Annotated in this window: 43 protein-coding genes (1 of these 43 cut by a window edge); 24 read left to right on the top strand and 19 right to left on the bottom strand. The window is 72.2% G+C overall.

Annotated elements, in window-relative coordinates; genetic code table 11:
- The 4 genes from AB0F70_RS13940 to AB0F70_RS13955 form a co-directional block, all read left to right on the top strand.
- A protein-coding gene (locus tag AB0F70_RS13940) for an HNH endonuclease (RefSeq protein ID WP_357448882.1) crosses the window boundary here: on the top strand, positions 1–356 show its 3' portion. Its footprint begins 1,714 nt before the window's first position; the window shows 356 of its 2,070 coding nt (coding positions 1,715–2,070); its start codon lies beyond the left edge, outside the window; its stop codon occupies positions 354–356.
- 78 nt (positions 357–434) lie between these two features.
- Positions 435–1,265: a transglutaminase-like domain-containing protein gene (locus tag AB0F70_RS13945; RefSeq protein ID WP_357448884.1), complete on the top strand. Its 831-nt coding sequence runs from the start codon at positions 435–437 to the stop codon at positions 1,263–1,265.
- A gap of 204 nt (positions 1,266–1,469) precedes the next feature.
- Positions 1,470–3,236, top strand: coding sequence for an ABC transporter ATP-binding protein (locus AB0F70_RS13950; RefSeq protein ID WP_357448886.1), 1,767 nt, complete (start codon positions 1,470–1,472; stop codon positions 3,234–3,236).
- Positions 3,233–4,957 (top strand): ABC transporter ATP-binding protein, encoded by a 1,725-nt coding sequence (locus tag AB0F70_RS13955; RefSeq protein ID WP_357448888.1) that lies wholly within the window; start codon positions 3,233–3,235, stop codon positions 4,955–4,957. The genes AB0F70_RS13950 and AB0F70_RS13955 overlap by 4 nt, the downstream gene beginning before the upstream one ends.
- A gap of 265 nt (positions 4,958–5,222) precedes the next feature.
- On the opposite strand, the gene AB0F70_RS13960 is transcribed toward AB0F70_RS13955, so the two are convergent.
- Complete coding sequence (locus tag AB0F70_RS13960) at positions 5,223–6,020, bottom strand: DUF4184 family protein (RefSeq protein ID WP_357448890.1); 798 nt, start codon at positions 6,018–6,020, stop codon at positions 5,223–5,225.
- Between the two features lie 322 nt (positions 6,021–6,342).
- On the opposite strand from AB0F70_RS13960, the gene AB0F70_RS13965 reads away from it, so the two are divergent.
- Entirely contained in the window at positions 6,343–7,059 is a 717-nt protein-coding gene (locus tag AB0F70_RS13965) for a response regulator transcription factor (RefSeq protein ID WP_357448892.1), read from the top strand.
- Positions 7,056–8,495 carry a HAMP domain-containing sensor histidine kinase gene (locus tag AB0F70_RS13970; RefSeq protein WP_357448894.1) on the top strand — a complete coding sequence of 480 codons (1,440 nt, stop codon included), beginning with the start codon at positions 7,056–7,058 and terminating at the stop codon, positions 8,493–8,495. Before AB0F70_RS13965 ends, AB0F70_RS13970 begins: the two co-directional genes overlap by 4 nt.
- Here the strand turns inward: AB0F70_RS13970 and AB0F70_RS13975 are convergent.
- Both AB0F70_RS13975 and AB0F70_RS13980 read right to left on the bottom strand, forming a co-directional pair.
- Entirely contained in the window at positions 8,458–9,009 is a 552-nt protein-coding gene (locus tag AB0F70_RS13975; protein WP_357448896.1) for an SgcJ/EcaC family oxidoreductase, read from the bottom strand. The two genes, AB0F70_RS13970 and AB0F70_RS13975, sit on opposite strands and share 38 nt — an antisense overlap.
- Positions 9,010–9,166: 157 nt before the next feature.
- Positions 9,167–10,273, bottom strand: coding sequence for an aminotransferase class V-fold PLP-dependent enzyme (locus tag AB0F70_RS13980; RefSeq protein ID WP_357448898.1), 1,107 nt, complete (start codon positions 10,271–10,273; stop codon positions 9,167–9,169).
- Between the two features lie 333 nt (positions 10,274–10,606).
- Here AB0F70_RS13980 and AB0F70_RS13985 point away from each other — a divergent pair, with 333 nt between their 5' ends.
- Positions 10,607–11,467, top strand: a complete 861-nt coding sequence (locus tag AB0F70_RS13985) for a PLP-dependent aminotransferase family protein (protein WP_357448968.1) — start codon at positions 10,607–10,609, stop codon at positions 11,465–11,467.
- Positions 11,468–11,597: 130 nt separating this feature from the next.
- Here the strand turns inward: AB0F70_RS13985 and AB0F70_RS13990 are convergent, their stop codons facing one another.
- The 6 genes from AB0F70_RS13990 to AB0F70_RS14015 all read right to left on the bottom strand — a co-directional run bounded on the left by AB0F70_RS13990 (position 11,598) and on the right by AB0F70_RS14015 (position 18,010).
- Positions 11,598–12,971, bottom strand: a complete 1,374-nt coding sequence (locus AB0F70_RS13990; protein ID WP_357448900.1) for a jacalin-like lectin — start codon at positions 12,969–12,971, stop codon at positions 11,598–11,600.
- 200 nt (positions 12,972–13,171) lie between these two features.
- A complete protein-coding gene (locus AB0F70_RS13995; protein ID WP_357448902.1) occupies positions 13,172–13,615 on the bottom strand; it encodes a nuclear transport factor 2 family protein in 444 nt (147 codons plus the stop codon).
- On the bottom strand, positions 13,606–14,412 hold the full coding sequence (locus AB0F70_RS14000; RefSeq protein WP_357448905.1) for an MBL fold metallo-hydrolase: 807 nt from the start codon (positions 14,410–14,412) through the stop codon (positions 13,606–13,608). Before AB0F70_RS14000 ends, AB0F70_RS13995 begins: the two co-directional genes overlap by 10 nt.
- A gap of 110 nt (positions 14,413–14,522) precedes the next feature.
- Complete coding sequence (locus AB0F70_RS14005; protein ID WP_357448907.1) at positions 14,523–15,017, bottom strand: MarR family winged helix-turn-helix transcriptional regulator; 495 nt, start codon at positions 15,015–15,017, stop codon at positions 14,523–14,525.
- A complete protein-coding gene (locus AB0F70_RS14010; RefSeq protein WP_357448909.1) occupies positions 15,001–16,602 on the bottom strand; it encodes a cytochrome b N-terminal domain-containing protein in 1,602 nt (533 codons plus the stop codon). The genes AB0F70_RS14005 and AB0F70_RS14010 overlap by 17 nt, the downstream gene beginning before the upstream one ends.
- Positions 16,592–18,010: an FAD-dependent oxidoreductase gene (locus AB0F70_RS14015; RefSeq protein ID WP_357448911.1), complete on the bottom strand. Its 1,419-nt coding sequence runs from the start codon at positions 18,008–18,010 to the stop codon at positions 16,592–16,594. The genes AB0F70_RS14010 and AB0F70_RS14015 overlap by 11 nt, the downstream gene beginning before the upstream one ends.
- A gap of 236 nt (positions 18,011–18,246) precedes the next feature.
- Here AB0F70_RS14015 and AB0F70_RS14020 point away from each other — a divergent pair, with 236 nt between their 5' ends.
- Positions 18,247–20,238: a hypothetical protein gene (locus AB0F70_RS14020; RefSeq protein ID WP_357448913.1), complete on the top strand. Its 1,992-nt coding sequence runs from the start codon at positions 18,247–18,249 to the stop codon at positions 20,236–20,238.
- Here the strand turns inward: AB0F70_RS14020 and AB0F70_RS14025 are convergent.
- The gene (locus tag AB0F70_RS14025) at positions 20,226–21,023 is read right to left on the bottom strand and encodes an NPP1 family protein (RefSeq protein WP_357448915.1); all 798 of its coding nucleotides are present in this window, start codon (positions 21,021–21,023) and stop codon (positions 20,226–20,228) included. The two genes, AB0F70_RS14020 and AB0F70_RS14025, sit on opposite strands and share 13 nt — an antisense overlap.
- Before the next feature lie 142 nt (positions 21,024–21,165).
- Between AB0F70_RS14025 and AB0F70_RS14030 the strand changes: the two genes are divergently transcribed.
- Both AB0F70_RS14030 and AB0F70_RS14035 read left to right on the top strand, forming a co-directional pair.
- Positions 21,166–21,828, top strand: coding sequence for a sulfite oxidase-like oxidoreductase (locus tag AB0F70_RS14030; RefSeq protein WP_357448917.1), 663 nt, complete (start codon positions 21,166–21,168; stop codon positions 21,826–21,828).
- Positions 21,821–22,615, top strand: coding sequence for a ferredoxin reductase (locus tag AB0F70_RS14035; protein WP_357448919.1), 795 nt, complete (start codon positions 21,821–21,823; stop codon positions 22,613–22,615). The genes AB0F70_RS14030 and AB0F70_RS14035 overlap by 8 nt, the downstream gene beginning before the upstream one ends.
- A gap of 15 nt (positions 22,616–22,630) precedes the next feature.
- Here AB0F70_RS14035 and AB0F70_RS14040 read toward each other — a convergent pair whose 3' ends face one another.
- Positions 22,631–24,787 (bottom strand): MMPL family transporter, encoded by a 2,157-nt coding sequence (locus tag AB0F70_RS14040; RefSeq protein ID WP_357448921.1) that lies wholly within the window; start codon positions 24,785–24,787, stop codon positions 22,631–22,633.
- The gene (locus AB0F70_RS14045) at positions 24,784–25,230 is read right to left on the bottom strand and encodes a pyrimidine dimer DNA glycosylase/endonuclease V (protein WP_357448923.1); all 447 of its coding nucleotides are present in this window, start codon (positions 25,228–25,230) and stop codon (positions 24,784–24,786) included. Before AB0F70_RS14045 ends, AB0F70_RS14040 begins: the two co-directional genes overlap by 4 nt.
- A 120-nt stretch (positions 25,231–25,350) precedes the next feature.
- Here AB0F70_RS14045 and AB0F70_RS14050 point away from each other — a divergent pair, with 120 nt between their 5' ends.
- Positions 25,351–25,902, top strand: a complete 552-nt coding sequence (locus AB0F70_RS14050) for a MarR family transcriptional regulator (protein WP_357448925.1) — start codon at positions 25,351–25,353, stop codon at positions 25,900–25,902.
- 3 nt (positions 25,903–25,905) lie between these two features.
- Here the strand turns inward: AB0F70_RS14050 and AB0F70_RS14055 are convergent, their stop codons facing one another.
- The 3 genes from AB0F70_RS14055 to AB0F70_RS14065 form a co-directional block, all read right to left on the bottom strand.
- Entirely contained in the window at positions 25,906–28,044 is a 2,139-nt protein-coding gene (locus AB0F70_RS14055) for a beta-galactosidase (protein WP_357448927.1), read from the bottom strand.
- The gene (locus AB0F70_RS14060; RefSeq protein ID WP_357448929.1) at positions 28,041–29,108 is read right to left on the bottom strand and encodes a LacI family DNA-binding transcriptional regulator; all 1,068 of its coding nucleotides are present in this window, start codon (positions 29,106–29,108) and stop codon (positions 28,041–28,043) included. Before AB0F70_RS14060 ends, AB0F70_RS14055 begins: the two co-directional genes overlap by 4 nt.
- Positions 29,109–29,306: 198 nt before the next feature.
- The gene (locus AB0F70_RS14065) at positions 29,307–31,010 is read right to left on the bottom strand and encodes a CBM35 domain-containing protein (RefSeq protein ID WP_357448931.1); all 1,704 of its coding nucleotides are present in this window, start codon (positions 31,008–31,010) and stop codon (positions 29,307–29,309) included.
- A gap of 193 nt (positions 31,011–31,203) precedes the next feature.
- Between AB0F70_RS14065 and AB0F70_RS14070 the strand changes: the two genes are divergently transcribed.
- The 7 genes from AB0F70_RS14070 to AB0F70_RS14100 all read left to right on the top strand — a co-directional run bounded on the left by AB0F70_RS14070 (position 31,204) and on the right by AB0F70_RS14100 (position 44,446).
- Positions 31,204–32,226, top strand: coding sequence for a LacI family DNA-binding transcriptional regulator (locus tag AB0F70_RS14070; RefSeq protein ID WP_357448934.1), 1,023 nt, complete (start codon positions 31,204–31,206; stop codon positions 32,224–32,226).
- 87 nt (positions 32,227–32,313) lie between these two features.
- A complete protein-coding gene (locus AB0F70_RS14075; protein ID WP_357448936.1) occupies positions 32,314–33,594 on the top strand; it encodes an extracellular solute-binding protein in 1,281 nt (426 codons plus the stop codon).
- 97 nt (positions 33,595–33,691) lie between these two features.
- Positions 33,692–34,645 carry a sugar ABC transporter permease gene (locus AB0F70_RS14080; protein WP_357448938.1) on the top strand — a complete coding sequence of 318 codons (954 nt, stop codon included), beginning with the start codon at positions 33,692–33,694 and terminating at the stop codon, positions 34,643–34,645.
- The gene (locus AB0F70_RS14085; protein WP_357448940.1) at positions 34,642–35,472 is read left to right on the top strand and encodes a carbohydrate ABC transporter permease; all 831 of its coding nucleotides are present in this window, start codon (positions 34,642–34,644) and stop codon (positions 35,470–35,472) included. The genes AB0F70_RS14080 and AB0F70_RS14085 overlap by 4 nt, the downstream gene beginning before the upstream one ends.
- Before the next feature lie 16 nt (positions 35,473–35,488).
- Positions 35,489–37,618, top strand: coding sequence for a beta-L-arabinofuranosidase domain-containing protein (locus AB0F70_RS14090; RefSeq protein WP_357448942.1), 2,130 nt, complete (start codon positions 35,489–35,491; stop codon positions 37,616–37,618).
- On the top strand, positions 37,615–39,789 hold the full coding sequence (locus AB0F70_RS14095; RefSeq protein ID WP_357448944.1) for a TIM-barrel domain-containing protein: 2,175 nt from the start codon (positions 37,615–37,617) through the stop codon (positions 39,787–39,789). Before AB0F70_RS14090 ends, AB0F70_RS14095 begins: the two co-directional genes overlap by 4 nt.
- 661 nt (positions 39,790–40,450) lie before the next feature.
- Entirely contained in the window at positions 40,451–44,446 is a 3,996-nt protein-coding gene (locus AB0F70_RS14100; protein WP_357448946.1) for a LamG-like jellyroll fold domain-containing protein, read from the top strand.
- A 74-nt stretch (positions 44,447–44,520) separates the two neighbouring features.
- Here the strand turns inward: AB0F70_RS14100 and AB0F70_RS14105 are convergent, their stop codons facing one another.
- A complete protein-coding gene (locus AB0F70_RS14105; RefSeq protein WP_357448948.1) occupies positions 44,521–46,032 on the bottom strand; it encodes a glycosyltransferase family 2 protein in 1,512 nt (503 codons plus the stop codon).
- Between the two features lie 221 nt (positions 46,033–46,253).
- On the opposite strand from AB0F70_RS14105, the gene AB0F70_RS14110 reads away from it, so the two are divergent.
- From AB0F70_RS14110 to AB0F70_RS14125, 4 genes are all read left to right on the top strand, one after another.
- Complete coding sequence (locus AB0F70_RS14110; RefSeq protein ID WP_357448950.1) at positions 46,254–47,630, top strand: sensor domain-containing protein; 1,377 nt, start codon at positions 46,254–46,256, stop codon at positions 47,628–47,630.
- Between the two features lies 1 nt (position 47,631).
- Positions 47,632–48,285, top strand: a complete 654-nt coding sequence (locus tag AB0F70_RS14115) for a response regulator transcription factor (RefSeq protein WP_357448952.1) — start codon at positions 47,632–47,634, stop codon at positions 48,283–48,285.
- 129 nt (positions 48,286–48,414) lie between these two features.
- Positions 48,415–49,386, top strand: a complete 972-nt coding sequence (locus tag AB0F70_RS14120) for an alpha/beta hydrolase (protein WP_357448954.1) — start codon at positions 48,415–48,417, stop codon at positions 49,384–49,386.
- A 42-nt stretch (positions 49,387–49,428) separates the two neighbouring features.
- Positions 49,429–50,427 carry a hypothetical protein gene (locus AB0F70_RS14125; RefSeq protein ID WP_357448956.1) on the top strand — a complete coding sequence of 333 codons (999 nt, stop codon included), beginning with the start codon at positions 49,429–49,431 and terminating at the stop codon, positions 50,425–50,427.
- 7 nt (positions 50,428–50,434) lie between these two features.
- Here the strand turns inward: AB0F70_RS14125 and AB0F70_RS14130 are convergent, their stop codons facing one another.
- Positions 50,435–51,892 (bottom strand): gluconate:H+ symporter, encoded by a 1,458-nt coding sequence (locus tag AB0F70_RS14130; protein WP_357448958.1) that lies wholly within the window; start codon positions 51,890–51,892, stop codon positions 50,435–50,437.
- Positions 51,892–52,458, bottom strand: coding sequence for a gluconokinase (locus AB0F70_RS14135; protein ID WP_357448970.1), 567 nt, complete (start codon positions 52,456–52,458; stop codon positions 51,892–51,894). Before AB0F70_RS14135 ends, AB0F70_RS14130 begins: the two co-directional genes overlap by 1 nt.
- A gap of 262 nt (positions 52,459–52,720) precedes the next feature.
- Here AB0F70_RS14135 and AB0F70_RS14140 point away from each other — a divergent pair, with 262 nt between their 5' ends.
- Positions 52,721–53,428, top strand: a complete 708-nt coding sequence (locus tag AB0F70_RS14140) for an FCD domain-containing protein (protein ID WP_357448960.1) — start codon at positions 52,721–52,723, stop codon at positions 53,426–53,428.
- 12 nt (positions 53,429–53,440) lie between these two features.
- Here AB0F70_RS14140 and AB0F70_RS14145 read toward each other — a convergent pair whose 3' ends face one another.
- A complete protein-coding gene (locus AB0F70_RS14145) occupies positions 53,441–54,106 on the bottom strand; it encodes a helix-turn-helix domain-containing protein (RefSeq protein ID WP_357448962.1) in 666 nt (221 codons plus the stop codon).
- A 157-nt stretch (positions 54,107–54,263) separates the two neighbouring features.
- Here AB0F70_RS14145 and AB0F70_RS14150 point away from each other — a divergent pair, with 157 nt between their 5' ends.
- The gene (locus AB0F70_RS14150) at positions 54,264–54,668 is read left to right on the top strand and encodes a RidA family protein (RefSeq protein WP_357448964.1); all 405 of its coding nucleotides are present in this window, start codon (positions 54,264–54,266) and stop codon (positions 54,666–54,668) included.
- Positions 54,669–54,801: the final 133 nt, after the last annotated feature.

The raw sequence follows: 54,801 nt of genomic DNA on the forward strand, positions 1-54,801 counted from the left end.
GCGACCCTCAGACAGGGATCACGACCTGGACCGCACCCACCGGCCGCACCCACACACGACCACCGACCGTGCTGGACACGCACATCGATCTCGGCGAGATCGACCCGGACACCAGCCAGGACCTGTCCCTGCGCGCCATGACAGGGCAGCGCCTACCCCGCGTCTACGCCACTACCGAACCGGGCTCCGTACCGATCCATCCGGACCGTCCGATCCATCCGGACCACGGGACCGACCGGACCCACCCGACCGACCAGGCTGCCCCCTCCGAGCCCACAAGTCCGACCGATTCGACAAGCCCGACCGACCCGACCAGCCCGACGGCTCGGGCCCACCCCGACGAACCACCCTTCTGAGTGAGTTTCGACGGCTGGGCCTCGACCCCGAAACCACCAGCACACCCACTGTCAGTGGTCCCCCGTAGCATCCCGATCATGGCCGATGGCGTGCTCGACTACTCCCGTCCTGGACTCTTCACCACCCTCGATCCGGCGCAGCTCCGGCTCGTCGAAGGGTTGCCCGACGATCCCGTCGGGATCTGTGCCGTCGCACAGGGGCTCGTGATCCAGCCTCATGACGCCACCGCGGCAGGGCTCGGCGCGGACCGGCTCGTGGAGAAGGACATCCGGGCGGCGAGCGGGCTGATCGCCGTGCTCGCGGCTCTCGACGACTCCCCGCTGCAGCACGCCAGAACGCCCGCGGCACGGGTGGTCGGGACGTGCCGGCACTTCACGGTCCTCGCCTGCGCGTTCTTGCGGGCGCGGGGCATCCCTGCTCGGGCACGCTGCGGCTTCGGCACGTACTTCGTCGAGGGGCGCGGCTTCGACCACTGGATCACCGAGTACTGGGCGGCCGACGAGAACCGCTGGGTGCGCGTCGACACCGAGCACCTCGGCAGGAGCTACGTCGAACATCCTGAGGATCTCGCTCCGGACGCGTTCCTGACCGGTGGTGAGGCGTGGTCCCGGTTCCGGGCCGGCCTGATCGACGCGCAGGTGTTCGGCGTCGTCGGCACGGACCACGCCTGGGGGCCGGCCGAGATCAGCGGCAACGCCGTCCGCGATCTTGGTGCGCTGCGCAACCGCGAGATGCTGCCCTGGGACGAGTGGGGCCGGATGACTGACGCCTACGAGGGCAAGACCGGTCCCGACTACGACGAACTCATCGACACGCTGGCCGAGACCTGTGCTCAGGGCGACGCCACGGCGATCGCCCGGCTGTCACTTCATGAGGATCTGGCGGTTCCAGAACATCTGTTGAGGTGAGACAGGACGCCTCTCACGGTTTGTTCGTTGCGCCTGGGACGACGTGGTGGTGTCCCCCCGGAAGTGTCGGGTCCGCCGCCATGATGGCGGGCCGAGGTTAGGTAAGGCTAATCTGGCTTCGCCCACAGCCATGACGCCGAAAGATCTTATGAACCTCAAGCCTGCGCCCCGCGCCGCCGTGCCCTCGACGAAGCCGAGCGCCCGATGAGCCGCCGCACCGGCCGGGGCCGGACCTGGCTGCAGACGCCCGCCGAACCCGTGCGCGCGCGCGAGATCCGTGTCGACGAGCGCACCACGCCCCGGCGCCTCACCCTGCGCGTCATGACCGGCGCGCGCCGGTACACGGTGCCCGCCGCCGCGCTGAGCGTCACCCATCAGCTCGGCGAGGCGCTCGTCCCGGTGCTCATGGGGGTCGCCATCGAGCGGGCGGTCAGCACCGGCGACGTCGCCCAGCTCGTGCTGTGGGTCGCGCTGCTCGCCGCGGACTTCGCGCTGCTGTCGTTCTCCTGGCGGTTCGGCTCCCGCCTCGCCGAGCTCGGCACGCTGGTCGTGCAGCACCAGCTCCGCTCGATGGTGAGCGCGCACCTGCTCACCCGGGCGCCGGCGCGCGGCGCGTCGGCGTCACCCGGCGTCGCGCTCTCGTTGGCGACCTCCGACGTGAGCCGGCTCTCGTCCGCGGTGGCGATCGGCGTGTACCCGGTGGGGCAGCTCGCCGCGGTCGTCTTCGGTGGGACGGTGCTCCTCGTCATCTCGTGGCCGCTCGGCCTCGCCGTTCTGCTCGGCGCCCCCGCGGTCCTGTGGCTCACCGACCGGACCGGCGGGTCGCTGCGCCGTCGCAGCGGCGACGAGCAGGAGGCCGCTGCCGCCGCCGCGGGCGAGGCCGCCGACCTCATGTCCGGCTACCGGGTGCTCAAGGGCGTCCACGCCGAGGCCGAGGCCGGACGCCGCTACCGGCGCGCGAGCGGCGTGGCGCTCGAGAGCACCCTGCGCGCGCGCCGAGCCGAGGGGCTCTTCGTCGGCACGATGGACCTCACCACCGGGCTGTTCGTCACCGCGATCACGGTGGCCGCGGGCATCCTCGCCGTGCGCGGCGCTATCGGGATCGTCGAGCTGGTCACGGTCGTCGGGCTCACGCAGTTCCTCCTGGAGCCGCTGCAGTCGCTCGCCCGCAACGCGGGCACGCTGTGGGCGTCGGCCAACGCCTCTGCCGCGCGGCTTCTTGACTTGCTGCGGGAGGAGACTGGGTCTGCGCAGGGGTCCGGGGCGGACGGCGACACCCTGGCCGACGTCGAGCGCACGGCGGCTGAGTCCGGAGTGGCCGAGCGCACGGTAGCTGATCGCATGGCGGCCGAGGGCATGGTCGCCGAGCGCACAGCCGCCGAGATCGTCCAGGACGTGCCCTGCGGGGAGCTTGTGGCCGTGGCCGCCGACGCGCGTACCGCGCGTGCCCTGCTCGACACGATCCGCGGCGCGCGGCCCGACGCGCTCGTCGTACCGCACGAGGCACACCTGTTCGCCGGCACGGTGCGCGAGAACGTCGCGCTCCCCGGAGCCGACGCCGACCGGGTCGCCGCCGCGCTCGACGCCGCGGGATGCGGGGAGCTCGCCGAGATCCTGCCGGACGGCTGGGACACGCCTGTCGGCGAGGGCGGTGCATCCCTCTCCGGCGGTCAGCGCCAGCGGGTGGCGCTTGCCCGCGCGCTCGCCACGGACGCCCCGCTGCTCGTGCTGCACGATCCGACCACCGCGGTCGACGCCGTCACCGAGGCCGCCATCGCGGACGGGCTGCGCCGCGTGCGCGCGGGCCTTCGGACGGTGATCGTCACGCGGTCCCCGGCGCTGCTGCAGGTCGCCGACCGGGTGGTCACCGTGGCGTCCGGGGGCGGCGTCGCGCCGGAACACACAGGACACGCAGAGCACGCGGAGCACGTAGAACAAGCAGAGCACGCAGCAGCTGGGGAGCACCGATGAGCACCACCGACAGCCTGCCCATCGCCGACGGGCGCACGGTGCTGCGCGAGATGTGGCGCGCGCTCGACCGCCCCGGCTGGCGGCTCGCCGGACTGGTGGTCGTCTTCGTCGTCACGGCGGCGGCCGGGGTCCTGCCGTCGCTCGCGATCGGCCGCGTGGTCGACGCCGTCTCCGCCGGCGGGGAGGCGCGCACCGTATGGACCGCCGGCGCGGTGATGGTCGGCTCGGTGGTGGTCGGCGCGGTGCTCGCCGCCGTCGGCATGATCGGGGCGTCCCGCCTGCTCGAGGGGATGCTCGCCCGTATGCGCGAGGACATGGTCACGGCAGCGCTGCGGCTGCCCCAGTCGCAGGTCGAGCGCGCAGGGACGGGCGACCTCATCTCCCGCGCGGGTGACGACGTCGCCGAGGTCGCCCAGGCGATCCCCGCCGTCGTGCCCGCGCTCACCGGATCGTTCTTCACGATTGTGGTGACCTTCGGCGGGATGGCGGTGATCGACCCGCGCTACGCGCTGGCGCTGCTGGTCATCCTGCCCGTGCACGCGTTCGCGGTGCGCCGGTACCTGCGCGGGGCCCCGCGGCTGTACGCGGGCGAGCGCGCCGCCATGGCACACCGCGCGCAGCACCTGCTCGACTCGCTGCGGGGCATCGAGACGGTGCGCGCCTTCGACCTGTCCGGCCGGCACCTGGTGCGGATCCGGGCGGCGTCCTGGGCGGTGGTGCGGTGGACCATGCACGCCCGCGCCGTCCAGAACGCGTTCTCGGGGCGGATCAACGCCGCCGAGCTCGCCGGCATGACCGCGCTCCTCGTCGTGGGGTTCTTCGTCGTGCGGGACGGCGGGGGCACCATCGGCGGCACGACGGCGGCCATGCTGCTGTTCCTGCGCCTGTTCAACCCCATCGGCCAGCTGCTGTTCGTGATCGACGACATGCAGTCGGCGCTGGCGTCGCTCGCGCGGATCGCCGGTGTGGTCGGGGCCGGGAGCGGGACCGCAGGCGAGGACAGCGGCCGGTCGCGGCGTCGCGCGCCCGATGGCGCCGGACTCAGCCTGCGCGGCGTCGGCCACTCGTACGCCGCCGACCACCCGGTCCTGATCGACGTCGACCTCGGCGTCGCGCCGGGCGAGACGGTTGCCGTCGTCGGTGCCTCGGGCGCGGGCAAGAGCACGCTCGCGGCGCTCGCGGCGGGGGTGCACGACGCGACGTCGGGCACCGTCGAGACGCCGGACGGCGTAGTGCTCGTCACGCAGGAGGTGCACGTGTTCGACGCCAGCCTGCGCGACAACCTCACGCTCGCGCGGGCGGACGCCGACGACGCGGCGCTGCGGCACGCCCTCGGCGTCGTGGGCGCCGAACCGCTCCTGGACCGGCTCCCGGACGGCCTCGACACCCACCTCGACGGTTCCGCGCTCGCCCCGGCCGAGGCGCAGCAGCTCGCCCTGGCCCGGGTGCTGCTGGCCGATCCCGGCGTCGTGATCCTCGACGAGGCGACCGCCGAGGCGGGTTCGAGCGACGCCGGCCGCCTTGAGCGTGCGGCCCAGGCGGTGATCGACGGGCGCACCGCCCTCGTCGTCGCGCACCGGCTGAGCCAGGCCGCCGCGGCGGACCGGGTGGTCGTGATGGAGCGCGGCCGCATCGCGGAGGAGGGCACGCACGCGGAGCTTCTGGCCTCGGGCGGCAGCTACGCCCGGCTGTGGCAGGCCTGGCGGCGGCACCGGGACTGAGTTCGGTCCTTTTGCTGGCCCGGCCACGCGACTTCGGTCGTTTGCTCTGAGATCGGTCAATCAATCGACCGATCTCAGAGCAACGGACCGAAGTCGCGATACGCCGGAGGCAAAGGACCGAAGTCACCGGCGCCGAGGTCGGCAGTTGGCATCGAGGTCGACACAGCGCTGGACCGATCTCGATGCGAACTGCCGACCTCGGACCGGCGTGCCGACCTCGAGGTCACGTGATCGGCTGGCCGCCGACACTGCCAACCGACTGAGCTCAGCGACGGCCGCCGACGGCCCGGACCGCCCACCAGCCCGCGACGTAGAGCAGCGCCGCGGCGATGAGCGCGGCGCCCGCGCCCGTCGCGATGTCGGAGAGCACGCCCTCGACCACGTCCCGCCCGGCGAGGCTCGAACCGCCGCCCCACCACTCGAGGGTGCCGGCCACCGCGCCGACGGCGGCGATGCCGGCGACGATCCCGAGGAGCCGCAGGGCGCTCCGCCGTCCGGCAGGGCTGGCGGGACGCAGCCGGGAGCGGCGGCGCCACAGGTACACCGCGATGATCACCAGCCCGCCGATCGTGCTGACGTGCTGCAGCGCCCTGGCCCACGTGAGATCGCCGGCCAGCGGTGTGCTCAGGAACGGCACGTGCATGACGACGTAGCCGTCGCTGTGCGTGAACGAGTCCCAGACCAGGTGCGTGGCGATGCCGATCACCAGCGAGAGCAGCACCCAGCCGGAGCGCCGGAGCAACGCGCTCGCGCCGTCCGGCTCGGGCGGGCGCGGGCCGGCCGGGTCGGGCAGCAGGCTGCCGACCGGGCGGCGGGCCACCAGGAACAGACCCCAGAGCGCCACCGCGTACGGCAGGCTGACGGTCAGGGCGCCGAGCAGGGTGTGCGACGTCGTGGCGTTCAGGTACGGCTCGTACCAGGACTGGGCGCTCACCGGGACGGGCGTGCTGCGGGCGAAGTACGGCAGGTCGGGAGCCAGGGCACCGGCGACCAGCGCCGCGGCGCTGAAGGGGCGCCGCAGGAGCGGCAGCACGGCGGCGGGGTGGGAGAGCGTGAACGGCACTGGTCGTCCTTCGGAGCTGGGGCAGGGCGCGGTGGCGCCTGCCGGACAGTACCGTCAAGCGCCGTCGGTCGGCGCGGTGGCCTGCGGCTGGGCTCGGAGGCGAGGGCCATGCCCTCGTAGGTGAGGTCCAGGTCGCCGACCACCGGATGGTGCACGTTCTTCCGGGGCGGACGCGATGGTGGCGGTCGAGGACAACCTGGCGGTGATCCGGGACCAGATCGACGCGAACCGGGTCCTCTCGGGGTCGCTCGCCTGCGGGGCGTGACGGCGGCGCGACCCGACCTGCACGGATCCAGCGCCGTCGAACCGTAAGGTTCACCCCGTGCGTGTACTCCTGGTTGAAGACGACGAGCCGGTAGCCCAGTCGCTCCGGCGCGGGCTGCTGCGGTACGGCTTCACGGTGGAGTGGGTGCCGACGGGTCGCGAGGCGCTGGCGGCGGCCGGCGAACCCGGCAGCACAGAACCCTACGACGTCGTGCTCCTCGACCTCGGGCTGCCCGACGTCGAGGGCCTCGACGTCTGCAGGGCACTGCGCGAGCGGAGCGCCGTGCCGATCATCGTGATCAGCGCGCGCAGCGACGAGGCCGACCGGGTGGTCGGCCTCGAGCTCGGTGCGGACGACTACGTCACCAAGCCCTTCGGCATGCGCGAGGTCATCGCCCGGATCAGGGCGGTGCTGCGCCGCGCCCAGCCGGCCGGCGCTGGTGGGGGACCCGCGCCGAGCGGCCCGGACCGGTACGGTCCCCGGCTGACCATCGACCGCCGCGCGGGCCGGGTGCACCTGGACGGCAGCCCGGTGGCGCTGACGCCCAAGGAGTACGACCTGCTTGGCTTCCTCACCGAGGAGCCGGGTGCGCTGATGTCGCGCGAGCAGATCATGGAAGCGGTCTGGGACGCCCACTGGTTCGGCCCGACCAAGACCCTCGACGTCCACGTGGCCGCGCTGCGGCGCAAGCTGGCCGGGGCGGTCGCGATCGAGGCGGTACGCGGCGTCGGATTCCGCCTGGAGATCCTCGACGCTGGGGCGCAGCCCGCATGATCCGCCGGCTGATCGTCAGCTACGTCCTGCTCGTCGCGGTCGCCCTCGCCGCGTTCACGGTCCCGGTGGCCCTGACGCTCACGAGCCAGCTCCGTGGCGACACCGACGCCTCCGTCCGGCGCGAGGCGACCACCATGGCGCTGCTGCTCGGCGCAGGGGACGACGCCTCGCGCGACGCGCTGGTGCAGATGGCCGGGGCGTACTCCGTCGAGACGGGCAGCACGGTCCAGGCGGTCGCCCTGGGGACTGGTACGGATTCGGCGACGAGCGCCGACGGCGGCGCGGTGCGCGGTCTGCCCCTGCTGGAGCCGGACGCGGCGGTCGACAGGGCCCTGCGCGAGAACGCGTCGACGACGGACTGGGGGTCCGCCACGCCTTGGGGAGCCCACCTGGTGATCACCGTCCCGGCCCGCGATCAGGCCGGTGCCGGGCCTGGCGGGGGCGACGTCGTCGGCGCCGTCCGCATCATCTTCCCGACCGAGGAGCTCACCGACCGGTTCTGGTCCATCTGGGGCTTCCGCGCGATCCTGGCCGTGGGGGTGCTGGTGATCGCCGCGGGCCTCGGCTACCTGGCCGCCCGCTGGCTGACCCGCCCGCTGCGCCAGCTCAACGCGATGGCGAGCCGGTTCAGCGACGGCGACCTCACCGCGCGCTCCCCGGTCACCGGGCCGCACGAGACGCAGACCCTCGCCCGGACCCTCAACCAGGGCGCCGAACGCCTCGACACGCTGATCGCCGCGCAGCGGGTCTTCGTCGCCGACGCGTCGCACCAGCTGCGTACGCCGCTCACCGCCCTGCGCCTGTCCCTGGACAACATCGCGGACGGCGTCGACGACCCGTACGTGACGGAGGACGTCGAACAGGCCACCGCCGAGGTGGTGCGGATGAGCCGCCTCGTCAACGGGCTGCTGGTGCTGGCCCGCGCCGAGGCCCAGGCGACCGTCGCGGAGCCGCTGCCGCTGCGCGACATCCTGGAGGAACGCCTGACGGTCTGGCAGCCGGCCGCCGACGAGCGCGGCGTCACGATCACGCTGGCCGGGCAGATGCTGGCCGGCCAGCCGGACGACCGCCTCGAGGTGCTGGCCAGCCCGGGCCACCTCGACCAGGTGCTGGACAACGTGCTGTCCAACGCCCTGGAGGTGTCCCCGGACGGCGGCAGGATCACGGTTCGGGTCGAGCCCCACCACGACGAGGTCGTGCTGGAGATCCTCGACCAGGGCCCCGGCATGTCCGACGCCGACAAGGCCCGAGCGTTCGACAGGTTCTGGCGAGGGCACGGGCTCACCGGCCGGTCCGGCTCGGGCCTCGGGCTCGCCATCGTCAAGCAGCTGGTGACCGACGACGGCGGCGCGGTGACGCTACGGGACGCGCCGGGCCCTGGCGGGCTCGGCGTCCGGATCAGTCTCCGGCCGGCATCGCCGAGGAGTGGTGGTTGACGATCAGCCACTCGCCGTCGATCTTCTCGTACACGTAGGTGTAGCGGGCCTCGACGTCGCGCACCTCGCCGGTCTCGGGGTCGGTGAGCGTGAACACGTACGTGCCGGCGTCGACGGCGGTGTTCTTGTCCAGCACGGTGACGATGGTCTCGGTCTTCTCGCCGACCGGGTCGTTCTCCTGGAAGTGCTCGAAGTAGTCGACGATCCCGTCGCGGTCGGTCCGGATCTGCTTGGACACCGTGGGCAGCAGCACGCCGTCGGGTGCGTAGCGGTCGGCCACCGCCTCGGCGTCGCCCGTGCCCAGCGCGGCGTTCCACTCGTCGAACAGGGCGGCGATCTCCTGTTCCGTCGGCGCCTTGCCGGTCTTCTTGCCGGACTGGCTCGCGGCCTCCCGGTTGTCGGCCGTGGCGATGCCCGTGATGCCAACGGTGGCGACGGCGGCGACGACAGCGGTGATCGCGACGAGGCCTGCACGCTTGCGCATTCGGCGGGGTCCGTTGAGGGATGAGGTCATCACAGCTCCAGTGCGTGGAAGTCGAGGGCCCTGATGGTGGGGCCGCTCCCGGGTTCGATCGGGAGTGGTCCCACCCTCGCGGTACGCCGGGAAGGGGCTGTGCAGCATGGATCCAGCGCTCGTACAACGTTCGGGAAAGAACGTTCGGGACGAGCGTTCAGGAGAGACCGGCGAGCTCCGCCACGGCGTCGGCCACCCGGTCCACCTCGTCCTCGGTGTTGTAGTAGTGCGGCGACAGGCGCAGGCACCAGTCGACGTCCTTGTCCCCGAAGTCGAACTGCGCGAACTCCCGGAAGCTGAGCGCCGAGTTGATGCCGCGGGCGTCCATCGCCGTCTTGAACGGCTGGGGCTGCCAGCCCGCGATCTCGAAGGTGACGAGCGCGGCCGGGTTCGGACCACGGTCGAGCACGCGTACCCCGGGGATCGGCGCGAGCCCGTCACGCAGCCGGGCGGCGAGCGCGGGCGTGCGCCGTGCGATGGCCTCGATGCCGACGTCGCGGGCGTACCGGACGGCGGCGGCGCTGCCCAGCACCGTCGCGTAGGGGAACTCCCACTCCTCGAACCGGGCCGCCGTCGCCGCGGGCTCGTAGGCGTCCGGTGCGGTCCAGCGAGCGCCGTGCATGTCGATGAAGAGCGGTTCGTGGCCCGCGCGCAGCACGCGGTCGGACACGTACAGGAACCCGGAGCCGCGCGGGCCGCGCAGGAACTTGCGGCAGGTCGCCGTCAGCAGGTCGCAGCCGATCTCCTCGACGTCGATGACGAGCTGGCCGACCGACTGGCAGGCGTCGACCAGGTAGAGGAGGTCGAGCTCGCGGCAGAGGCGGCCGATCTCGGCGACCGGGGAGACGAGCCCCGAGTTGGTGGGGACGTGGGTGACCGAGACGAGCCGGGGGCGGTGGGTGCGCATCAGCGCGGCCATCGCGTCGACGTCGACCACACCCTCCGGGGTGTTGGGCGCATGCACTATGCGCACGCCGAACCGCTTGCGCAGGGAGAGGAAGGCGATCTGGTTGGAGATGAAGTCGTCGCGGGTCGTGAGGATGACGTCGCCGGCCTCGAACGGGATCGAGGACAGGGCAGTCGCGTAGGCGTGGGTGGCGCTGCCCGCGAAGGCGATGTTGTCGGGCGAGGTGTTGATGAGGGCGGCGATCTCCGTGTAGAAGCCGCGAACCTCGGCGGCCCGGGCGGCCGAGGCCTCGTAGCCGCCGATCTGGGCCTCGAGGTTCAGGTGGTCGACCATCACCGCCGTCACGGGCCTCGCCATCAGACCGCAGCCCGCGTTGTTGAAGTGGATGACCCGGTCGGTCCCCGGTGTGTCGGCCCATCGCCGCGCTCGCCGCCGAGGGTGCAGTGGTGACCCGTCCGGGCAGCGGGACGTACGTGGCGCGCGGGCCCGGCAGCCGTGACGAGGGCGGCGCGGACACCGACTGGCAGACCGTCGCCCTCACGGACCGCACGGTCGACACCCGCCTCGTCAGCGACCCGCTCGGGCCCGTACCGGCCGGGACCATCCCCCTCGACGGCGGCTACATCCACCAGTCGCTCCAGCACACCCGGGCGCTGAGCGCCGCGCTCGCGCGGGCAGCGCGCCCTGTCGATAGCGTTCCGGGCCATCGCCGCGCCGGGCAGCCCTGTCCTGGTCGAGTCGCCCACCTACCCCCGCGCGCTCGCGGCGGCCCGCGCCGCGGGACTGCGGCCCGTGCCCGTGCCGCTCGATGCCGACGGCCTGCGGCCGGACCTGCTGGCCGACGCGTTCGCGATGACCGGCGCGCGGTTGCTCTACTGCCAGCCGACGTTCCAGAACCCGACGGGCACCGTGCTGGCGCCCGAACGGCGCCGTCAGATCCTCGACATCGCGCGCGCGTCCGGCGCGTTCGTGCTCGAGGACGACTTCGCACGGCACCTCGGGCACGGCGGCGTCGTGCCCCGGCCACTGGTCGCCGACGACCGCGACGGCACCGTCGTGCACGTCACCTCGCTCACCAAACCCGGCGCACCGAGCCTGCGCATCGGCGCGCTCGTGGCCCGCGGGCCGGTCATGGAACGCATGCGGGCAGTCCGCCTGGTCGACGACTTCTTCGTCACCCGCCCGCTCCAGGAGGCCGCGCTGGAGATACTCAGCTCCCCGTCCTGGGACCGGCACGTCCGCTCGCTCGGCACGGCGCTGCGCGCGCGGTGCGCCGTGCTGGCCGACGCCGTCCTGCTCGAGGTGCCCGGCGCGACCCTGACCGGGCTGCCCACCGGCGGGCTGCACCTCTGGGTCCGCCTGCCGTCCGGCGTGGACGACGGCGCCCTCGCCCGCGCCGCACGGCAACATGGCGTCGCGGTGAGCGCCGGCAGCCGCTACTTCGCCGCCGAGCCGACGGTGGCCCACCTGCGTATCGGCTTCGCCGCCGCGGCCGACCACGCGGAGCTGACGGAGGGGGCGCGCCGGCTGGGGGTGGCGCTCGGCGACTGAGGTGTCCCGGAACGTGTAGGCGATCGGGATTGCTTGCCGAGAGTAGACAACGTCTACTCAGAGCAACCGACCCCGATCGCATACACGTTCCCCGAGCACGGCCGGCCACCCCACGGCACGAGGGACCCGATCAGCGCCGGGTGTAGATGGCGCCGATCTTGTCGAGCTCGTTGCCCGCGCGACCGTGGAAGCCGGCGATCTGCCAGCCGGACGGGGCGGTGTACGTGGCGCAGTCGCCGGTCGAGGTGCCGCCCGCCAGGGTCCGGCCGGTGCTCGTCGTGAAGCGGGCGTAGGCGATCCGGGTGTGGTCCTCGTGCTTCGCCTGGCACAGGTGCAGGCTCACCGGGTACTCGCCCGAGGCGAGGGCCAGCGTCCCGAGGGTGCCCCCGCTACCGCCGTGCTCGACGCGGGCGCCACCGGCGAGCGTCAGGCCGATCTGGTCCACCCTGGACCCGCCGCGCACGCGCAGCTCGGTCGGCCTCGCACCGGCGGTGAGGTTGTCGACGTCGGTGAAGAAGGTGCCGTGCGGGCCGCCGAACTGGTCGCTCATCCGGAAGTCGGGGCTGAGGGACCAGTTGAGCTCGACCGCGATGGGGTAGTGGTCCGACAGGTTCTTGCCGGCGCTGTCGCGGAAGGCGGCGTGGTCGTTGCGGTACTCGACCGCGTCGAGGTTGACGTGGTTTCCACCGCGGTAGAGGACCTTGTCGACGACCTCGCAGCTCTCGTTCACCGTCGCGTCGTTGCAGACCAGCGCGGGTGCGCCCTTGTCGGGGGCGTCGCCGCCGCGGACGAGGTCGACCCACGGGTCGGTCAGGCCGTTCGCGGACGCGAGCTCGGCGATCGTGTCGTCGGCGCGGGTGTAGCGGGTGTTGGTGTCGCCGTAGACGATCACCGCGTTCCCCGCCGAGCGGGACCGGATGAACGTGGTGAGCTGCGCGAGGTTTGCGCGCCGTGCCGCCAGGTCGCCGGGCTCGACACCGGCGTCGGTGTGCAGGTTGTACAGGTCCACCCACACACCCTCGGCGAGGCGTGCCCGCATGAAGGTGAAGCCCTTCGGGGTCAGGCAGTCGCCCGATCCCGACGAGCAGTCGGCCCAGGCGACGCGCTCGAAGTCCTCGAAGGGGAGGTCCGAGAGCGTGTTGAGGCCGCTGCCGAACGGGACGCCGCCGCTCGTCGGCGTCCGGTGCGGATGACGGTCCGCCGCGTAGAGCGCGGCGTGATAGTTGAAGTCCTCCTGGACCTGGACGACGTCGTAGGGGGCCAGGCGCGAGCCGATGATCGGGGTGTTGGTCTCCGGGTCGCCGTCGCCGATCCCGAGGGGGAGTCCGGCGATGTTGTAGCTGAGGATCGAGAAGGATCCGCTCGTGACGGCTGACGGCGACGCCGGTCCGGAGGCCGACGCTGACGCCGGGGCGGCCAGGCCGATCGTGGCGACGAGCGGGATGATCGCGGCCAGTGCGGTCGTGGCGAGTGCGGTCCTGGCGAGTGCTCTGTGTGTCCGCATACGGTGCTCCAGTCTCCGAGGGTGCCAGGGTGAAATCTGGCATACCCGCACAGCCTGACCCATATACATGACTTCGTCACTACTTGTGGCTTACGTGACCATTGCCCGCAAGTGACGGACCGGCGGGTCTCGACGAGATCGCGACGGGTATCGAGGCCGGCCCAGTGCTGGGCCGGCCTCGATACGCGACGGCACCTCGGCTACGCCGTCGCCGTGTCGCGCACCAGCGCGGTGTCGACGAACTGCTCGAAGCGCACGATGAGCCCGCCCCGCACGACGAAGTGGTGGGTGACGCGGACGTTCAGGTCCTTGCCCGTGCCCCGGTGCGTGGCGGTGTAGCGCGCGAGCACCACCACGTTCTCGCCGTCGACCACGTAGCTGTCGTCGTGGGCCGCCCAGCCCTCCCACTCCTGGCCGAGCTTCGTCATGACGTTCGCCGTGACGCCCTCGGGGGTGCGGTAGGTGCCGGCCAGGGGGAACCCGGCCATCTCGGTCCACTCGACGTCGGGCGCCATGGTGGCGCGGAGCGCCTCGAGGTCACCTGCCGCCGAGGCCAGGTACTGCCGGCGGACGACGTCGCGGGGTGCCGCCGACGTCTCGAACGCCGTAGTGCTCGCGCGGTCCGTGCTGATGGTCAGCCCCATGTCATCTCGCCCTTCGCGACCTTCGGCCCGAGCTGGGCAGCGATCAGCATCCCCGAGGCGGGGTAGGCCTCGACCAGGGCGGCCGTCGTCGCCGCGCCGTCGGCAGAGGCGTCGAGGATGCGCTCGAAGTCGCGCAGGTAGGTGCGGGTGTAGTCGATGGCGCTCGCGTCGTTGGCCGTGTCGGGCAGGCGGTGCCCGGCGACGACGAGCTCGGGGTCGAGCGCCTGCATCTGGTCGAGCAGCTCGATCCAGGCGGCGCGCTGCTCCGGCGTGGCGGTGTCGGCGACCCAGACGTGCTCCTGCTGGAAGAGGAGCACGCCGCCGATGATCGCGCGGTGCTCCGCGTTCCAGAGGTAGTGGCGGTCGGGCAGGACGGCGGAGCCGCCGCGGAGCTCGAAGCGGGAGCCGTCGACGTCGATGAAGTCGTCGGTGAGCGGCTCGATCTTCGCGAGCCGCGTCGGCAGGTTCGCGCCGAGGGCCGCCCAGGCCTTCAGCTTGCCCTCGTACGAGGCGTCGATGTGCTCGATGACGATCGGTGTGGCGACGATCCGCGCGTCGGGGAAGGCGTCGGCGATGACCTCGAGGCCGAAGTAGAAGTCGGGGTCGGCGTGGCTGACGAACACTGTGCCCAGGGTCTTGCCGGAGTCGAGGACGGCGGCGGCGAGCCGGAGCCCGTCGGCGCGCGTGAAGCCGGCGTCGACCAGCAGGGCCTCGTTCTCGCCGGTGACGAGCACCGCGGACTTGTTCTTCGAACCGGCGGGGAAGTCGAGGTCGAATACCTCGAAGGACAGCGACATGGTGTGTTCCTTACCTCGGGACGCCTGGTGGCGGGTGGTGCGGTGTGGTGGCCGCGTACAGACGGAACAAAGGCTGACTGGTCAGCTATTCCCGAGGGGCTGCGGCGCGCTCAGGGCATGACGGGCAGCTGCTGCTCCGCGTTCTTGCTCAGGGTGCGGATGGCGACGGCGAAGACCTCCGCCTGGTCCTCGGGCAGCACGTCCACCAGGTACTGCTCGATGTTGCGCGCGTGGACGGCGCTCGCCCGGAGCAGGAGCTCCTCGCCGGCGGGGGTCAGACGGATGAGCTGGACACGTCCGTCGTCGGGGGACGGCCGGCGCTCGATCAGCCCCTGGTCGGCGGCCCGCTGGACCAGGCGCGTCGCGCCGCCCGAGGTGAGGACCCGCGCCTGGGCGATGTCCCGCACCGGCACACCGTCGGGACCGGCGCGACCCACGACGAGCAGCAGCTCGAACAGCGTGTGGCTCAGGCCGGTCTGCTCCTCGAGCGCCCGGCCCAGGATGTAGTCGAGCCGGTTCGCGGCGCCGAGGAGCCGGCCGAAGACCAGGATCCGGGGGTCGTACGCGGCCTCGCGGGGGGACGAGAACTCAGGCGTCGGGCTCATCGGCCCAGCGTAGGTGAGACGCGCTGTCGTCTCGGCCCGGACCGATCGCCCCTACGGGGTCGCGCTCAAGCAGCGGTGCGACGTGCCCCGTGCCGAACTGCCGCGACAGCGCCCCGCGCAGGCGCTCCCGCCCGCTGAGGCGGCCGACTCGGTCCGGCCGGCCCGGCACCGCCGGAACCGCTGCCACGGACAGCAGCGCACGCTCGTCCTCGCTCGCCGGCTGGTGGATCTCGGCGTAGCCACCGTTCGGCATCCGGACGATGCGGCCCGTCTCGTGGCCGTGCAGCGCGATCTCGCGGTCCGTGCGCTGCAGCCCGATGCAGATGCGCCGGGTCACCTCGAACGCCAGCGGCGGACCCGCGAGCAGCGCGACCTGCAGCGTCGTGATGATCGTCTCGAACGGCACGCCGAACTCCGTGGAGAGGATGTCGGCGCTCGCCGCGCCCCACAGGATCCCGTAGAACAGCGCGCCGGCGACGCCGACCCCGGTGCGGAACGGGACGTTTCGCGGCCGGTCGAGCACGTGGTGCGGCTCCCTGTCCCGGTCGACCCACGCCTCGAGGTACGGGTAGACGATCAGGAGCGCGAAGTAGCCGCCGATCACGACGAGGGGCACCAGGGTGGCGAAGGTGATGGTCCAGCCCATCCACTCGGTCTCCCAGCCGACGGGGACGAGCCGCAGCGCGCCGTCGAGGAAGCCCATGTACCAGTCGGGCTGGCTCCCGGCGCCGACCTCGCCCACGGACGCGGGCCCGTAGGACCAGACGGGGCTGATCGTCGAGGTCGCTCCGAGCAGCACCAGCACCGCGCTCGTCATCCCGGTCATCCCGGCGGCCCGGAGGGCGGCGTCGGGCCAGAGGCGCAGGCCGAGCGACGGGGTCGGCGTCGGCCGCGGGTGTGCTGCCTGCCCGTGCCGCAGGCTGAGCACCCCGCGCACCGCCATGACGAGCACGAGCAGCCCTGGCGCGATGATCGTGTGCACCGGGTACAGGTTCTCGATGATCTGGCCCGGGAACGGCCCGCCGAACATCCAGCCGGCCACCCAGGTGCCGACGAACGGGATGCTGAGCACCACACCCTCGACGATGCGCAGGCCGGTGCCCGACAGCATGTCGTCCGGCAGCGCGTACCCGCTCCACCCGGCGGCGAGCACCAGGATGAAGGCCACGACCAGCAGCACCCAGCTCAGCTGCCGCGGACGGCGGAACCCGCCGCTGAAGAACGTGACCAGGAGCTGCATGATCATCGACGCCGGCATGACGAGCGCGGCCCAGTGGTGCGTCTGGCGGACCAGGAGGCCACCGGTCTGCTCGAAGGAGATGCGCATGGTCGAGGCGAAGGCCTCCGTGACCGTCGCGCCCTGCAGCGGCCCGTACGGCCCTGCGTAGGTGACGAGTTCGTTCGACGGCGTGTACCAGGTCGCCAGCAGCACCCCGGTGACCGCGAGGACGAGCAGGCAGGCGAACGTCACGACGCCGAAGAGATTCGACCAGCGCAGGTACACCCGGCGCCGGCCCAGGTCGGTGACGAACGCGCGGACGGCGGCGCCTGCGCGGGGTCCGCGCCCGACCGGGTCAGCCGGCATCGCGCACCACGCTCAGCTCGGGCCGCGCGAGGTCCGCCCGGGTGCCGTCGATCCCCGCGAACGGGTCGCCGCCCGCCAGGAAGGCGGCCCGCGGCCGCTGCACGGTGGCGAGGGGGATGATGTCGCGTCCGAAGAACACCGCCGAGACCCACACGAGCAGCACGCGTACCTTGCGCTCCCAGGTCGGGACGGCCAGGACGTGGTAGCCGCGGTGCATGAGCCAGGCCGGGAAGCCCTTGATGACCAGACGGCGGTACTGGAAGATCCCCTGCCCGATGCCGAGGGTGGCCACCACCCCGAGGCTGTGGTGGAGGTACTGCCGTGGCTGCTTGCCACGCAGGTCGGCGACGAGGTTGGCCGCCAGCAGCTTGCCCTGGCGTACCGCGTGCTGGGCGTTGGGGACCGTCCGTGCGCCGGGGACGGGGGAGGCGAGGTCGGGAACCGCTGCGTTGTCGCCAGCGGCCCACGCGTGGGGCACGGTCGCATCGGAGGTGCTGGGGTCGCTGCTGACGCGGAGGTCGGCCCGGACGCGGACCAGCCCGCGCTCGTCGACCGGCAGGTCGGTGTTCCGCGCGACGACGGGGTTGCTGCCGTTGCCCGCGGCCCAGATCAGGAGGCCGTTGCCGTACGACTCGCCGGTGGACAGCAGGATCCGGCCGTCCGTGGCCGAGACGACCTGGGTGCCCAGGTGGATGCGCGCGCCCCGGCGCTCGAGGTGCTCCACCACCCAGCGGCCGGGCTCGTCCGTGACCTCGGGCAGGATGCGCTTGTTGGCGTCGACGAGGTGGAAGGCGAGGTCGTCGCGGCCGAGCTCCGGGTAGGAGCGCAGCAGGCCCGTCGCCAGGGACAGCAGCTCGCCGAACACCTCGACCCCCGTGAACCCGCCGCCGACGACGGTCACCGTCAGGAGCCGCCGACGCTCGTTGCCCGGCGGGAGTAGGGCCGCGCGGTCGAAGGCGGTGAGGAGCTGGTCGCGGATCGCGACGGCTTCCTCGACGTGCTTGAGGCCGATCGCCTCGTCCGCGATCCCCGGGACCGGGAACGTGCGGGTCACGGCGCCGGCGGTCACGACGATCGTGTCGTACCCGATCTCGCGCAGCGCCCCGTCGTTGGTCCGGACCGTCGCTGTGCGGTGCGCGTGGTCGATGGACGTCGTGTGGCCGGCGATGATCGTGGTGCGGCGCAGGTGCCCGCGCAGCGACACCATGACGTGCCGTGCCTCGATGGAACCGGCCGTGACCTCGGGCAGGAACGGCTGGTAGGTCATGTAACCGTGCGGGTCGACGAGGGTGACCTCGGCCTCGCCCCGGCGGAGCTGCTTCTCCAGTCCCCACGCGGTGTAGAAGCCGGCGTAGCCACCGCCGACGATCAGGATCTTCTCCGGTGTCTTTCCCGAGATGCTTCCCATCACAACCTCCTGGTGGTCTTACCTGATCGACAACGCAGCGCGAGCGGATGTGACGTGGTGGTGGTCACACCGGCTTCCGGGGCAACGCTTGTGCTCGGTCGAGCGTCATCTTGGACAGGACGCGGCCTTGCGACCCGCGAACCCGCACCACGTGACGCAGCACGCGCCGCCGGGCGCCTTCGACCCCGGTGTCAGCAGACCCCGGTACCAGCCGGGCCCCCAGAAGAGGACTCACGATGAAGAAGGTCCTGCCGGCGGCAGTGTTCCTGGCCGCCACCCTGCTGCTCACAGGAGCCGCACCCACAGGAGCAGCACCGACGGCGGCGGGGATACCCGTACGCCAGGAGGCGGCCGCCGACAGCCTGGTGATCTACCCCGTGTACGGCGAGCTCGCCGTGTACTCGGACAGCGGCCGCCGCGGCGGGATCGGCATACGCGGCAGCTTCGCGGTCACGGCGCCGCCCGAGGGAACCGTGGCCTACCAGTACGCGGTGGTGCCAGGGACCGATCGCCCGGCCGAGTTCCCGGCGGAGTTCGAGACGGTCGACGCCGCGCCGTACACGCTGATCCCCGTCGTCCCGGAGGTCCCGGGCTGGCAGCAGATGCTCGTGCGCCCGGTGGCCGCCGACGGCACTCCCGGGAGCTACGTCCGCCAGGCGTACGACGTCGCCCGGCCGGGGCAGTCGCCGTCCAGGCCCGCGCGGGTCGCTGAGGTGGACCTGCTGCCGATCGACCTGAGGGATCCGGGCGACGCGACGGCAAAGCTCCGGGTCCGCATGAGCGGCGAGCTGTTCTCGGACGACGAGCCCAGCGCGGCCCCCAGGGGAGAGGTGGCGGTGCGCCGGGGCGGCGTCGAGCTCGGCCGGTCAGACGTGCTGGCCTGGTCGGTCGCGGTGGAGGTACCCGAGGACTCGCTCGGCACGGGCAGCACGGCGGTCGAGCTGGACTACTACCCCTATCCCGGTGCCGGCCCGATCACGGTGACAGGAACGGTCTGCCTGCACGAATGCCAGTTCGAAGAGGCCTGGTCCCGGATCTACGGCGGGCCGGTCCTCGAGGCGCGGGTGGCCGCGTGGCCGAGGCACACCAGCCTCACGGACATCCAGTGGTTCCGCGACGGCCGGCGGATCTCCGGTGAGGCCGGAAAGTACCTCGTGACGGGCCCGCCAGACGTGGGCCACGAGTTCACGGTGCGGACGACGGTGGGTCACCCGCGCATGGTGCCCGTGACGATCGACTCGCCCGTTCTTGTCCCGACGCGCGTTCCCGTCGCCGGCGTCCGGTACTTCGTCAAGGGGACGAACGTCGCCTGGAGCGACGGCGACGGGGAGCGGTGGCAGGTCGAGAACGGGGAGGTCTCGGGTACCACCGACCCGCCCCGCCGCAACGAGTCCGTGACGATCGAGGGCCAGGGCGACTACTTCCTCTTCGACGGGTACTCCGCGCACGTCCCGGGCGAGGGCTGGATCGAGAACGAGTGGAACTCGGACCTCGCGGGCGGGCAGGGCGCCATGTCGGCGGGCACCTACCAGAGGAACCTCGACCTCGACGCCTACCGGGTGTCGATGATCCCGAAGCAGAACAAGTGGTACGACGTGTACTACCGGTCGTACGTGGCGCCGTTCGGCTGGATGGGCTGGTCCACGAGCGCCCTGCCGTCGGGCACCGTCGGCTACGGGTTCGACGTCAGCGCCATCCAGATGGTCCTCCGGGAGAAGGGCGAGGCCGGTCCGAAGCCGTCGTTCGGGATGCGTCCCGCCTACCTGGACCAGGCGGACCAGAACCAGATCTGGTCCAACGCCTACTCGCGCGATGCCGGATGGAGCGGCGGGAAGCCGGGCGGCTACACGGCGGGCAGCACCTCCGGGGCGCTCGAGGGTGTGCGGTTCAGCGTCACCCCGACGCAGGGCGAGGGCGGCGTCAGCTACCGCGCCCTGGTCCACGGGAGGGACTGGACCGACTGGACCGACACCGGCACGGCCGGTGCCCCGAACGCGGGCCTGATCGAGGCGTACCAGGTGCGGCTGACCGGTGAGATCGCCGAGCGGTACGACGTGTACGCACGCAGCTACGTGGGTGGCTGGGGCTGGCTGGGCTGGGCCAAGAACGGCACGGCGTCGGGCAGCAGCGGCTACGACCGCGCACTGCGGGCGACCCAGGTGATCCTCGTGCCCAAGGGCCAGGCCTGGCCGACCGGTTCGGGACTGCCGCGGAGCTACGTGCGCTGAGCGGCTGTGACGCCCGCCGGGTCGAACGGGATCCCGGCGGGCTTCATCCGCTCCAGCCAGTACGTGAAGTCGCCGTCGTCGATCTTGATGGTCGCCCCGCCGAAGTCGGCGGTCATGAGGCGGTCCCGCAGCGATGTGCTGGGCCAGCCGTCCCAGCCCACGAGCGGCGGGTAGCGCCAGCTGCCGTAGTGGTTCTCGGGCGGGTCGTCGTTGCCGTTCGCCAGCCGGAACAGGTGGGTGCTCGGGCCGTCCTTGTGGAAGACGATCTTGGGGTGCGACCCCTCGAACCGGACCTGCGACCGCGGATAGGTGGCCGACCCGCTGTGCTCGGTGATCGAGACGTGCTCGACCTGGTTCGACCCCTGGTTCACCCACACGACGACGTGCTCCCAGTCGTGCTTGTGGCTCCCGACGGCGATCGGGCCGTCCATCGTCTGGTCCTTCTCGAAGTAGCTCGCGTACATCACCGCGCACCAGCCGTTGTTGCACTTCTCGCGCGAGTAGGTCTGCGAGTTGTCCAGGTCCGACCGGTCGCGGCAGTTCCCGTTGACCGCCCCGCCGATGTTCAGGCCGGGCGCGATGGTGCCGTCGGGGCCGATGGCGGGCGTCGCGTAGCAGCCGTCGCCGTCGTAGTCGTAGGCGGGGGAGAAGGCCTGCTCGATCCCCGTGGCGTTCTGCGGGAGGTTGGGCGGCGGCGCGGCGTGCGCCACGGACGCCGGGGCGGCCAGTGCGAGCACCGTGATCGCGAGCGTGGCGGCGAGGCGCGCTGGGAGGGGGCGGTCCATGACTGGCCTTTCGTCGGTCCTGACCGGGTGTGACGACGGCGGGGTGAAAATTGCGACAGGTGGATGCTATGGGCGGGTCAAGAAGTGGGCAATGAGGGCGATCACGTATGCAGGTGGAGCACCTGCCGCACTACCTTGAGGCATGACCAGCGCGACTCCGCCCGCTCCGGACGGGCCAGATCCTGCCGGACTTGACCATGGCCTCGGCGCCACCCTGACTCCCGGCTTCCGGGGACGGGCGCGTCCCGAAGGCGTGACCCTGCCTCCCGGGCAGTACGCGGAGGAGGGCTTCCCCGTGCTCTCCGCGGGCCCCACGCCCAACGTGAGCACCGCGACCTGGAGCTTCACCGTCACCAACGAGGCGGGCGCCACGAAGTCCTGGACCTGGGCCGAGCTGATGGCGCTGCCCCAGGACACGCCGACCGTCGACATCCACTGCGTCACGCGCTGGTCCAAGTTCGGCACCCGCTGGCGCGGGGTCTCGCTCGACGTGCTGCTCGCCGAGGTCGAGTCCACCGCCGACTTCGCGATGGTCGGCTCCTACGGCGGCTACACCACCAACCTTCCGGTGGCAGACCTCCTGGGCGGCAAGGCGTGGATCGCGCACACCTTCGACGGCAAGCCGCTGCACCCCGAGCACGGTGGCCCCGCCCGGCTGCTGGTGCCGCACCTGTACTTCTGGAAGTCGGCCAAGTGGGTGCGCTCGCTCAACCTCATGCCGATGGACCGCCCCGGTTTCTGGGAGAAGCTCGGCTACCACGACCTCGGCGACCCGTGGCGCGAGCAGCGGTACCAGGGTGACTGAGGTTCGGCCCGCTGGTTCGCGGCTCGGTGACAGGTACGCAGTCCCCTCGGGCTGGCAGGTCGCGACCCTTGTCGAACGTCGGGCCGAGAGCCCGACCGCGGTGACGCTCGTGCTCGATGTTCCGGGCTGGCCAGGACACCTTGCCGGTCAGCACCTGGACCTGCGCCTCACCGCACCCGACGGGTACACGGCGGAACGGTCGTACTCCCTCGCGAGCGGGCCGACGGCGGTCGGCGACGGCCGCGTCGAGGTCACCGTCCAGCGGGTCCGGGACGGCGAGGTCTCCCCGTACCTCGTCGACCAGTTCCCGCCCGGTTCGGCGATCGAGGTGCGGGGTCCCATCGGTGGCTGGTTCGTCTGGGACCCCGTGTCCGACGCCGGTACGCCGGTCCTGCTCCTGGCCGGCGGATCGGGCCTGGTCCCGGTGATGGCCATGGTCCGGGCACGTCGTCAGGCCGGTGACCGTACGCCGTTCCGGCTGATCTACTCGGTACGCACGCCCGAGGACCGGCTGTACACGCAGGAGCTGGAGCAGCTTGCCGCCCATAGCGACGGCTTCGAGGCCACCACCATCTTCACCAGGGCGGTCTCGCTCACCGCGCTGCGCGGTCCGCGACGCCTCACCGACTCCGAGCTGGCTTCGTGGGGCTGGCCGGCCGGGCTGGAACCGCGCGTGTACGTCTGCGGCCCGACGGGGTTCGTCGAGGCCGTCTCGCGCATGATCGTGGCCCAGGGCCACGACCCGGCCCGCGTCCGGACCGAGCGGTTCGGCCCGGCGGCGGACTGAGCGCATCTGCTCCGGCTACTTCTGTCCGCGTGCCAGCTTGGAGGGCCACCAGATCGCCCGGCCGATGTCGTAGCCGAGGGCGGGGACGAGGAAGGACCGGACGGCGAAGGTGTCGAGCAGCACGCCGAAGGCGACGATGAACGCGAGCTGCGCGAGGAACAGCACGGGGATCACCGCGAGCGCGGTGAAGGTCGCCGCGAGCACCAGCCCGGCCGACGTGATGATGCCCCCGGTGAGCCGCAGCCCGCGCAGCACGCCCTCACGTGTGCCGTGCTCCATCGACTCCTCACGGACCCTGGTCATGAGGAAGATGTTGTAGTCGATCCCGAGCGCGACGAGGAAGACGAAGCCGAACAGCGGGACGGCCGGATCGGCGCCCGGGAAGCCCAGCAGGTCGTTGAACACCAGGGCGGCAACACCCATCGCCGTCCCGAAGGACAGCACTGTCGTGAGGACCAGCAGCACCGGCGCGAGGACGGCGCGCAGGAGCAGCATCAGGATCAGGAGGATCACGACGAGCACGATCGGGACGATGAGGGTCCGGTCCCGGATCGACGCGTCGTTCGTGTCCAGGTCGGTCGCGGACTCGCCGCCGACCAGCGCCTCGGGGACCGAGTCGGCGTAGGCGGTGCGCAGGTCGCGGACCGTCTGCTCCGCGGCGGCCGAGTCGGCGGCGTCCTCGAGCGTGCCCTGGAGAAGCACCGCGCCGTCGGAGACGACCGGCTCGGGTACCTGCGGCGGCCCCGCCGCCTGGACGCCGTCGGCCGTGACCGGGGCGGTCCCGCTCGGGGTGTTGTCCGCCGAGACCGCTACCTGCGCTATCCCGTCCTCCTGCAGCAGGACGTCGGCCGCCCGCTGCAGCTCGTCCTGGGGCGCGACGACGTAGACCGGGCTCCCGGACCCGGCGGGGAAGTGCTCGGCGAGCCGGTCCTGCCCCGTGCGCGCCTCGGACGCACCGAGGACCAGCTCGGACTGCGGTACGCCAGAGGCCTGGAGCTGCGTGATCCCCACGCAGCCGAGGGCGAGGACTGCCGCCGTCGTGATCCAGATGGTCCGCGGCCGGGTGCGGACGGCGTGGGAGACCCGCCCCCACAGCCCGCGCTCCGCGCCGCGTTCCGAGCCGGGCTGCCCGGCGGCGGGGTCGTACGCCGGACGGCGGGGCCAGAACGCCGCGCGGCCGAGCGCGAGCAGCAGCGCGGGGAGCAGCGTGAGTGCGGCGAGCATCGCGAACGCTATGCCGACGGCGGCGACCGGGCCCAGTGTGCTGTTGGACCGCAGCTCGCTCAGCAGCAGGCAGAGCAGGCCCGCGATGACCGTGCCGCCCGAGGCGAGGATGGGCTCGAACGAGCCGCGCAGCGCGCGCCAGGTGGCGGTCCACCGGTCGGGGGTGCGCACCAGCTCCTCGCGGAAGCGCGCGACGTACAGGAGGGCGTAGTCCGTCGCCGCGCCGATGACGAGGATGAACAGGATGCCCTGGGTCTGCCCGCTCAGCAGCAGCACACCGGACCTGGCGAGGTGCCAGACCGTCAGCAGCGCGAGGCACAGCGCGAACATGCTCGTCGCGAGCACGGCGAGCGGGAGCAGCAGCGAACGGTAGACGACCACGAGGATGACCAGCACTGCCGCGAGCGCGACACCGAGCAGCAGCCCGTCGATCCCGGCGAACGCGGACGCCAGGTCGCTCGAGAAGCCTGCGGGGCCCGCGACGTAGAAGTCGATGCCGTCCGGCAGGTCGCTGCTCAGCGTGTCCCGTAGCTCGCCGGTGGCCTCGCCGAGGTCCGCCGAGCCGGACAGCGGCACGAAGGCCTGCGCGGCGGCGCCGTCGTCCGAGGGGATGGGCGGGGAGACGTCGCCGTCCACCACCTCCAGCTCGCCGGCGGCCGTGAGCCGCTCGCCGATCGCGGTGAGGTCGTCGTCGGTGAGCTCGCCCTCGCCCCCGACGAAGACCACTACCGCGGGCACCGCGTCGCCCTCGGTGAAGCCGGAGAGCCGCTCCTGCACCTCGGTCGCCTCGGCGGTGGCGGGCAGGTAGGCGGTGCGGTCGTTGGAGGAGACCTCGTCGATACGGCCGAAGTACGGGCCGCCGATCGCCGCGCCCACCAGCCAGACCAGGATGAGCACGGCCGGCAGCGTCACCCGGAGCCAGCGCGGCGCGCCCGAACCTGCGGTCACGAGGCGCGCTCCCAGCTCGCGACGGGCCCGGGGACGACCACGAACAGCGGGTGGGCCGCCGGCGGTCCGGTAGTGACGACCTGGGCGCGGTACATGGGGGAGCGGATCGCGAGCTTGCTCAGGAGGTGCTGCCACTCGAGGTCGAGCTGTCCGGCGGTCACGACGATCCGTGCCGCGTCGCGGGTCTGCTCGTCGAGCGGCTGGGCGATCCGCTGCGCGTCGAACTGGTAGCCGCGCCGCGTCGCCTCGTCCCGCACCCCGTGGAGGTAGGCCGAGATCGCGACGGCGGGTTGCGGGTGCTCGCGGAACCGGTCGAGCTGCGGGTGCGCGGTGTAGCCCCGGGTGCGGCCGAGGAGCACCGCCTGCGCCAGCAGTGCCTCGCGCCAGCACGCGGTGAGACCCTGCCGGTCGAGCAGTGCCGGATCCAGTGACCAGAGCCGCATGCGTCGGCGCCCTCCTTTGACGTCGGCCGGGTCAGGTGCCCGGCCATCCGTGTGCCAATTTAGCTAGCCTGGCTACCTGCAAGCAAATGACGCAATAAGGCAAGGGGGTAATATCCGATCGTGGATCCCGAAGCTTTGCCCCGCCAGGACGCCGAGCCGTCGATGATGGATCCGCGCATCATGGATCCCGATCAGGAGATCGTCCGGCTCGCGGGCCTGGACGACGCCGACATCGATCAGGTGGTGGGCGTCCTGGAGGCGCTGCGCCGCTGGCGCGAGACCGAGCGCCGGATGAGCGAGTCCTCGCGACGCTACATGAAGCTCGGCGAGACCGACATGCGTGCGCTGCGCTTCCTCATCGCCATGCAGAACCACGAGCGCGTCGTGACGCCGGGCGCCATCGCCGAGCACCTGGGCATCACGACGGCGTCGACCACGAAGCTCATCGACCGGCTCGCCGCGGGCGGCCACGTGCGGCGCTCTCCGCATGCCTCCGACCGGCGCAGCCTCGCGATCGAGGTCACCGCGGAGACGCGCCACGTGGCGCGGGAGACCGTCGGGCGCAGCCACGCCCGACGGTTCGACGCCGCGGCCCGCCTGACCGCCAAGGAGCGGGAGATAGTCATCCGCTTCCTCGACGACCTGGCGGCATCCGACCAGGACCCGGCCTGACGATCACGTCTCCAGCAGCACCCGCACGTCCCACGGGCCGAGCTCCAGCTCGGCTCCCGCTGCCAGCTCCTCGCCGCTGAGCAGGTCGCGCACCGCGCCCGGCAGGACGAAGGTGCTCGGCTCCCAGGACCACGAGTGCACGAACCGCACGCACTCACCCGCGGGGTTGGTCGCGCCGGAGACCGTCTGCGACGGCCCCTGCGGGCGCCACTGCGGCCCTGACGACGCGGCCGACGTCGCAGCAGACCCACCGCCCTGCGCCACCGCCCACCCCAGCACCGCACGCGCCAGCGCGGGATCGGGGATGGTGCCAACGGTAGTCACCCGGCCGGAGCCGTGCGCCCGGGTGGTCACGGCCGGCCACCGGCCGAAGTGCGGGTGGTCGTAGCGGACCAGCACGTCGGCGTCGAGCACCTGGAGGCTGTCGACCCAGCTCGTCGCGCTTGCGCCGTCGGGCAGCTCGAAACCGTCCACGCCTTGCACGGCCAGCGGCGTGTCGATGCTCGCGAACTCGTCGTAGAAGACGCCCGCCGCCTCGCTCAGGTGCGCGGGCTTGCGCTCGGCCCGTGCGCGGGCCTCCTCGTCCTCGTACCCGGTGCGGATGCCCAGCACGAGGTGCCCGCCGGCCGCCGCGTACCGCTCCAGCCAGGTCAGCCAGGCGTCGTCGGCGATCGTGACGCCGGCGGCGACCAGCACGGGGTGCGCGGCCGCCATCTCCTCGGGTGTGCTGTCGGTCAGCCGGGTGTCGTGGAGCAGACGGGCCTGCAGGCCCGCGTCGAACGCCCCGCGGTAGAAGCTGTCGCGGATCCGGTCATAACCCCGCCAGTCCGCCCCCGCGTTCCCCCCGATCTGCGGGAACTCCGCCTGCGACCACTTGCTGGCGCTGGAGTACACGAGCGCGACGTCGGCGTCCGGGGTCAGGTTGGCGACCGTCGCGCCGGCCGTGCGCAGCTCGCCGCCGAGGGCCGCGAGCTGGTGGTACGTCCGTCCGGGTTCGAGCGAGTGCGGCAGCACCCCGCCCCAGTACGTCTCGTTGCCGTACGGCAGCGTGTGCCAGTGCCAGTACTCGATCATCGTGGCGCCGCGGGAGACCAGGGCCCAGGCCACCTGGCGCCACTGGCCGTCGTAGGCGGGCTCGTTCTGGTGGGGTCCGCCGATCGCCTGCGCGTTGGTCTCCGTGACGAGGTACGGCGCCTGCTTCGAGGAGTACATGCGGTCCGCCATCGCGTACAGCGCCCACGTACCCGAGGCCATCCAGGACTCGTCCTGGTCGACGGTCGGGGGCAGGGCCAGGTGGTCCCGCATCCGGTAGTACGGGTTGCCGGCGGTGACGTCGAGCTCGCGGGTGAGCTCGTCGTCCTGCACGGTGGGGCGTTCGTACGAGATGCAGGTGGTGACGAACTGGTCCTCGCGCACGTACTCGCGCACGACGTCGGCCTGCCAGCCGATGAAGTCGGTCGTGAGCTGCGCCTGGAACTTCCGCCACGCCAGGGCGTACTGGGGCAGGGCGTTGTTCTTCGGCGTCCAGAGGTCCGCCCAGGTGGACAGCCGGTGGGACCAGAACGTCAGGCCCCACTCGTCGTTCAGTCGCTCGACCGTGCCGTACAGGGTGCGGAGGTGGTCCACGAACCGCTCGAAGACCTGCCGGTTGTGGAAGATCTCGTTGCCCGGCTCGTTGTCCACCTGGTACCCGACGACGGCGGGATGCTGCGCGTACCGGGCGACGACGGCGCGGATGATCCGCTCGGCGTGGAACAGGAACGCCGGGTGGGTGTAGTCGATCTCCTGGCGCGCGCCCCAGCCGATCGCGTTCCCGTCCCGGCGGACGACGTTGATCTCCGGGTACAGCCGCGCCAGCCACATCGGCACGGCGTAGGTCGGCGTACCGAGGATCACCTTGATGCCCCGCTCGTGGGCGCCGTCGAGCACGGGCTGCAGCCAGTCGAGGTCGAAGCGGCCGTTCTCCGGCTCCCAGGTGGACCAGACGGACTCGCCGACCCGGATCACCGTGAAGCCCGCCTCGACCATCAGGTCGAGGTCCCGCTCGAGCTGCCCTGCGCGCTGCGCCTCCGGGCGGTGGTACTCGTAGTAGTAGGCGGCGCCGAACAGGACCCCGTCGGTCAGGTGGTGCAGCGTGCTCATGCTTGCCTCTCTGGCGGTGGAGCTTGGTGGATGGCGGACGGCGGTGGCGCGGTGCTCTCGCGGACGATCAGCCGGGCGGGGATCAGCCGGTGGCGCTCCGGGGGCGGACGGCCCTCGATGGTGCTGACCAGGCGGTGCACCGCCAGGCGGGTGACCTCGGCGAAGTCCTGGCGCACCGTCGTCAGGGATGTGGAGAGGTACTCGGCCTCGGGGGCGTCGTCGAACCCCACGAGGCTGACGTCCTCGGGGACCCGCAGGCCGGCCTGCTCGACGGCCCGGATGGCGCCGATGGCCATGTGGTCGTTGGCGGCGAAGATCGCGGTGACGCCGCCGCGGCGGAGCAGGTCGGTGGTGGCCTCGTACCCGGACCGGGGCGTCCAGTCGCCGTGCACGACGGGCGGCGCCTCGACCTTGGCGTCCGACAGGGCGGCGCGCCAGCCCGCGATCCGGCGCGCCGTGGCCGACCAGCCCTCCGTACCGCCGAGGTGGTGCACCGTGTGATGCCCGAGCGCGAGCAGGTGCTCGACCGCGGACCGGGCCCCGGCGGTCTCGTCGGCGCCCATCACGAACTCGTGGGGACTCTCGTCCGCCTCGGGGGAGCCGGTCTTGGGGGAGCCGAAGCTGAGCACCGGCAGCCCGTTCGGGATGCGCAGGTCGGGATGGCCGAGGTCGATCGGTTCGGAGAGCACCAGGCCGGCGATGTCCTGGGCGACGAGCTCGTCGATCGCCGCCTGCAGGTCGGCGACGCCGTTGCCCCGCGTGCGCGCGACGCCCAGGTGGTAGCCGGAGCCGCGCAGGGCGCCGTCGACACCCTCGAGGATCGCCGCGGGCCCGTACAGCGACGTGCTCGGCGTGACCATGCCGATGCGCTGGTTGCGGCGGGTCACCAGGGCGCGCGCCGCGGCGTTCGGCCGGAAGCCCATCTCGTCGATGGCGGCCTGGACCTTGGCCCGTATCGGGTCCGCGACGTGGGGCTCACCGTTCACGACGCGCGAGACCGTCTTCTGGGAGACGCCGGCGCGGCGCGCGACGTCGGTCATCGACACCCGCTGGGTGGCCCCCATGTGCAGCTCCCTCGCTGGGACCGTGCTGGACGGTTGACTACGTAGTCAACGCCACGGAGCGAACCACGCGGTGACTACGCAGTCAAGGCCCGTCTCATGGGTGGGAGCGGCTCTGTACCCAGTGATTCGGCCCGAAATCGCGACGACTTCGGGCCGAATCCCTGGGTAGAAGCACGCTTCACGGCGCGCGCGGCGGGTCTACGACAGCGTGATGCTGTCCAGCTCCGCGTAGCCCGTGCCGCCACCGAAGTTCGGCGAGCCCTTCGCCAGCCGGATCACGTTGTAGCCGGCCCGCAGCGAGACCGTCACGTTCGTCGTCCCGAACTGGGCCCAGCCCGCCGTCGGCGGATAGGACACCGTCGAGAAGGCGCCGCCGTTGTACGCCAGCCCGTGGGTCGACGTCGCCCCGGTGCCGTTCGCGTACCGGACCGCCATCGTGTAGCTGCGGGCCGTCGGCACGTTGACCGTGAAGTCCACGAAGCTCTGCGAGCGCATGTCGGCGGTGCCGTCGATGTTGCCGACGTACGAGCCGTTCGACGCCGCCGAGGTGGCCCGGGTCTGCGCGTTCACGACGTTCGCGTTCTCGGCCTCGTAGACCTGCTGCCAGCTCGACGTCGGGCCGCCGGCCGGGGTGACGACCACCTGGTAGGCGCCCTCCGCCGTCATCCCGTTGACCGGGACGGTGACGCTGCCGTTCGAGACGGCCACGGTAGACGTCGACAGCACGGTCGGCGCCGCCACGTGCGTGTGCCGCCCGCTGCCGGGCACCGCGTTCACCGTCACCCGGACCGAGGACCCGAACGAGCCCAGGCCGTTGACCCGCACGCTGTTGTTGCCGCTGTCCCCGCCGAGCACCACGTTCACGATCTTGCGGCTCGAGTCGTAGGCCGCGACGCCGTCGAGCCAGCTCTGCGGGGTGGTGCGCACGATGTTGCCGGCTTGTCCGCCGTACCAGCGATAGGCCCAGTACGAGGCCGTCGGCTGGCCCTGGAGCGTGAACAGGCCGTCGAACGTGCCCGCCTCGAACCAGTACGCGCGGTGCGCCTCACGTGCGCCGTGCCGCTCCAGCACCGAGATCCAGTGCACGGCCACGCTCGGGATGTCCATCTGGTTGAACGAGTTGTACTCGTTGATCGCGATCGGGCGCGGGCTGATGCCGAGCTGGTTCTCGATGGCCCGGTAGTCGGCCACGTGGTCGTCGAACGAGTTCCAGTCCATGTCGCCGAGCTCGTGCCAGACGATGACGTCGGGGAGCGTGCCCGTGTCCCGGGCGTGGGTCAGGAACGACAGCATCCGGTTGTGGTTGTAGGTCGCGTCGCTGGGTCCGACGATCGGTGTCACCGGGTCGAGCGACCGGACCAGACGGTGCGTGCGGGTCCAGCCGTCGTTGAAGGATCCGGCGGCGGCCGTGTCCCACGTCCAGTCGGGCTCGTTCCACAGCTCCCAGCCGCGGATGTTCGTCGTGGAGGTGGCCGCCAGGCGCTTCTGGACCATGGTCCGGACCTTCTGCTCCCAGTCCGCCCAGCCCTGCCACTGGTAGGGGAACGTCGGGTAGATGTCCGGCATGCGGATGAGCTGCTGCGCGCCGGCGCGCGTGATGTTGCCCGCGACGTCGAGCGCGTCGCAGCACGGCTCGGCCGCGCCGTTGCCCAGGTGGGTGGTGCCCGGCGCGGGCTGCGTGAACCCGCTGGGGCTCAGCGGCAGGAGCTGGTCGGTGGTGGGCTTCGAGTCCGAACCGACGCCGTACAGGCCGCCCGAACCGACGTGCGTCACGGGCCGGACGACGGAGCCGACGTCGACCGTGAGGGTGTTGCCGGCGGCCTGCGCCGGGCCGGCGGGGGAGACCAGCGCGACGCCAAGGACGAGGGCGAGGATGCTGGCGCGGGACAGGGTGCGTTTCATGAAATCTCCTCGTTGAGATTGCGAACCGGTTCGACGTTTCGTCCGTCACGACGCTAGTTTCGAACGCCGTCCGCCGCAAGAGTCCCAAAAGTTCGTTCTTGCGATCACCGGAACTGTGTGGTTAGAGTCGAACCGGTTCGCCACGGAAGCGGACTGGTTCGACAACGGAGCGAGCAGCAGCACAGGAGGCGGAGTGGCCACCATCGGGGATGTCGCGCAGGCGGCGGGGGTTTCCCGCAGCACGGCGTCGTACGCGCTGTCGGGCAAGCGGGCGATCTCGGCGGACGTGCGCCGCCGGGTCGAGGACGCCGTCCGGCAGCTCGGCTACACGCCGAACGCCGGGGCGCGGGCGCTCGCCACGTCGCAGACGATGGTGATCGGGCTGCTCGCCCAGTTCCTGGAGGACGAGTTCGCACCCGCGATGCTCCAGTACATGCTGGGCGTCTCCAACACGGCCCGCGAGCTCGGCTACGACATCCTGCTCGTCACCGAGGCGGACGGGACGCGCGCGCTGCGCCGGATCACGGACTCGCGGATGGTCGACGGCGTGGTGCTGCTCAACGTCGCCGAGCGGGACGAGCGCCTGCCGATCCTGCGCGCCGCGGGACAGCCGGGAGCGCTCGTCGGGCTGCCCGCCGACTGCACCGGCGTCGACGTCTTCGACCTCGACTTCGAGGAGGCCGGCCGCCTCATGGTGGACCACCTCCACCGGCTCGGGCACCGCGAGGTGGCCCTCGTGTCGCAGCCCGAGCACGTGATCGAGCGCGGCGGCGCCTATGTGTGGCGCCTGCAGAACGCAGCGGTCGAGGCGGCCAGGGCGCGCGGCATCACGCTGCACACCGTGTCGGCGTCGTCGCACCAGCCCGACGTCGGGCAGGACCTGAACGTCCTGCTCGACACGCACCCCGCCGTCACCGGGCTGCTGATCAACAACGAGGCAGCGGCGGCGGCCCTGCCGACCGTCCTGCACCAGCGCGGGCTGACGGCGCCCAGCGACCTGTCCGTCGTCGGCCGGTACTCGGACGAGTTCGCCCGCACCTTCTCGCTGCCCTACTCCTCGATCGAGAGCGCCCCCGACCGCCTCGGCCGGATGGCCGTGCGCCAGCTCGTGCGCCGCATCGAGGGCGAGGTGGCGGCCGACGAAGCGCATGTCGTGCGGTTCGTGACCCCCGAGCTGGTCGACCGCGGCAGCACCGGCGTGCCCCGGCCGGCCTGACGGCTCACCCCAGCACCCCCCCAGCTCAACCAGCACCCCCCAGCCGGCCGACGGCGTCGTCGTGCCGGACCTGTTCAAGGAGGAACCATGCACCACACCCCGGACCAGACCCAGACCAGGCGCAGGCCCACCACGCTCGCGGCCCTCTCCGCGCTCGCCCTGGTCGGCGTGCTCGGCGCCTGCTCGTCCGGCGGCGCGGCCGCCGGCGGCAGCACCGGTGGCGACGACAGCACCTACACCTGGTGGGACCCGTACCCCCAGCACGACGACGCGTCCGACTGGGCGGGTCGGGTCCAGGCGTGCGGCGAGGAGGCCGGCGTCACGATCGAGCGCACCGCCTACGACACCACCGCGCTGACCAACCAGGCGCTGCTGGCCGCGCAGGAGGGCACGTCACCCGACGTCATCCTGCTGGACAACCCGGCGGTGTCCACGCTCGCGGACACGGGCATGCTCACCACTGTCGAGGAGTTCGGCCTCGACACCTCCGCGATCGACGAGAACCTGCTGGCCGCCGGCGTCGTCGGCGGGGACACGTACGGCATCCCGATCGGCGCCAACACGCTGTCGCTGTACTACAACGCCGAGGTCCTGGAGGCAGCGGGCGTTGACCCGGCCTCGATCACCGACTGGGACTCGCTCACCGCCGCCCTGAAGACGGTCACGGACAACGGCGACAAGGGCATCACGTTCGCCGGCATCGGCACCGAGGAGGGCTCGTTCCAGTTCCTGCCGTGGTTCTGGGGCGCGGGCGCCGACCTGCGTGACCTCGACTCGCCCGAGGCCGTCGCGGCGCTGGAGCTGTGGAAGGGCTGGCTCGACGACGGCTACGCGCCCAACTCGGTCATCAACAACTCGCAGAACACCGTGTGGGAGGAGTTCCTCACCGGCGACTTCGCCTTCGCGGAGAACGGCACGTGGCAGGTCAACAGCGCGGCCGAGGCAGACTTCGAGACCGGCATCGTGCAGCTTCCCGCGCGCGACGGCGGCGTCGCACCGGCACCGACGGGCGGCGAGTTCATCATGGCGCCCGTCCAGGAGGACACCGCGCGCTACGACGTCACCCGCCAGATCGTCGAGTGCATGACGACGCCAGAGGGCTTCGTCGAGACCGCGAACACGTTCGCCTACTACGTCCCGCCGACGGCGGACGGCCAGGCCGCGCTCATCGAGGAGAAGCCCGAGCTCGAGCCGTGGGTCGAGGCAGTGCGCAACGCCAAGGGCCGCACGAGCGACGACCTGGGCGCCGACTACCCGGTCATCTCCGAGGCCCTCTGGACGGCAGTCCAGAACGCCCTCTCAGGCGCGGCCACCCCGGAGGAGGCCCTCACCACGGCCCAGACAGAAGCCGAATCAGCCACCAGCTAGCCCCACCCGCCGTCGTTGAGTGCTGGATATTCGCCCTGAAACTGCCCGTCGAAGGGCGAATATCCAGCACTCAACGGAACGAACTAAGGACTTCTTGATGACCACCATCGAGGTTGCGGCGACGGCGGCCGGCGTGGACCGGCAGCCGGCGCCGCGCCGGCGGCGCGGGCCCGCGGCCTCCCAGTGGGCCGCCGCCGGGTTCGCCGCGCCGCTGCTCGTGTACCTGATCCTCTTCTACGTCTACCCGCTCTGGCGCAACATCGACCTCAGCGTCCACGACTACACGATCCGCGCGTTCGTGCAGGGCAACGCCGACTTCGTCGGGTTCGAGAAGTACGCAGAGATCTTCAGCTCCGCGACGTTCCCGACCGCGCTGTGGAACACCGCGGTCTTCACCGTCGTCTCCATCGTGTTCCAGTACGCGATAGGCCTGGCGCTCGCGGTCTTCTTCCGCTCCGGGTTCCGGCTGTCCGGCCTGCTGCGGGCGATGTTCCTCGTGCCATGGCTGCTGCCGCTGATCGTGTCGGCGTCGACCTGGGCGTGGATGCTGAACAGCGACAACGGCATAGTGAACTCGGTGCTTGGCGCTTTCGGGCTGGCGCAGATCAACTGGCTCACCTCGCCCGACACCGCGCTGCTGTCGGTGACCATCGCGAACATCTGGCTGGGCATCCCGTTCAACCTCGTCATCCTGTACTCGGGGCTGCAGAACATCCCGGGCGAGGTGTACGAGGCGGCGTCCCTCGACGGCGCGGGGCCGTGGAAGCAGTTCTGGAGCATCACGTTCCCGCTGCTGCGGCCGGTCTCCGCCATCACGATCCTGCTGGGGCTGATCTACACGCTCAAGGTCGTGGACGTCATCTGGATCATGACCACCGGCGGGCCCGGTGACGCGTCGACGACGCTCGCCATCTGGTCCTACCGGGAGGCCTTCGGGACCGGTCAACCGGACTTCTCGCCCGCCGCCGCGGTTGGCAACCTGCTGATTGTCATCGCCCTCGTCTTCGGATTCCTGCACCTGCAGCTCCAGCGCCGTCAGGAGGACTCATGACCGGCCGTCGTCCCTTGCAGAAGCCCTGGTGGAAGACCGCCCTCGGCCTCGTCCTCACCGCGTTCATGCTGTTCCCCGTCTACTGGATGGTGAACGTCTCCCTCACGCGGACCAGCGACCTGCGGTCCGACCCGCCGCACTGGTTTCCGTGGGACCCCACGTTCGAGGGGTACACGGCGGTGTTCCAGCAGCAGCTCCCGGCCCTCGGCACGAGCCTGCTGGTGGGGCTCGGCTGCGTGGTGCTCACCGTGGTGATAGCCGCGCCGGCCGGGTACGCGCTCGCGCTGCTCAACCTGCGCGGCGGGCGCACGCTGAACTTCCTGCTGCTGGTCGCGCAGATGATCCCGGCGGTCGTCATGGCCATGGGCTTCTACGCGGTCTACAACAGCCTGGGTCTGCTCAACACTGTCGGCGGGCTGATCATCGCCGACTCGACGGTCGCGGTGCCGTTCGGCGTGCTGCTGTACACGGCGTTCATGTCGGGCATCCCGCGGGAGCTGCTGCAGGCCGCGCGGGTCGACGGCGCGGGCGCCTGGCGCACCTTCCGCTCGATAGTGCTGCCGGTGAGCCGCAACTCGACGCTCACGGTCTCCCTGTTCGCGTTCCTGTGGGCGTGGTCGGACTTCATCTTCGCCTCGACCCTGAACCGCAACGGCGAGCTCATCCCGATCACGCTCGGCATCTACAACTACATCGGGAACAACACGACGCAGTGGAACGCGATCATGGCGACCGCCGTCGTCGCGTCGGTGCCCGCCGCGATCCTGCTGGTCGTGGCGCAGCGGTACGTGGCAGCGGGCGTCACTGCCGGTGCGGTCAAGGACTGAGAGACAAAGGAACCCTGTGACGACACAGCAACACTCGACGCGCACCGTCGCGTCGCAGCTCCGGTCGGCCCGAGCGCGCCCGGTCGCCCCCAGCGGCCCGCGCCGCGGGCTCGGCGTCGGCGAGCTGCGGCTCGACGGCGGCTTCTGGGGCGCGCTCCAGGAGACGAACGCCCGGGCCACGCTGCAGCACTGCCTGGACTGGATGGAGCAGCTCGGCTGGCTGGGCAACTTCGACCGGGTCGCGGAAGGTGTCACGGGCGGGGAGCGGCCGGGCTGGCAGTTCTCCGACTCGGAGGTCTACAAGCTCCTCGAGGCGCTGGCCTGGGAGTACGGCCGCACGGGCGACCCCGCCGTGGACGCACTGCTGGGCAAGGTGGTGGACCGGGTAGCGGCCGCCCAGGACGAGGACGGCTATCTGAACACCTGCTTCGGCCACGCCGGGCAGGCCGGCCGGTACACCGATCTGTCGACGGGCCACGAGCTGTACGTCACGGGTCACCTGCTGCAGGCGGCGGTCGCGCGCGTGCGGACGATCGGGCGGGCGGGGGGCGAGGACACCCTGGTCGACGTCGCCCGCCGCGCCGCCGACCACGTCTGCCGGGAGTTCGGCGCCGAGGGCCGGGGCGCCGACGGACAGCCGGGCATCTGCGGCCACCCCGAGATCGAGCTCGGCCTGGCCGAGCTGGGCCGCGCGCTCGACGAGCCGCGGTACACCGAGCAGGCGCGGCTCTTCGTCGAGCGTCGCGGGCACGGCAGCCTCGCGCCGATCGCGCTGCTCAGCCCCGCCTACTTCCAGGACGACGTCCCGGTGCGCGACGCCGACGTCTGGCGCGGCCACGCCGTGCGCGCCCTGTACCTCGCGGCCGGGTCGGTCGACGTCGCAGTGGACACGGAGGACGACGACCTGCGCGCCGCCGTCGAACGGCAGTGGACCCGCTCCGTGGAGCGGCGGACCTACCTGACCGGCGGCATGGGTTCGCGGCACCAGGACGAGGGTTTCGGCGACGACTGGGAGCTGCCGCCCGACCGGGCGTACTGCGAGACGTGCGCCGGTGTCGCGTCCGTCATGGTGTCGTGGCGCCTTCTGCTCGCGACCGGCGAGGTGCGTTATGCCGACCTGATCGAGCGCACCCTCTACAACGTGGTGGCGACGTCGCCCCGCGCGGACGGGCGGGCCTTCTTCTACGCCAACCCGCTGCAGCAGCGCGAACCCGGTGCGGACGTGCGGCCCGACGCCGTCAACCCGCGCGCCGAGGGCGGCGTGCGTGCGCCGTGGTTCGACGTGTCGTGCTGCCCGACGAACGTGGCGCGCACCCTCTCTTCTTGGCAGGCGTACGCGGCGTTCGTCGAGGAAGTGGCCGGTGGCGGAGTCGTCGTGTCGCTGGCCCAGTACGCCGCCGGCGACCTGCGGATCTCGGTCGACGACCGCGACCCCGGGCAAGGCGGCGGTGAGCTCGCCCTGCGGGTGACCACCGAGTACCCGCACGACGGCCGCATCCGCGTGGAGGTCACCGCCGTGCCCGACCGGCCGGTCACCCTGCGGCTGCGCGTACCGCACTGGGCGGACGGCGCCACGCTCACCGGCCCCGACGGCTCCGCCACGGCCGTCGGACCGGGGTGGGCTGACGCCGGCACGACGCTGGCGCACGTCGCGGCGCGAGGGCCTGCGGCCCTGACTCGACGTACCGAGAACGGCGAGTCAGGGCCGCAGGCCACCCTGGCGCTCGGCGACGTGGTGACGCTAGACCTGCCCGTGGCTCCTCGCCTCACCTGGCCCGACCCGCGGGTCGACGCCGTGCGCGGCACGGTCGCCGTCGAACGCGGACCGCTCGTGCTCGCGCTGGAGTCGATGGACCTGCCCGACGGCGTGCTGCTCGACCAGGTGCGGCTCGACCCGGCGGTCGCGCCCCGTGCGCAGGGCGACGGCGCGGTGGTCCGTGCCGCCGTCGTGCCGCTGCCCGGGGGTGGGGCGGGCACCCCACCGTTCGGCTCGGGTGGTCCGGGCGGCGCGCCCGAGCCGACGTCGGACACCGGCATGCCCGCCGCGCTCGACCTGACCCTGGTGCCCTACCACCGCTGGGCCGAACGCGGCCCGTCGACCATGCGTGTCTTTGTTCCGACTGCGCGACCCGAGGAGACCCGATGACCGACCCCACCATGCCCGTCCGCGCCGACGGCACCCGCCTGACCTGGCGGAGCGGCGGCGAGACCGTCGTGGTCGAGCCGTGGGGCCAGGACAGCGTGCGGGTACGCGCGACGGTCCTCGGCGACGTCGAGGACACCGACTGGGCCCTGCTGCCGCCGGACCCCGAGGCCCACGCCGCCGCGCGCGTCGAGCTGAGGGCGGACGGCGCGACGCTCGTCAACGGCGGCATCCGGGTGGAGCTCATCGCGACCAGCGGGTTCTACGAGTCCGTCGGCTACGAGGTGGCGCGCTGCGAGCTGGCCTTCTACGACGCGGACGGCAAGCTCCTGCTCCGCGAGCTCGGCCAGGGCGGCTCGCTGCAGCTGCGCGCCCGGAACTTCCGCCCGCGGCTCGGCGACGACGGGCACACGCTCACGGCGTCGTTCGAGTCCGACCCGGACGAGAAGCTGTACGGGATGGGCCAGTACCAGCAGCACGTGCTGGACCTCAAGGGCTCGACGTTCGAGCTGGCGCACCGCAACTCGCAGGCGAGCGTGCCGTTCGTGATGTCGAGTGGCGGGTACGGGTTCCTGTGGCACGACCCGGCGATCGGCCGCGCGACGTTCGCGCGCAACCGCGCCGAGTGGCACGCCGAGTCCACGAAGCAGCTCGACTACTGGGTCACGGCGGGCCGTACCCCGGCGCAGATCTCGCGTGCCTACGCCGAGGCGACGGGGCACGCCCCGATGATGCCCGAGCGCGGGCTCGGGTTCTGGCAGTGCAAGCTGCGCTACTGGAACCAGGAGCAGCTCCTGGAGGTTGCCCGCGAGCACCACCGGCGCGGGCTGCCGCTGGACGTGATCGTCGCCGACTTCTTCCACTGGCCGAAGATGGGCGACTACCGGTTCGAGGACGAGTTCTGGCCGGACCCGGCGGCCATGGTCGCCGAGCTGGGGGAGCTCGGCGCCGAGCTCATGGTCTCGGTGTGGCCGCAGGTCTCGCTCGAGTCGGAGAACGACTCGTACCTGCGCCGGAACAACCTGCTGGTGCGAGCCGACCGCGGGCTCGACGTCCACATGTCGTTCCAGGGCCCCAGCACCTTCCTCGACGTGACCAACCCCGAGACGCGGCGCTGGCTCTGGGACACCTGCCGGCGCAACTACGGCGCCCACGGCATCCGCACCTTCTGGCTGGACGAGGCGGAACCCGAGTACGGCGTCTACGACTACGACGCTTTCCGGTACCACCTTGGCCCGGCCCTGCGGGTCGGCAACGTGTACCCGCAGGCGTTCGCGCGGGCCTTCTACGAGGGTCAGGTGGCGGACGGCGAGAGCGAGGTCGTCAACCTGGTCCGGTGCGTGTGGGCCGGGAGTCAGCGCTACGGGGCGCTGGCCTGGTCCGGCGACATCTCGTCCACGTTCGAGGACCTGGCGCGGCAGGTCACCGCGGGCATCCACATGGGCGTCGCGGGGATCCCTTGGTTCACCACCGACATCGGCGGGTTCCACCGCGGCGACGTCAACGACCCCGCGTTCCACGAGCTGCTCGTGCGGTGGTTCCAGTTCGGCGCGTTCAGCCCCGTGATGCGGCTGCACGGTGACCGCCTGCCGCGGGAGGACGTCGTCGCGGCCGACGGCTCGCCGCGCCTGCCCTCCGGCGGCCCCAACGAGCTGTGGAGCTTCGGCGAGGAGGTCTACGGCGTGCTGGAACGCTACGTCCACCTGCGCGAGACCCTGCGCGACTACGTGCGCGGCGCCATGCGCGCCGCGCACACCGACGGCCAGCCGGTGATGCGGGGCCTGTTCCACGACTTCCCCGAGGACTCCCGGGCGTGGGACGTGGACGACCAGTTCCTGCTCGGCCCGGACGTCCTGGTCGCGCCGGTCCTCGCGGCGGGCGTGCGGGAGCGCGACGTCTATCTCCCCGCGGGCGCCCGCTGGACCGACGCCGCCACGGGCGCGGTGCACGACGGCGGGGTGACGGTGCGCGCGGACGCCCCGCTCGACGTCGTGCCGGTGTTCCTGCGCGACGGCGCCCTGCCGCACGTGGTCGGTCGGACGACGGGGCGGGTTGCGCCGGGTGCGCCTGTCGGGGTGACGACGGCGGGGCCGGCTAGCGCGGTGGCAGCCGCCGCTGGACCGACCGGTGCGGGGCCAGCTGCTGCGGGGCCAAGTACCGCTGGGGCGGCTTAAGTGTGCCCGCTGCGTTCCGGCGGGCGCCTCGTCCCGCGAGGTCGGCAGCCCCGCGCGAGGTCGGCACTTGGCATCGAGATCGGTCCAGCGCTGGACCGACCTCGATGCGGACTGCCGACCTCGCGGGTGGCCCGCAGCGGACTGCCGACGTCGGAGGTGGCGTGCGGTGGACTGCCGGCCTCGGCGACACGCCCTCCGGGGAGTCGTCCGGCTGGGCATCGTCGAACCGGTTCGCTAAGCGGAGGAGCCGCGCATTGTGGCCGGTCTGCCGCCTCGGCCGGGCCGGGTTCGGTCACTTGCACCGCGCCAGGCGTGAGTTCGGTCCTTTGCTCTGAGATCGGTCAATCAAACGACCGATCTCAGAGCAAAGGACCGATCTCGAAGATCCGGATCAGCAACCGACCGATCTCAAGGAGCTGACCCCAGCAACCGACCCCAGCAACCGAACGCTCGCGAAGACCCAGGCCAAGTGACCGGGCCACGTCCGGTCCCCATGAACCCTGTCCCAACCATGAACCCCGTCCCAACCATGAACCCCGTCCCAACCATGAACCCCGTCCCAACCATGAACCCCGTCCCAACCACGATCCCGGTTCCAACGGCGATCCCGGCCCCACTCACGACCCCGGCTCCACCCCGATGAGAAGGAAGGCACTCAACGATGAGCAGGACACCTTCATGGCACAGCAGCTCGCGCAGCGGATCGCCGAGCAGCGGACCAGCACGCGAACCGGCAACCCACCAGGGACCGGCACGGCGTAGGTCCCGGCGCTCCGCCGTCGCGGCGCTCGCGGCCCTGGCGCTGGCCGGCAGCACGGTCGGCGCGGCGCTCGCCGCCCCGGCGACCGCGCAGGAGCTCCCAGCGCCCGACCTGCACTACACGATGGACGACGTCGCGGGCGCCGTCGTCCCCGACTCCTCAGGGAACGGACTGGACGGAGCGATCTCTGGCACGACGAGCGTGGTCGACGCCGAGGGCGGGGGCACAGCACTCGATCTGCCCGGCGGGGCCGGCGGCGGCTACGTGACCATCCCGCGGGCGGCCCTGGAGGGCGCGACCGACGTCACCGTGTCGGCGCGCGTGCGCTGGGGCGGCACCGGGGGTGCGTGGCAGCGGGTCTTCGACCTCGGCACGGACACCTCGCGCTACCTGTTCGCGACGCCGTCGAACGGTGACGGCCGCCTGCGCACCGCGCTCACGACGAACGGCGGGGGCGGCGAGGCGCAGACCAGCGGCTACGGCCCGCTGCGCGCCGACGACTGGGTGACGCTCACGGTCACCCTCGACACGGCCGCCGACCGGCTCACAACCTACCTGGACGGTGTGGCCGTCGGCAGCGCCCGGTCCACGGTGGCCGCCGGCGACCTGCTCACGGACGCCGCACAGTCGGCCGGCTACATCGGCCGGTCGTTCTATCCTGATCCGCTCCTGGACGGCGCGATCGACGACTTCCGCCTGTACCGGGCGGCGCTGAGCGGGGACCAGGTGGCCCAGCTCGTGGAGGAAAGGCCAGAGATGGTGGAGCTGACGAAGGACACGTTCGAGGTGCGCACGACGGTCGCCGCGGCGCCCGAGCTACCCGAGGCGGTGCGCGCCGTCTTCACCGACGGCTACGACCGCGACGTGCCGGTGACCTGGGACGAGATCGACCCGGCGCAGTACGCGCAGCCCGGAGAGTTCACGGTCGCGGGCGATGCGGCGGGCACGCCCGTGAGCGCGACGGTCACCGTGCACCGCGGCGAGCTGCGGGTCGACCTCGGCGCGCAGACCGGGGACTTCCACGGCGGCGCCTCCGGGACCCTGTACGGGCTCTACGGCGACGGGCTGCCGAGCGACAACCTGATCGAGGGCATGGGCGTCCGTACCGTCTCGACCAAGGCGCAGGACGGTCCCCAGCACCCGGGTGCTGATGCGCTCGAGGTGGTCCGGCCGCTCGCCGACGCCACGGACGGCGACGTCTACATCTACATGACCGACATCCACCGCGGCTTCCCGTACGAGTGGCCGGGCGACACACCGCAGGAGAAGCTCGACACCTTCGTGGACAAGATCGCGACCCAGGTCGACCAGGTGCTGGAGCTTCCGCAGGAGTACCAGGACAACGTCGTCTTCGTCCCGTTCAACGAGCCCGAGGGCAACATGTTCGGGACCGGGCAGTGGAGCTACGACGGCACGTCCTGGCTCGACGACCCGGCCGACTACTTCGCCGCCTGGGACCGCGTGCACGCGCTCATCAAGGACCGGATGCCGGGGGCGCGCATCGCGGGCCCGAACACGAGCATCCTGTACAGCCAGGTCAAGGGCTACCTCGAGCACACCGTCGAGGCCGAGACCGTTCCCGACGTCATCACCTGGCACGAGCTGTCCCACCCGGAGAAGATCCGCGAGTCCGTGGCGACCTACCGCGACTGGGAGGCGGAGGTCTTCGCCGGCACCGACCTGGCGGGCACCAACCTGCCGATCAACATCAACGAGTACGCGTTCAACTACCACACGTCGGTCCCCGGCCAGATGATCCAGTGGATCTCCGCCATCGAGGACTCCAAGGTCGACGCCGACATCGCGTACTGGAACATCGACGGCAACCTCTCCGACTCCGCGGTCCAGTCCGACCGCGGCAACGGGCAGTGGTGGCTGTTCAACGCGTACGCCCAGATGAGCGGGAGCACGGTCAAGGTGACGCCGCCGTTCCCCGGCGAGAACTACACGCTGCAGGGTGTCTCCACCCTGGACACCGAGCGCGCGATGTCGCGCACCATCGTCGGCGGGGCCGACGGCGCAGCACCCGTCGAGCTCGTCAACGTGCCCGGCGCGGTGTTCGGCGACGACGTCCGGGTCACGGTCCGCGAGATCCCGTGGACCGGCCAGCTCGGCGACTCCGCCCAGCCGCGCCACCTCGCCGAGCTGACCCTCCCGGTCGCCGACGGCAAGGTAGCCGTGGAGTTCGACGGCGAGACACTTCCGCTGCTCCGCGAGTCGTCCGCCTACGAGATCGTCGTGACGCCCGCGGGTGCCGGCGAGAGCACCAGCAAGGCGCCCACGTCCTGGGAGGACAGCTACGAGGCGGAGGACGCCACCTACACCGGGTCCGGGTACAGCCTGAACGGCCCGGAGGGTTCGCCCTCGGACGTCGCCAAGTTCTACACGTCCGGCGGGTACAACGTGGGCGGGCTGCGCACCGGCTCCGACGGCGTCCTGGACTTCGAGGTGACGGTGCCAGAGGACGGCACCTACGACCTGTCGGTCTTCGCCAACAGCCAGAACACGTACGACGCCGTGGCGGAGCAGGGCCCGACCAACGTCTTCGTCCGGGTCGACGGCGCCGCCGAGCAGGAGCTCCACCTGCCGCTCGGCTACAAGTGGGTGGTCTGGGACCACGCCGACACGACAGTGGACCTCACGGCGGGTACGCACACCATCTCGCTCGCCGCGCGCAGCCTCGACGGCACCGGCGTCACCCGGGGCGACGCGATCCTCGACCGCATCACCCTCGCCCTGCCGAACCCCGACGCAGGCGTATCCGTGTACGAGGCCGAGCACGCGACGCTCGACGGCGGGCGCGCGCTGTACGAGGCGCCGGACGGCGTCGACCCGGCAACCGTCTCCGGCGCCGGCGGCGTCGAGCTGGCCGAGGGCGAGACCGCCACGTTCTGGGTGTACGGCGCCCGCGACGGCGAGGCGACCCTCGGCGTCGACACTCTCGGTGCCGGCACGGGGACACTCGCCGTCAACGGGCGCGAGGTCCTCGACCTCGGCAAGGGCCGGTCGGCACGGGTCCACGAGGTGGCCGCTCATCTGACCGGAGGCGTCAACAAGGTGGTCGTCACCGGCGGCGCCGACGGCGTCGTCGTGGACCGGCTCACCGTGGCCCTCGGGACCGGGGCGCTCGCGGCGACCGAGTACCAGGCCGAGACGGCGGAGCTCGCCGGTTCGGCGAAGGTCGCCGACTTCTCGCTCGCCGAGGGCGGCAAGGCAGTGACGGACGTCGGGGGAGAGCCGGGCAACGGCAGCACCTTGACGTTCCAGGTCGACGCCGGCCGGGCCGGCCCGCACGCCGTCGTCCTGCGGTACTCGAACCCGGAGCAGTCCCCGGCGTCGCACTACAACCCGGACCCGATCGCCCGCCGGGCGGACATCTCGGTGAACGGTGGCGCGTCGGTCCCGGTGCTCTTCCCGCACACGTTCCACGAGAACAGCTTCTGGGAGAAGACGGTGGTGCTCGACCTGGAGGAGGGGCCGAACACCATCACGCTGAGCTCGGAGGAGGCACCGAACTTCGACGGCACCACCTACGCGTCCGACGTCTGGCCGGACTTCCCGCTGCGGTCGCGCTGGGCACCGATCGTCGACCGGATCACGGTGTCGCCGCTCGCGGCGCAGCGAGTCCAGGCGGTCACGGAGGTGACCGCCGAGGCGATCTGCCGTGGGCCGCGCGCGTTCCTCGCGGTCAGCACGCGGAACGTCTCGGACGAGCCGCTCGACGTGCGGATAGAGAGCGAGCTCGGGAAGCGGTCGACGAGGGACCTGGCGCCTGGTGACACCTGGCGCCAGACCTTCCCGACCCGCTCGGCGGCACTGGCGGCCGGATCGGTGACGGTCACGGCGGCGGGCGTCGCGACGGAGCACGCCTACGAGGGGATGTCCTGCGGCTCGTAGGGCCGGCTCGTCGTTGGTCGAGCTTGTCGAGGCCCAGGTCTGGACAAGCTCGACCAACGGGTGCGGGCGGTTGATCACGGGCGGGCCGGGCGTCCGCCGATGAGGGTGTAGCCGACGGCGGTGGCCGCCACGACGCAGAACACTCCCGCCGGTGCGACGGTCCCGGTCAGCAGGACCGCCGCCAGGATCGAGGCGGTAGCGGCCGCGAGCTCCGGCCCTCGTCTGCGGACGGCGGTGCGCAGCCCCGCCCGGTCGTTCGCCTTGGGCGTGACCATGAACCGCGCGCGGACTCCGAGACCTACCCGCACGACCGCACGCAGCGTGACGACCGCGACCGACGCGTAGAGCAGGCCGCCGCGCAGCAGGAACAGGCACGCCGCCACCGGCCCGCCGCGCCGGATGCTGCGGATCGCCTCGGGCAGCAGGGGCACGGACCCGAGCATCCCGAGCGAGGCACCGAGCGGGACCGGGATTCCCGGCATCCGTTCGGCGGCCGCTGCGAGGGCGAATCCGAACAGCGAGATCAGCATGACGGTGCCGACGAGCGGCGAGGCCAGGTTCAGGAACACGTCCAGCCGTCGTGCGGGGCGCAGCCGCGTGTCGAAGAGCAGGCCGCGGTCGCGGCCGAGCAGCTGCATGGCGCCCTCGGTGAACTTGCCGAACTGGGTGGTGAAAGCGATGTAGTCGGTGGGGGCGTCCTCGACGGAGACCAGGTCCGGCACGTAGCGCACGGTGCGTCCCTGGCGCGCCAGCTCGAGGGTCAGCGCGGCGTCCTCGGTGACCACCTCGGGGAACCCGCCGGCGTCCCGCAGCGCGCCGACGTCGAGCAGCGCGCCCCGGCCGTCGAAGGCGGCCGTGCCGAACCAGGCCCGGCCCGCCGACATCGCGCGCAGGTGGGTGTCGAACATCCCGCGGAAGTCCCGGACGAACCGGGTCTCGCCCCGCCGGGAGCGGATGGCGCCCTGCACGACCGCCACCTGAGGGCTCGCGTGGAGGTGGCGCAGTGCCGCCCGGACGAAGTCCGGGCCGATCTCCTGGTCGGCGTCGATGATCACCACGGCGTCCACGCCTTCCGCGTGATGGCGCAGGTAGTTGTTGATGTTCCCGGCCTTGAACCCGCTGCGGTCGGTCCGGCGGACCACCTGGACGGCTCCGGCGGCGGTGCTGGTCGCGAAGGTGTCCACGGCGGCCCGGTTCGCGGCGTCGCGCGAGTCGTCGAGGACGACGGTGCGGGTGCGCGGGTGGGTCTGGCGCATGCTGCGTTCCACGACGTCGGCGCGAAAGTCGTCGGCGGCGGTGTAGACGAGGGCGACCACCAGGTCGTCGAGCTCGGGGCGCGGTCTGCGGGCCCGCATCCCGACCGAGGGGTGCGAGCGCCGGGTCGCGGCGACCAGGAGCACGGCGGCCCGGATGCCGACCAGCCAGGCCGCGGCGATCGCGGCGGCGGCGAGCGTCGTCGTCGTCCAGGTCATGGGCGTCGCGGGGCGGGTGGCGGCTGCCAGGACGAGCCACGCGCCCGCCGCGAGGACGGCCCAGGCCACGGCCAGCGCGAGCGCCGGACCGAGTGCGGAGAGCGGTCCGGGCATGCCTTCGCCGCGTCCGGAGCGATCGTGGGGGCGACGGCGGTGGGGGCGGGACTCGTCTGGAGGGGAGTCGTCGGAGCCGGTGGTCAGCATGCCTCTGATCCAACCGGGGGCGGGCCCGCTGATCACTGGCGCAGGGGCGAGACCGGGGGTAGACCAGGCACTACCCCGGAGGTCGAGCGGGCGCTATCCCGGTCCGGAATCCACGCCGGTACCGTGAGCGAATGCCCCGATCCGACCGTCTCGCCCTCGCCCTGCGGCGGCCCGGCTACCTCGTCTCGAGGTGGCTGCCGCAGGCATGGCTGTTCACGTCCTTGACCGCGTTCATCGCAGGCCCGCTAGGGGCTTTGGGGCTGAGCGGCGTCATGCGGTGGCCTACGACCTTCTGGGAGTTCGCCCTGCTGCTGGCGACCATGCTGGCGACCATGCTGGTGCTCAGCCCGCTGATCGCCCGGCTCGACCGCGGCCGTGTGCGCCGGCTGGGCAGCACGCAGATCGCGGACCCGCACGCGCCGACCGAGCTCGGTGGGCTCCGCCGTGTCGTGTTCCGGCTGCGTGAACCCGCGACCTGGCGGGAGGTGGCCTATGTGGCTGTCGTGCTGCCGATCGGCTGGGTCGCCGCATCGTTGCACATAGCCGCCGCGTGGGCCGTGTCCATGGTCTTCACGGTCCCCCGGTACTGGATGAACGGCGACCTCGTCTGGTTCGACAACCCCACCGGTGCCGTCCTCGGACTCCTCGCCGCGATCGTCGCGATCCCTGCCCTGGGCTATGTCCTCGGGCTGCTCGCGCTCGTGCAGGCGGCCCTGGCACAGGCCCTCCTGGCGCCGCGGGGTCCTGAGCTGCGTCGGCAGATCGAGCGCCTCACCGCCTCGCGGACGAGCCTGGTCCGGTCGTTCGAGGGCGACCTGCGCCGCATCGAACGCGACCTGCACGACGGCGTCCAGCAGAAGCTCGTGACGCTCACGATCGCGCTGGGCTCGGCCGAGCTGGACGCCGGCGAGCTGGCCCGGGCGGGCGTCGACGTCGAGCGGCTGCACCGCCACCTGGGGCGGGCCCACGATCTCGCCGAGGCCGCGCTCGAGGATCTCCGCTCGACGGTCCGCGCCATCCATCCGCGGGTGCTCGCCGACCACGGGCTGACGGCGGCGGTGCACGAGCTGACCTCCCGGATGCCGGTCCCGGTGGTTCTGGCGAGCACCGTCGAGGACCGCTTCGACCCTGAGATCGAGCTCTGCGCCTACTTCATCGTCAGCGAGGCGCTGACGAACGTCGCGCGGCACAGCCAGGCGGGGAGGGCGCGGGTGGTGCTCGCTCGCGACGATGGGCTGCTGACGGTCCGGGTGCACGACGACGGCCTCGGCGGGGCCGACTTCGGCACTGGCGCAGGGTCGGGGACCGGGCTCGTCGGGCTGCGGGAGCGCGCCGAGGCCGCAGGGGGCAGCCTGACGGTGACCAGCCCGCCCGGCGGGCCGACGACGGTAGGCCTGCTCCTGCCGGCCCGTGCGCGGGCGGCCGGGCCGGATGCCGGGCCGCGACCAGTCGCGCCGCCGACAGCCCAGCCGCCGTCCACCCCGCCCACGGTGACGGAGACTGTATGACATGCGGATAGTGCTGGCGGAGGACTCGATACTGCTCCGCGACGGGCTGGTCGGGCTGCTCGAACGTGTGGGGCACCAGGTGGTGCACGTGACCGACAACGCCGACGAGCTGGTCCGGCTCGTGCTGGCGGACGGTGCGCACGGCCAGCTGCCCGACCTGGTGATCACCGACGTCCGGATGCCGCCGCGCCTGGAGAACGACGGCATCGACGCGGCGGTGAAGCTCCGTCGTCACCACCCGGCGCTGCCGGTGGTGCTGCTGTCGCAGTACGTCGCCGACGCCTATGCGCGGGACCTGCTCGCCGGAACCTCGGGCGGGATCGGCTACCTGCTCAAGGACCGGATCGGGCGCGTGAGCGACGTCATGATGTCGCTGGAGGTCGTGGCGGCCGGCGGCACGGTCATCGACCCGCAGATCGTCAGGTCGCTGCTCGACCGGAGCTCGTCGCCGCTCGACACCCTGACGCCGCGCGAACGCGAGGTGCTCGCACTGATGGCGGAGGGCAGGGCAAACCCGGAGATCGCCCAGCGGCTGGTCGTGAGCGATGCGGCAGTGGCCAAGCACATCGGCAACGTGTTCGCCAAGCTCGGGCTCACCGCCGACGACGCGGGCCACCGTCGTGTCCGTGCGGTGCTCGCCTACCTGCGCGGCTGACCCGCCGGGTGGCGGACTGCCCGGCGGCAAGGCGCCCCGTTCGGCGGGTGTCTCCACGGGTGCCGGTGGCAGAGACTTCGGGTAGCGCACCGTACCCGTCGTGCGGCGCCCGGAGACGAAGGAGTTCTTGTGGCCGAGATCTTGCAGCGACCCCCGTTCGACCCGGAGCTCGAGGCGGCCCTCACGCTGCTGGCCGACCAGATGCCGGCGACGTTCACACCCGAGATGATCCCGATGCTGCGCCAGGGCATGCCTGGGTTCGACGTGGGCGTGAACGACCTGCTCGCCGAGGCGGGCGTCGAACGCCGCGATGTGACCATCGCCGGGCACGAGGGCGACGAGATCGAGGTGAGCGTGCTGCGGCGCGAGGGCCGGACCGGCGTCGGACCGGGGATCTATCACACGCACGGCGGCGGGATGATCTTCGGCGGCCGGTTCCTCGGCGTGGAGCAGATGCTGGAATGGATCATCGACCTCGACGCCGTCGTCGTCACCGTCGAGTACCGCGTCGCGCCGGAGTTCCCTGACCCGTACCCGGTCCGCGACTGCTACGCGGGCCTCGTCTGGACGGCGGAGCACGCAGAGGAGCTCGGCATCGACCCGGAGCGCCTGATCATCGCGGGTGGCAGCGCGGGCGGCGGCCTGGCGGCGGGCCTCGCGCTGATCGCACGCGACGAGGACGGTCCCGCCCTGGCCGGACAGCTGCTGATCTGCCCCATGCTGGACGACCGCGACCAGACGGTCTCCACCCGGCAGATCGACGGGATCGGCGTCTGGGACCGTGGCTCGAACGTCACCGGCTGGTCCGCACTCCTGGGCGACCGGCGCGGGACCGACGACGTCTCGATCTACGCCGCGCCGGCGCGGGCGACAGACCTGTCCGGGCTGCCGCCGGCGTTCATCGACTGCGGCAGCGCGGAGGTCTTCCGCGACGAGGACGTCGCCTACGCCACCGCGCTCTGGGCCGCCGGCGTGCAGGCCGAGCTGCACGTCTGGGCCGGCGGGTTCCACGGCTTCGACATGACGGCGCCGCACAGCGCACTGGCCAGGGCGGCGCGCGCGGCGCGGGCCGCGTGGGTGGCGCGAACCCTCGGCGCCTGACGTTCGCTTAGGGTGTGTCCCACACGCGCGATGGAGCGAACTATGCAAGAGCTCGTGGGACGACTTACCGCACTCGATGCCGAGGCCAGCGAGACCCTGAAGGTGGTGGCCTACTTCGACGTGCTGGTCGCGGGCGGCGTAGGACTCCAGGCCCTGCTGCGCGGCGCGGCGGTGCTCAGCGGAACGGTCGCCGGTGCGTTCGACGGCCGGCGGACGCATCGCATCGGGCCCGACGGCGGCAGGCCGGCCGACGGCGCAGGGCCCGCCGGCCCTCGGCCCGACTGGCCGGCGCGCAGCACCAGCACCGGGAAGGTCTGGCTGGAGCGCGACGGCTCGCCGCACGCCAACGACGAGATGGTCATCGAACGGCTGGCGCTCGCGGTCGAGCTCGTCGAGGCGCGTCGTCCGGGTCACCGGGACAGCTCGCTGGAGACCGCCCTCGACGCCGCCCGCGACGTCGAGGAGCGCCGGGTCGCGCTGTCCCGGCTCCGGCTCGATCCGGCGCGCCTCGTCCGCGCGGTGGCGCACCCGGTCGCCCACCAGGTCGCGTACCGGGCGGAGGTGGCCCCGTCGACGGTCGTGGCCACCCCCTGCGGCCTCGTGCGTGCGGTGGTCCTCGGCGGGGACGCCGAGGTCGCGGGCCCCGCCGGGGCGGGCGTCACGCTCCGTGCGGACGAGCTCCCCGAGTCCTTCCGGACGGCGGTGCTCGCGCTGCGGCTGCTTCCCGGGAGCGGCGCCGTCGTGGACGCCGCCGCCCTCGGGATATTGCTGGCCGCCGTCAGCGCGCTCGAGCCGGTCGCCGCCGAGCAGCCGGACGTCGTCGCGCTGGCCCGGCTCGACGCCCGCGCCCGCGCGGTGCTCGACGAGCTCGCGGCGGCCGAGAGCGTCCGCGCCGCCGCGGCTGCGCTGGGTATGCACCACTCGACGCTCCAGGCACGCCACGACACCCTGACGAACGACCTCGGCTACGACCCGCGATCCCTGGACGGGCGAGCGCGGTTCCGGCTGGCTCGTCTGCTGCTGCGCCTCGCGGAGGACTGAGCCCGGGTTAGACGAACGCCCCGAGGAGCAGCACCACCAGCAGGGCCACCACGGAGAGCACCGACTCCATGAGGGACCACGTCTTGAACGTCTGACCGACGGTCATGCCGAAGTACTCCTTGACGAGCCAGAACCCGGCGTCGTTCACATGCGAGAGGAACACCGAACCCGCGCCGATGGCGAGCACGAGCAGGGCGGCGTGCGTCGGCTCGAGGCCGGCGGCCAGCGGCGCCATGATGCCCGCCGCGGTGATGGTCGCTACCGTGGCCGACCCGGTGGCGATCCGGATGAGGGCGGCCACCATCCAGCCGGCCAGCAGCGGGGTGATCCCGGCGTCCGCGATGCCCGAGGCGATGACGTCGCCGACACCGGACTCGACCAGAGTCTGCTTGAAGCCGCCGCCCGCGCCGACGATGAGCAGGATCCCGGCGATCGGCGCGAACGACGAGCCGACCAGGTCGCCGAGCTGCTGACGCGTGCGCCCGACGGCGGTGCCGAAGGCGAACAGCGCGAACAGCGACGTGATGAGCAGCGCGACGAGCGGTGTGCCGAGAAACTCCAGCACCGTTCCGTATCCGGTCTCGGTCGCGCCGGCTATCTCGACCGCGGACCGTGCCAGCATGAGGATCACCGGGAGCAGCACCACCAGCACGGACATGCCGAACGTGGGCTTGCGCAGGCCCGCGGTGGCGTTCGACGAGCCGTCGGCGTCGCCGCCGGACGTCCCCGCGCCCTCGGACATGCCAAGGACGCTGACGGGCGGCTCCAGCCGCACCCAGCGGGTGAGCGGGATGGCGAGCAGCGGGCCCGCGACGATCACCGTCGGGACCGCGACGAGCAGCCCGAGCCCGAGCGTGAGGCCCAGGTCGGCCCCCAGGGCCTCGATGGCCAGCAGCGGGCCGGGGTGCGGCGGCACCAGGCCGTGCAGCGCGGACAGGCCGGCGAGCGCCGGGATGCCGACCAGCACGGGGTTGGTGCGCATGCGGCGCGCCACGATCATCACCACCGGGATGAGCAGCACGACGCCCACCTCGAAGAACAGGGGGATGCCGACCACGAACGCGATGAGCGCCATGGCCCAGGGCAGCCGCTTGGCCGGGGTCTTGTCGAGGATCGTGTCGACTATGCGGTCGGCGCCGCCCGAGTCGATGAGCAGCTTGCCGATGATCGCGCCGAGCGCGATGAGCACGCCGACGCCGGCGACCGTCGACCCGAGGCCCGCGGAGAAGCTGGTGAACGTGTCGGTGAGGCCGATGCCCGCCGTCACCGCGAGCACGCCGGACCCGAGCACGAGGGCCAGGAACGGGTGCACCTTGAGCCAGACGATGAGCACGATGATGACGGCGATCCCGGCGACGGCAGCGATGACGAGCTGCGGTGTCGAGGCGGTCGGCTCGGCCGCTGCCGCCGCCTGGGGGAGTGCGGCCGCTGCGCCCTGGGCGAGCAGGGTGGTGGTGTGGAACATCAGTGGTCCTTGTGCTCGGTGCTGGCTTCGGTGCTGGCTTCGGTGACAGGTGCGACGGCGGGCTCGCCGAGCAGGCGGAGGGCCTCCTCGACGATCTGGTCCGGCCGCGGGGTGATGTCGACGGCGAACCCGGGCTCGTCGTCCCCGAGGGGTTCGAGGGCGGCGAGCTGGCTGTCGAGCATCTCGGGCTTCATGAAGTGCCCGGCGCGGCCTTGGATGCGCTCGCGCAGCAGGTCGTAGGAGCCCGTGAGGTGCACGAACTGCACTGCGCCGGTCTTGTTGCTGCCCGCCGTGTTGTCGCCGGCGGTCTCCAACAGGTCGCGGTAGCTCCGGCGCAGGGCACTGCACGGCACGACGGCGCTCCGGCCCGCCGCGAGCTCCTTGGCGAACCAGTCGCGGATCCCGGTCAGCCACGGCCAGCGGTCGTCGTCCACCAGGGGGTGGCCGGCGGCCATCTTGGCGACGTTCGCGGGGGAGTGGAAGTCGTCGCCCTCGGCGAACGACGCGCCGAGCCGGCCGGCCAGGAGCGCCGCGACCGTCGTCTTGCCCGATCCGGCAACGCCCATGACGACTATCGCCCGGGGTGCGCGGTCCGCCTGGCTGCTGGCTGTTCCGCTGCTGAGGGGCCCGCTGGTTGGCTGGGCCGAGAACTTCGCTGTCTCGGTGACGTCTGTGTCCATCTCCCTATCCTCACCTATTGATGTGACCATTGATCCGTGATTAATGTCACCAATGATGGAACGGGTGGTGCGGCCGCCGACGCCGCTCCCGAGCGCCGCACCGGGCGTGGCCGCAGAGCGTGACCGGAGGGCGCCCTATTCTTGGAGGATGTCCCCAGTGCTGCACGGCCCCGTCCTCGACGCCCTGGGCCGTCGCATCACCGCAGGCGAGCTGCCTGCCGGGGCGTCGCTGACGCTGGACGGGATAGGCGCAGAGTTCGGGGTGTCGCGCACCGTGGCGCGTGAGGCGATGCGCCTCCTCGAAGGCGTCGGGCTGGTCCGTTCCGGGCCGCGCGTGGGCATCGTCGTCCTGCCGCACGACGCGTGGAACGTGCTCGACCCCCGTGTCATCGAGTGGCGGCTGGCCGGTCCCGGACGCGCGTCGCAGCTGCGCTCGCTCACCGAGCTGCGCCAGGCCGTCGAGCCGCTCGCCGCCGCCTGCACCGCACGCGGGGCCACCGCCGCCGTCCGCGACGAGCTGGTCGGTATCGCGCGCCGGATGCGCGAGCTCGGCGAGGTGGGCAAGGGCGACGGTGAGGAGTTCCTGGCGCTGGACATCGAGATGCACGAGCTGCTCCTGCGCTCCAGCGGCAACGAGCTGTTCAGCGCGCTCGCCGACGTCGTCGCCGTCGTCATCTCCGGACGTACCCACCTCGGCCTGATGCCCGCCTACCCCGAGCCGGAGGCGCTGGACGCGCACGAGGCGGTCGCCGCAGCGGTGGCCAGGGGCGACGGGCCGGCCGCCGAGGAGGCGATGGCGCGGATCGTGCGCGAGGTGCGCGGCGCACTCGGCGAGGGCCAGGCGCTCAAGCCCTGACGGCCGGCGGGTTCAGCGCAGCGCGGCCAGCAGCGGGAGGCGGACGGCGGGGGGCAGCGGCCCGTCGTCGGGCCGCGTGCTGATGGACCGCAGCTGCAGTGCCACGAACCGGCGCGAGGCGGCAACGACCGCCTCGCGAGAGGTCGCCCGGATGCCGGAGTTGGCCATGATCAGCATGACGAGGTCGTCCAGCACGAAGTCGCGGCGCAGGCCGCCGGCGTCCTTGGCCCGCTGGATCAGCCCGGACAGTGCCACCAGGGCCCGGCTGCGCTCCTGGGCGAAGTCGACCGCCTGAGGAAATGCCGAGACGAACGCGGCGGTGAAGCCGCGGTCCTCGGCGTGCATGGCGGACACCTGCTCGATCACCGTACGCAGCCCGCGCCACGGGTCCGGGTCGGCGACGGCGGCGTCGACCAGCGCGTTGCAGGTCGCCATCTGCTCCCGGAACGCCTCGGTGACCAGCGCCTCCTTGGTCGGGAACCGCCGGTACAGCGTCGCAGGGCCGACGCCGGCGCGGCGGGCCACCTCGCGCATCGGGACGTCGATGCCCTCCTCCGCGAAGATCGAGCGCGCCACCTGGAGGATGCGGTCGCGGTTGTCGCGCGCGTCGGAGCGCAGCTCGTGCGCGGCGGGCGCGGCGACGGTCGTCCCGGCGGGCTCGGACTCGTGCTCGGTCATCATTCTCGCTTCGCCGAAACGGACGGGGTGTTCCACTCGCGCGCGACCATGCTCCCACGACCCGGGCGCGGGTCCGGGCCGGGGGCCGGACCCGGCTCTGTCCGGCCACTGCCGAAAAGGGTCGCATCACGCAGCAGCGCGTTGCGACACTCCGAGGATGCACATCAACCGAGTACAGCCCGACGGCCTGCACCCCACGCCGGGCTACCACCACGTGACCATCGTCGAGTCGGGCCGGACCGCCTACCTCGCCGGCCAGTGCCCGCTCGACGAGTCCGGCGTCCTCGTCGGGCCCGGCGACCTCCTGGCGCAGACGGACCAGTTGACGGCCAACGCCCTGGCGGCCCTGTCGGCCGCCGGAGCGACGCCGAGCGACGTCGTCCGCTCCGTCATCTACGTGGCGAGCGCCGAGCGGGCCGACCTCACGGCCGTCTGGGACCGGCTCAACGCCGGCCCGCTCGCCCAGGCGTTCACCACCGCGAGCACCCTCCTGGGCGTCGCCGCCCTCGGGTTCCCCGGTCAGCTCGTCGAGGTCGACCTGACGGCGGCGCTCGCCGATTGAGCGGCGAGATGACCATGCACCTGCTGCCAGATCCGGGAGGCGGATTCATACGGTCAGTGCAATAGCGCTGATCGAGGGAGAGTCTGCTGATGGTGTCGTCGGGTGTGCGGTGGCCGGTCGAGGTCCGACGTCG

The sequence above is a fragment of the Promicromonospora sp. NPDC023805 genome, assembly GCF_040639635.1.
In the GTDB taxonomy this organism is placed as follows: Bacteria; Actinomycetota; Actinomycetes; order Actinomycetales; family Cellulomonadaceae; genus Promicromonospora.

Coding starts and splice junctions, on each gene's coding strand:
- AB0F70_RS13945 (WP_357448884.1), top strand. CDS start 435: ATGGCCGATGGCGTGCTCGACTACTCCCGTCCTGGACTCTTCACCACC.
- AB0F70_RS13950 (WP_357448886.1), top strand. CDS start 1,470: ATGAGCCGCCGCACCGGCCGGGGCCGGACCTGGCTGCAGACGCCCGCC.
- AB0F70_RS13955 (WP_357448888.1), top strand. CDS start 3,233: ATGAGCACCACCGACAGCCTGCCCATCGCCGACGGGCGCACGGTGCTG.
- AB0F70_RS13970 (WP_357448894.1), top strand. CDS start 7,056: ATGATCCGCCGGCTGATCGTCAGCTACGTCCTGCTCGTCGCGGTCGCC.
- AB0F70_RS13975 (WP_357448896.1), bottom strand. CDS start 9,009: ATGACCTCATCCCTCAACGGACCCCGCCGAATGCGCAAGCGTGCAGGC.
- AB0F70_RS13980 (WP_357448898.1), bottom strand. CDS start 10,273: ATGGCGAGGCCCGTGACGGCGGTGATGGTCGACCACCTGAACCTCGAG.
- AB0F70_RS13990 (WP_357448900.1), bottom strand. CDS start 12,971: ATGCGGACACACAGAGCACTCGCCAGGACCGCACTCGCCACGACCGCA.
- AB0F70_RS13995 (WP_357448902.1), bottom strand. CDS start 13,615: ATGGGGCTGACCATCAGCACGGACCGCGCGAGCACTACGGCGTTCGAG.
- AB0F70_RS14000 (WP_357448905.1), bottom strand. CDS start 14,412: ATGTCGCTGTCCTTCGAGGTATTCGACCTCGACTTCCCCGCCGGTTCG.
- AB0F70_RS14005 (WP_357448907.1), bottom strand. CDS start 15,017: ATGAGCCCGACGCCTGAGTTCTCGTCCCCCCGCGAGGCCGCGTACGAC.
- AB0F70_RS14010 (WP_357448909.1), bottom strand. CDS start 16,602: ATGCCGGCTGACCCGGTCGGGCGCGGACCCCGCGCAGGCGCCGCCGTC.
- AB0F70_RS14015 (WP_357448911.1), bottom strand. CDS start 18,010: ATGGGAAGCATCTCGGGAAAGACACCGGAGAAGATCCTGATCGTCGGC.
- AB0F70_RS14020 (WP_357448913.1), top strand. CDS start 18,247: ATGAAGAAGGTCCTGCCGGCGGCAGTGTTCCTGGCCGCCACCCTGCTG.
- AB0F70_RS14025 (WP_357448915.1), bottom strand. CDS start 21,023: ATGGACCGCCCCCTCCCAGCGCGCCTCGCCGCCACGCTCGCGATCACG.
- AB0F70_RS14030 (WP_357448917.1), top strand. CDS start 21,166: ATGACCAGCGCGACTCCGCCCGCTCCGGACGGGCCAGATCCTGCCGGA.
- AB0F70_RS14045 (WP_357448923.1), bottom strand. CDS start 25,230: ATGCGGCTCTGGTCACTGGATCCGGCACTGCTCGACCGGCAGGGTCTC.
- AB0F70_RS14055 (WP_357448927.1), bottom strand. CDS start 28,044: ATGAGCACGCTGCACCACCTGACCGACGGGGTCCTGTTCGGCGCCGCC.
- AB0F70_RS14060 (WP_357448929.1), bottom strand. CDS start 29,108: ATGGGGGCCACCCAGCGGGTGTCGATGACCGACGTCGCGCGCCGCGCC.
- AB0F70_RS14065 (WP_357448931.1), bottom strand. CDS start 31,010: ATGAAACGCACCCTGTCCCGCGCCAGCATCCTCGCCCTCGTCCTTGGC.
- AB0F70_RS14075 (WP_357448936.1), top strand. CDS start 32,314: ATGCACCACACCCCGGACCAGACCCAGACCAGGCGCAGGCCCACCACG.
- AB0F70_RS14080 (WP_357448938.1), top strand. CDS start 33,692: ATGACCACCATCGAGGTTGCGGCGACGGCGGCCGGCGTGGACCGGCAG.
- AB0F70_RS14085 (WP_357448940.1), top strand. CDS start 34,642: ATGACCGGCCGTCGTCCCTTGCAGAAGCCCTGGTGGAAGACCGCCCTC.
- AB0F70_RS14095 (WP_357448944.1), top strand. CDS start 37,615: ATGACCGACCCCACCATGCCCGTCCGCGCCGACGGCACCCGCCTGACC.
- AB0F70_RS14100 (WP_357448946.1), top strand. CDS start 40,451: ATGAGCAGGACACCTTCATGGCACAGCAGCTCGCGCAGCGGATCGCCG.
- AB0F70_RS14105 (WP_357448948.1), bottom strand. CDS start 46,032: ATGCCCGGACCGCTCTCCGCACTCGGTCCGGCGCTCGCGCTGGCCGTG.
- AB0F70_RS14110 (WP_357448950.1), top strand. CDS start 46,254: ATGCCCCGATCCGACCGTCTCGCCCTCGCCCTGCGGCGGCCCGGCTAC.
- AB0F70_RS14115 (WP_357448952.1), top strand. CDS start 47,632: ATGCGGATAGTGCTGGCGGAGGACTCGATACTGCTCCGCGACGGGCTG.
- AB0F70_RS14125 (WP_357448956.1), top strand. CDS start 49,429: ATGCAAGAGCTCGTGGGACGACTTACCGCACTCGATGCCGAGGCCAGC.
- AB0F70_RS14130 (WP_357448958.1), bottom strand. CDS start 51,892: ATGTTCCACACCACCACCCTGCTCGCCCAGGGCGCAGCGGCCGCACTC.
- AB0F70_RS14135 (WP_357448970.1), bottom strand. CDS start 52,458: ATGGGCGTTGCCGGATCGGGCAAGACGACGGTCGCGGCGCTCCTGGCC.
- AB0F70_RS14140 (WP_357448960.1), top strand. CDS start 52,721: ATGTCCCCAGTGCTGCACGGCCCCGTCCTCGACGCCCTGGGCCGTCGC.
- AB0F70_RS14145 (WP_357448962.1), bottom strand. CDS start 54,106: ATGACCGAGCACGAGTCCGAGCCCGCCGGGACGACCGTCGCCGCGCCC.
- AB0F70_RS14150 (WP_357448964.1), top strand. CDS start 54,264: ATGCACATCAACCGAGTACAGCCCGACGGCCTGCACCCCACGCCGGGC.